At 70.4% G+C, this 55,060-nt stretch carries 55 protein-coding genes, 1 pseudogene and 1 riboswitch (1 of these 57 only partly in view); of the genes and pseudogenes, 31 read left to right on the top strand and 25 right to left on the bottom strand.

The window, feature by feature from the left end; all coding sequences use genetic code 11:
* Positions 1–1,583, bottom strand: the 5' portion of a protein-coding gene (locus AB5L52_RS15455) for an ABC transporter family substrate-binding protein (protein ID WP_351024010.1). It extends 106 nt beyond the left edge of the window; the window shows 1,583 of its 1,689 coding nt (coding positions 1–1,583); it begins with the start codon at positions 1,581–1,583; its stop codon lies beyond the left edge, outside the window.
* A gap of 134 nt (positions 1,584–1,717) precedes the next feature.
* Here AB5L52_RS15455 and AB5L52_RS15450 point away from each other — a divergent pair, with 134 nt between their 5' ends.
* The 3 genes from AB5L52_RS15450 to AB5L52_RS15440 are packed head-to-tail and all read left to right on the top strand — an operon-like array spanning position 1,718 to position 5,381.
* Complete coding sequence (locus AB5L52_RS15450; RefSeq protein ID WP_369364524.1) at positions 1,718–2,707, top strand: ABC transporter permease; 990 nt, start codon at positions 1,718–1,720, stop codon at positions 2,705–2,707.
* Complete coding sequence (locus tag AB5L52_RS15445; RefSeq protein ID WP_369364522.1) at positions 2,704–3,585, top strand: ABC transporter permease; 882 nt, start codon at positions 2,704–2,706, stop codon at positions 3,583–3,585. Before AB5L52_RS15450 ends, AB5L52_RS15445 begins: the two co-directional genes overlap by 4 nt.
* Positions 3,582–5,381, top strand: a complete 1,800-nt coding sequence (locus AB5L52_RS15440; protein ID WP_351024002.1) for an ABC transporter ATP-binding protein — start codon at positions 3,582–3,584, stop codon at positions 5,379–5,381. Before AB5L52_RS15445 ends, AB5L52_RS15440 begins: the two co-directional genes overlap by 4 nt.
* Before the next feature lie 39 nt (positions 5,382–5,420).
* Here the strand turns inward: AB5L52_RS15440 and AB5L52_RS15435 are convergent, their stop codons facing one another.
* From AB5L52_RS15435 to AB5L52_RS15420, 4 genes are all read right to left on the bottom strand, one after another.
* The gene (locus tag AB5L52_RS15435) at positions 5,421–5,744 is read right to left on the bottom strand and encodes a multidrug efflux SMR transporter (protein ID WP_351023999.1); all 324 of its coding nucleotides are present in this window, start codon (positions 5,742–5,744) and stop codon (positions 5,421–5,423) included.
* An 87-nt stretch (positions 5,745–5,831) separates the two neighbouring features.
* Positions 5,832–6,842 (bottom strand): ribosome small subunit-dependent GTPase A, encoded by a 1,011-nt coding sequence (rsgA, locus tag AB5L52_RS15430; protein ID WP_351023997.1) that lies wholly within the window; start codon positions 6,840–6,842, stop codon positions 5,832–5,834.
* 9 nt (positions 6,843–6,851) lie between these two features.
* Positions 6,852–8,192 carry a 3-phosphoshikimate 1-carboxyvinyltransferase gene (aroA, locus tag AB5L52_RS15425; protein WP_369364520.1) on the bottom strand — a complete coding sequence of 447 codons (1,341 nt, stop codon included), beginning with the start codon at positions 8,190–8,192 and terminating at the stop codon, positions 6,852–6,854.
* A gap of 59 nt (positions 8,193–8,251) precedes the next feature.
* Complete coding sequence (locus AB5L52_RS15420; protein WP_351574886.1) at positions 8,252–8,974, bottom strand: M50 family metallopeptidase; 723 nt, start codon at positions 8,972–8,974, stop codon at positions 8,252–8,254.
* Positions 8,975–9,024: 50 nt separating this feature from the next.
* Between AB5L52_RS15420 and AB5L52_RS15415 the strand changes: the two genes are divergently transcribed.
* From AB5L52_RS15415 to AB5L52_RS15370, 10 genes are all read left to right on the top strand, one after another.
* Positions 9,025–9,840 carry an SOS response-associated peptidase gene (locus AB5L52_RS15415; protein WP_369364517.1) on the top strand — a complete coding sequence of 272 codons (816 nt, stop codon included), beginning with the start codon at positions 9,025–9,027 and terminating at the stop codon, positions 9,838–9,840.
* Between the two features lies 1 nt (position 9,841).
* Positions 9,842–10,468: an alpha/beta family hydrolase gene (locus AB5L52_RS15410; protein WP_351023987.1), complete on the top strand. Its 627-nt coding sequence runs from the start codon at positions 9,842–9,844 to the stop codon at positions 10,466–10,468.
* 310 nt (positions 10,469–10,778) lie between these two features.
* Positions 10,779–11,474, top strand: coding sequence for an RNA polymerase sigma factor SigR (gene sigR, locus AB5L52_RS15405; RefSeq protein ID WP_351024212.1), 696 nt, complete (start codon positions 10,779–10,781; stop codon positions 11,472–11,474).
* Positions 11,471–11,773 (top strand): mycothiol system anti-sigma-R factor, encoded by a 303-nt coding sequence (gene rsrA / locus AB5L52_RS15400; RefSeq protein ID WP_351023984.1) that lies wholly within the window; start codon positions 11,471–11,473, stop codon positions 11,771–11,773. Before sigR ends, rsrA begins: the two co-directional genes overlap by 4 nt.
* A gap of 117 nt (positions 11,774–11,890) precedes the next feature.
* Positions 11,891–13,189 carry an HD-GYP domain-containing protein gene (locus AB5L52_RS15395; RefSeq protein WP_369364516.1) on the top strand — a complete coding sequence of 433 codons (1,299 nt, stop codon included), beginning with the start codon at positions 11,891–11,893 and terminating at the stop codon, positions 13,187–13,189.
* Entirely contained in the window at positions 13,186–14,478 is a 1,293-nt protein-coding gene (locus tag AB5L52_RS15390) for an HD domain-containing protein (protein ID WP_351574896.1), read from the top strand. The genes AB5L52_RS15395 and AB5L52_RS15390 overlap by 4 nt, the downstream gene beginning before the upstream one ends.
* Before the next feature lie 99 nt (positions 14,479–14,577).
* Positions 14,578–15,558 (top strand): hypothetical protein, encoded by a 981-nt coding sequence (locus tag AB5L52_RS15385; RefSeq protein WP_351023977.1) that lies wholly within the window; start codon positions 14,578–14,580, stop codon positions 15,556–15,558.
* Between the two features lie 73 nt (positions 15,559–15,631).
* Positions 15,632–16,282: a peptide deformylase gene (def, locus tag AB5L52_RS15380; RefSeq protein WP_351023974.1), complete on the top strand. Its 651-nt coding sequence runs from the start codon at positions 15,632–15,634 to the stop codon at positions 16,280–16,282.
* Positions 16,283–16,585: 303 nt separating this feature from the next.
* Positions 16,586–17,671: an epi-isozizaene synthase gene (gene cyc1 / locus AB5L52_RS15375; RefSeq protein ID WP_351023972.1), complete on the top strand. Its 1,086-nt coding sequence runs from the start codon at positions 16,586–16,588 to the stop codon at positions 17,669–17,671.
* The gene (locus tag AB5L52_RS15370) at positions 17,668–19,038 is read left to right on the top strand and encodes a cytochrome P450 (protein ID WP_351023969.1); all 1,371 of its coding nucleotides are present in this window, start codon (positions 17,668–17,670) and stop codon (positions 19,036–19,038) included. The genes cyc1 and AB5L52_RS15370 overlap by 4 nt, the downstream gene beginning before the upstream one ends.
* Positions 19,039–19,118: 80 nt before the next feature.
* Here the strand turns inward: AB5L52_RS15370 and AB5L52_RS15365 are convergent, their stop codons facing one another.
* The 8 genes from AB5L52_RS15365 to AB5L52_RS15330 form a co-directional block, all read right to left on the bottom strand.
* The gene (locus AB5L52_RS15365) at positions 19,119–20,141 is read right to left on the bottom strand and encodes a ribonucleotide-diphosphate reductase subunit beta (protein ID WP_351023966.1); all 1,023 of its coding nucleotides are present in this window, start codon (positions 20,139–20,141) and stop codon (positions 19,119–19,121) included.
* On the bottom strand, positions 20,141–22,525 hold the full coding sequence (locus AB5L52_RS15360; RefSeq protein WP_369364514.1) for a ribonucleoside-diphosphate reductase subunit alpha: 2,385 nt from the start codon (positions 22,523–22,525) through the stop codon (positions 20,141–20,143). The genes AB5L52_RS15365 and AB5L52_RS15360 overlap by 1 nt, the downstream gene beginning before the upstream one ends.
* 122 nt (positions 22,526–22,647) lie before the next feature.
* A riboswitch (cobalamin riboswitch) is annotated at positions 22,648–22,815 on the bottom strand.
* Positions 22,797–23,351: a GNAT family N-acetyltransferase gene (locus AB5L52_RS15355; RefSeq protein ID WP_369364512.1), complete on the bottom strand. Its 555-nt coding sequence runs from the start codon at positions 23,349–23,351 to the stop codon at positions 22,797–22,799. It overlaps the preceding riboswitch by 19 nt.
* An 85-nt stretch (positions 23,352–23,436) precedes the next feature.
* Entirely contained in the window at positions 23,437–25,056 is a 1,620-nt protein-coding gene (mctP, locus tag AB5L52_RS15350; RefSeq protein ID WP_369364510.1) for a monocarboxylate uptake permease MctP, read from the bottom strand.
* On the bottom strand, positions 25,053–25,316 hold the full coding sequence (locus tag AB5L52_RS15345; protein WP_351023954.1) for a DUF3311 domain-containing protein: 264 nt from the start codon (positions 25,314–25,316) through the stop codon (positions 25,053–25,055). Before AB5L52_RS15345 ends, mctP begins: the two co-directional genes overlap by 4 nt.
* Before the next feature lie 141 nt (positions 25,317–25,457).
* Positions 25,458–26,222 carry a GntR family transcriptional regulator gene (locus AB5L52_RS15340; protein ID WP_023546868.1) on the bottom strand — a complete coding sequence of 255 codons (765 nt, stop codon included), beginning with the start codon at positions 26,220–26,222 and terminating at the stop codon, positions 25,458–25,460.
* A 654-nt stretch (positions 26,223–26,876) separates the two neighbouring features.
* On the bottom strand, positions 26,877–27,662 hold the full coding sequence (nagB, locus tag AB5L52_RS15335) for a glucosamine-6-phosphate deaminase (protein ID WP_351023950.1): 786 nt from the start codon (positions 27,660–27,662) through the stop codon (positions 26,877–26,879).
* 111 nt (positions 27,663–27,773) lie between these two features.
* Entirely contained in the window at positions 27,774–28,526 is a 753-nt protein-coding gene (locus AB5L52_RS15330) for an SDR family oxidoreductase (protein ID WP_351574919.1), read from the bottom strand.
* A 96-nt stretch (positions 28,527–28,622) separates the two neighbouring features.
* Here AB5L52_RS15330 and AB5L52_RS15325 point away from each other — a divergent pair, with 96 nt between their 5' ends.
* Positions 28,623–29,252 carry a TetR/AcrR family transcriptional regulator gene (locus AB5L52_RS15325; protein WP_369364507.1) on the top strand — a complete coding sequence of 210 codons (630 nt, stop codon included), beginning with the start codon at positions 28,623–28,625 and terminating at the stop codon, positions 29,250–29,252.
* A gap of 314 nt (positions 29,253–29,566) precedes the next feature.
* Positions 29,567–31,042 carry a PAS domain-containing sensor histidine kinase gene (locus AB5L52_RS15320; protein WP_351023943.1) on the top strand — a complete coding sequence of 492 codons (1,476 nt, stop codon included), beginning with the start codon at positions 29,567–29,569 and terminating at the stop codon, positions 31,040–31,042.
* 197 nt (positions 31,043–31,239) lie between these two features.
* Here AB5L52_RS15320 and AB5L52_RS15315 read toward each other — a convergent pair whose 3' ends face one another.
* Together AB5L52_RS15315 and AB5L52_RS15310 are read right to left on the bottom strand one after the other, a co-directional pair.
* Positions 31,240–31,497 (bottom strand): WhiB family transcriptional regulator, encoded by a 258-nt coding sequence (locus AB5L52_RS15315; RefSeq protein WP_003992873.1) that lies wholly within the window; start codon positions 31,495–31,497, stop codon positions 31,240–31,242.
* Between the two features lie 333 nt (positions 31,498–31,830).
* A complete protein-coding gene (locus AB5L52_RS15310; protein WP_369364505.1) occupies positions 31,831–32,799 on the bottom strand; it encodes a diacylglycerol kinase family protein in 969 nt (322 codons plus the stop codon).
* A 234-nt stretch (positions 32,800–33,033) separates the two neighbouring features.
* On the opposite strand from AB5L52_RS15310, the gene AB5L52_RS15305 reads away from it, so the two are divergent.
* A complete protein-coding gene (locus AB5L52_RS15305) occupies positions 33,034–33,459 on the top strand; it encodes a hypothetical protein (RefSeq protein ID WP_369364503.1) in 426 nt (141 codons plus the stop codon).
* A gap of 56 nt (positions 33,460–33,515) precedes the next feature.
* On the opposite strand, the gene AB5L52_RS15300 is transcribed toward AB5L52_RS15305, so the two are convergent.
* The 3 genes from AB5L52_RS15300 to AB5L52_RS15290 all read right to left on the bottom strand — a co-directional run bounded on the left by AB5L52_RS15300 (position 33,516) and on the right by AB5L52_RS15290 (position 35,647).
* On the bottom strand, positions 33,516–34,628 hold the full coding sequence (locus AB5L52_RS15300; RefSeq protein WP_351023937.1) for an RNA polymerase sigma factor SigF: 1,113 nt from the start codon (positions 34,626–34,628) through the stop codon (positions 33,516–33,518).
* Between the two features lie 17 nt (positions 34,629–34,645).
* Positions 34,646–35,062, bottom strand: coding sequence for an anti-sigma regulatory factor (locus AB5L52_RS15295; RefSeq protein WP_009190566.1), 417 nt, complete (start codon positions 35,060–35,062; stop codon positions 34,646–34,648).
* Positions 35,063–35,386: 324 nt separating this feature from the next.
* Complete coding sequence (locus AB5L52_RS15290) at positions 35,387–35,647, bottom strand: UBP-type zinc finger domain-containing protein (RefSeq protein WP_351023935.1); 261 nt, start codon at positions 35,645–35,647, stop codon at positions 35,387–35,389.
* A 61-nt stretch (positions 35,648–35,708) separates the two neighbouring features.
* Between AB5L52_RS15290 and AB5L52_RS15285 the strand changes: the two genes are divergently transcribed.
* On the top strand, positions 35,709–37,304 hold the full coding sequence (locus AB5L52_RS15285) for a Na+/H+ antiporter (protein ID WP_351574932.1): 1,596 nt from the start codon (positions 35,709–35,711) through the stop codon (positions 37,302–37,304).
* On the opposite strand, the gene AB5L52_RS15280 is transcribed toward AB5L52_RS15285, so the two are convergent.
* Positions 37,255–38,220, bottom strand: a complete 966-nt coding sequence (locus AB5L52_RS15280; RefSeq protein WP_369364500.1) for a 1-aminocyclopropane-1-carboxylate deaminase/D-cysteine desulfhydrase — start codon at positions 38,218–38,220, stop codon at positions 37,255–37,257. The two genes, AB5L52_RS15285 and AB5L52_RS15280, sit on opposite strands and share 50 nt — an antisense overlap.
* 248 nt (positions 38,221–38,468) lie before the next feature.
* Here AB5L52_RS15280 and AB5L52_RS15275 point away from each other — a divergent pair, with 248 nt between their 5' ends.
* The 4 genes from AB5L52_RS15275 (at position 38,469) to AB5L52_RS15260 (ending at position 42,356) form a co-directional block, all read left to right on the top strand.
* The gene (locus AB5L52_RS15275; protein ID WP_351023929.1) at positions 38,469–39,875 is read left to right on the top strand and encodes a family 2B encapsulin nanocompartment shell protein; all 1,407 of its coding nucleotides are present in this window, start codon (positions 38,469–38,471) and stop codon (positions 39,873–39,875) included.
* Positions 39,876–39,987: 112 nt separating this feature from the next.
* Positions 39,988–41,127, top strand: coding sequence for a family 2 encapsulin nanocompartment cargo protein polyprenyl transferase (locus tag AB5L52_RS15270; RefSeq protein WP_351023926.1), 1,140 nt, complete (start codon positions 39,988–39,990; stop codon positions 41,125–41,127).
* Positions 41,128–41,397: 270 nt separating this feature from the next.
* On the top strand, positions 41,398–41,982 hold the full coding sequence (locus AB5L52_RS15265) for a dihydrofolate reductase family protein (protein WP_351574146.1): 585 nt from the start codon (positions 41,398–41,400) through the stop codon (positions 41,980–41,982).
* Positions 41,983–42,023: 41 nt separating this feature from the next.
* Positions 42,024–42,356: a DUF952 domain-containing protein gene (locus tag AB5L52_RS15260; protein WP_351023920.1), complete on the top strand. Its 333-nt coding sequence runs from the start codon at positions 42,024–42,026 to the stop codon at positions 42,354–42,356.
* 31 nt (positions 42,357–42,387) lie between these two features.
* On the opposite strand, the gene AB5L52_RS15255 is transcribed toward AB5L52_RS15260, so the two are convergent.
* The 3 genes from AB5L52_RS15255 to AB5L52_RS15245 all read right to left on the bottom strand — a co-directional run bounded on the left by AB5L52_RS15255 (position 42,388) and on the right by AB5L52_RS15245 (position 44,131).
* Positions 42,388–43,152, bottom strand: coding sequence for a VOC family protein (locus AB5L52_RS15255; protein WP_351023918.1), 765 nt, complete (start codon positions 43,150–43,152; stop codon positions 42,388–42,390).
* Between the two features lie 71 nt (positions 43,153–43,223).
* A complete protein-coding gene (locus tag AB5L52_RS15250; protein ID WP_351023916.1) occupies positions 43,224–43,640 on the bottom strand; it encodes a VOC family protein in 417 nt (138 codons plus the stop codon).
* Positions 43,641–43,732: 92 nt separating this feature from the next.
* Positions 43,733–44,131: a helix-turn-helix transcriptional regulator gene (locus tag AB5L52_RS15245; protein WP_031224885.1), complete on the bottom strand. Its 399-nt coding sequence runs from the start codon at positions 44,129–44,131 to the stop codon at positions 43,733–43,735.
* Between the two features lie 223 nt (positions 44,132–44,354).
* On the opposite strand from AB5L52_RS15245, the gene AB5L52_RS15240 reads away from it, so the two are divergent.
* The 3 genes from AB5L52_RS15240 (at position 44,355) to AB5L52_RS15230 (ending at position 47,020) form a co-directional block, all read left to right on the top strand.
* The gene (locus AB5L52_RS15240) at positions 44,355–45,509 is read left to right on the top strand and encodes an inorganic phosphate transporter (RefSeq protein WP_351574136.1); all 1,155 of its coding nucleotides are present in this window, start codon (positions 44,355–44,357) and stop codon (positions 45,507–45,509) included.
* 17 nt (positions 45,510–45,526) lie between these two features.
* Positions 45,527–45,751, top strand: a complete 225-nt coding sequence (locus tag AB5L52_RS15235) for a hypothetical protein (protein ID WP_351574133.1) — start codon at positions 45,527–45,529, stop codon at positions 45,749–45,751.
* Positions 45,752–45,898: 147 nt separating this feature from the next.
* The gene (locus tag AB5L52_RS15230; RefSeq protein WP_369364495.1) at positions 45,899–47,020 is read left to right on the top strand and encodes a lipid II:glycine glycyltransferase FemX; all 1,122 of its coding nucleotides are present in this window, start codon (positions 45,899–45,901) and stop codon (positions 47,018–47,020) included.
* A gap of 53 nt (positions 47,021–47,073) precedes the next feature.
* Here AB5L52_RS15230 and AB5L52_RS15225 read toward each other — a convergent pair whose 3' ends face one another.
* From AB5L52_RS15225 to AB5L52_RS15215, 3 genes are all read right to left on the bottom strand, one after another.
* Positions 47,074–47,904: an ABC transporter permease gene (locus AB5L52_RS15225; RefSeq protein ID WP_351023905.1), complete on the bottom strand. Its 831-nt coding sequence runs from the start codon at positions 47,902–47,904 to the stop codon at positions 47,074–47,076.
* Positions 47,905–47,976: 72 nt separating this feature from the next.
* Positions 47,977–48,834, bottom strand: a complete 858-nt coding sequence (locus tag AB5L52_RS15220) for an ABC transporter permease (protein WP_369364492.1) — start codon at positions 48,832–48,834, stop codon at positions 47,977–47,979.
* Positions 48,831–49,760 carry an ABC transporter ATP-binding protein gene (locus AB5L52_RS15215; protein WP_369364491.1) on the bottom strand — a complete coding sequence of 310 codons (930 nt, stop codon included), beginning with the start codon at positions 49,758–49,760 and terminating at the stop codon, positions 48,831–48,833. The genes AB5L52_RS15220 and AB5L52_RS15215 overlap by 4 nt, the downstream gene beginning before the upstream one ends.
* 123 nt (positions 49,761–49,883) lie before the next feature.
* On the opposite strand from AB5L52_RS15215, the gene AB5L52_RS15210 reads away from it, so the two are divergent.
* From AB5L52_RS15210 to AB5L52_RS15180, 7 genes and pseudogenes are all read left to right on the top strand, one after another.
* Positions 49,884–51,065, top strand: a complete 1,182-nt coding sequence (locus AB5L52_RS15210) for a sensor histidine kinase (RefSeq protein ID WP_369364489.1) — start codon at positions 49,884–49,886, stop codon at positions 51,063–51,065.
* Positions 51,062–51,706 (top strand): response regulator transcription factor, encoded by a 645-nt coding sequence (locus AB5L52_RS15205; RefSeq protein WP_351023895.1) that lies wholly within the window; start codon positions 51,062–51,064, stop codon positions 51,704–51,706. Before AB5L52_RS15210 ends, AB5L52_RS15205 begins: the two co-directional genes overlap by 4 nt.
* Before the next feature lie 138 nt (positions 51,707–51,844).
* Positions 51,845–52,259: pseudogene (locus tag AB5L52_RS15200) on the top strand (site-specific integrase); the annotation flags it as partial.
* 331 nt (positions 52,260–52,590) lie between these two features.
* Positions 52,591–53,568, top strand: coding sequence for a magnesium transporter CorA family protein (locus tag AB5L52_RS15195; protein ID WP_351023893.1), 978 nt, complete (start codon positions 52,591–52,593; stop codon positions 53,566–53,568).
* A gap of 193 nt (positions 53,569–53,761) precedes the next feature.
* The gene (locus tag AB5L52_RS15190) at positions 53,762–54,298 is read left to right on the top strand and encodes a DUF5994 family protein (protein ID WP_351023890.1); all 537 of its coding nucleotides are present in this window, start codon (positions 53,762–53,764) and stop codon (positions 54,296–54,298) included.
* A gap of 7 nt (positions 54,299–54,305) precedes the next feature.
* Positions 54,306–54,515, top strand: coding sequence for a hypothetical protein (locus tag AB5L52_RS15185; protein WP_351023887.1), 210 nt, complete (start codon positions 54,306–54,308; stop codon positions 54,513–54,515).
* Between the two features lie 44 nt (positions 54,516–54,559).
* On the top strand, positions 54,560–54,832 hold the full coding sequence (locus AB5L52_RS15180; RefSeq protein WP_351023885.1) for a hypothetical protein: 273 nt from the start codon (positions 54,560–54,562) through the stop codon (positions 54,830–54,832).
* Positions 54,833–55,060 lie beyond the last annotated feature (228 nt).

Genomic DNA, 55,060 nt, shown 5'->3' with positions numbered 1-55,060 from the left:
AGCTCGACGGAGTGGGCGAGGCGCCAGATCTCGTCGTCGGCCCGGTTGTAGAGGGCGGCCGCCGCCGACGGATCGGTGGTCTCGCCCGCCTGCTTCAGCAGCGCGTCGATCTTCGGGGAGCCGACCGACCCGAAGTTCTGGAAGAGGTTGCCGCCCCGGGGCCGGACGAAGACCGGGGTGAGCAGGGACTGGTAGACGGCGTCGACGTTGCGGAAGCTGGTCAGGTCGAAGTTGCCGCGGTTCACGAACTGGTTGAAGTAGTCGTTCGCCGGCACCTTCTTCAGCTCGACCCGCACCCCGGCCTGCGCGAGCTGCTGCTGCACCAGCTCGGCCTGGTCGGTCTGGGCGGCGTTGCCGCCGGCGCTGAGGACGTAGTCGAGGGCGAGCTGCTTGCCGCCCTTGGTGCGCGGCGCGCCCTCGCCGTTGTCCTTCCAGCCGGCCGCGTCGAGGAGCTTCTTCGCCTGGGCGAGGTCGAAGTCGGCGTTTCCGCCGGAGGTGTCCCGGTAGCCCTTCTGGTTGGGCATGAAGAAGTGGTTGTCGAGCGGCTTCAGTTCGAAGGAGAGGTCCTTGGCGAAGGCCTCGTCGATGCCCTTGCGGTCGAGGGCGTGCTGGATCGCCTGCCGTACCCGCAGGTCCTTCAGCGGGCCGCGACCGCCGTTGAGCGTGATGTGCACCTCGTCCCAGCGGGCGCCCCGCCGGATGTCCGTGTCCGGGGCCTTGACCAGCCGCCGGTAGTCCTCGGGCAGCAGCGCGGTGGTGTAGTCGATCTCCTTGTCGAGATAGGCGTCGGGGCGGGCGGACGCGTCGAGGACGCGGTAGACGATCGAGTCCAGCCTGGGCCGCGGGCCCCACCACTTGGGGTCCGGGACGAGTGTGACCGTCTGCCCGGTCCTGTCGTACTGGCCGATCTTGAAGGCGTTCCCGGAGACCGGCACCTTCTCGGCCCAGCCCTTGCCGAACTTGCCGGGGGTGTCGTAGTACGCCGCCGGGTACAGCGGGTCGAACAGCCGCTGCCAGTCGGCGTACGGCGTCCTGAAGGTCACCTTGACCCCGTGTGCGCCGGTGCCCTGCCCGACCTCGGCGATCTGGTCGTAGCCGCTGGTGTCGGCGGCCTCGTAGGCCTTGTCCGTGCCGTTCAGCGCCTGCCACTGGGCGTGGAAGTCGCGCCAGCTCAGCGGTGTGCCGTCGGACCACCTGGCCTTCGGGTTGAGTTCGTACTCGACGACCTGGGGGCTGGTGGAGGTCACCTTCGCGGAGAGCAGGAAGTCCGGGTTGATGTGGTGCGCGCCCTGGGCGTCGGAGTCGAACAGGTCGGGCAGGACGGTCTTGGCGATCTCCTGGGCGTCACCCTGCTGGCCGTCGACGTTGTTGATGTTGTACTGGGTGATCCACTGGTCGATCGCCACCTTCAGCGTGCCGCCCTGTCTCAGGTCGGCGACCGGGTGTGCGTTGATGTCCTGGCCGTCGGCCCTGGGTGCCGCCTTCCTGGGCGCGCCGTCCTGGTCCGAGGAGCCGCAGCCGGCCACCAGAAGCGCGGTGGCCGCGGTGGCGGCGATCCATGCGGCGGCGGGGGTGGGACGCATGTCGGTGTCCTTCGCGAGGTCGACGGTGGGATGCGCCGAACGTAGAACGCCGCAGGTCGGGCGGGGGAGGGCTCCGCGATTACTGACATGTTCTCTTCATGTCGCTGCAACAAGAGGACTGGACCATTTGAGGCGTGCCTCTCTACCTGGCCAAACGTCTCGGCTACCACGCCGTCCTGCTGCTGGCCGCCGTCTGCCTGTCGTACCTGCTGGCCTCGCTCGCGCTCGATCCGCGCGCCTACTACGCGGGCCGGCAGCCGCCGCTGTCCCCGAGCGCCGTGGACCACCACCTCACCGCGCTCGGCGTCAACGACCACCAGCCGCTGCGCGCACGCTTCCTGCACTGGGCCGACCGGGCCGTCCGCCACGGCGACCTCGGCGAGACCATCGACGGAACCTCCGTCAATGCCGAGTTCGGCCGGCGGATCGGGGTCAGCCTGCGGCTGCTGCTCGCGGGTACCGCCCTCGGCACGGTGGCCGGCGTCCTGGCCGGCGCCTGGACGGCCGTACGGCAGTACCGGTTCAGCGACCGCGCGGTCACCGTCGTCTCCTTCGCGCTGCTGTCCACGCCGGTGTTCCTGCTGGCGATCCTGCTGAAGACCGGCGCGGTCTGGTTCGACCAGACCACGGGCACCGATCTCATCCAGTTCACCGGTGAGAAGAGCGCGGGGCTGCACGGCGGATTCTGGACGGTCCTGAAGGACCGCTCCGTGCACCTGCTGCTGCCCACCGTCTCCGTCGCCCTGTTCGCCGTCGCGAGCTACAGCCGCTACCAGCGCAGCACCATGCTCGACGTCCTCGGCTCCGACTATCTGCGCACCGCCCGCGCCAAGGGGCTCGGCCGCCGGGCCGTGCTGCTCCGGCACGGGCTGCGCACCGCCCTCATCCCCATGTCGACCTACTTCTCCTACGGCTTCCTCGCTCTGTTCACCGGCGCCACCTTCACCGAGACGATCTTCGGCTGGCACGGCATGGGCGAGTGGTTCGTGAACTCCATCGGAAAGAACGACGTGAACTCGGTCGTCGCCGTGAACATCTTCGCCGCCGTCACCGTGCTGCTCTCCGGCTTCGTCGCCGACCTGCTGCACGCCGCCCTCGACCCGCGCATCCGGCGGGCGGCATGACGACCGCGACCCTCACGAAAGCACCGAGCGGCCGCTCCGCCCTCGTCCTGCGCCGGTTCCTGCGCCACAGATCCGCGCTCGCCGGCGCCGTCGTCCTGGTCCTGCTCTTCCTGCTCGCCTTCGCCGGACCCTGGCTGACCCCTTGGTCCTACGACCACATCGACTACGGCGCACTGCGCTCCGGGCCCAGCGCCCAGCACTGGTGGGGCACCAACCGCATCGGGCAGGACGTCTTCGCACAGACCGTGCGCGGACTGCAGAAGTCGCTGGTCATCGGGTTGCTGGTGGCCGTGCTGGCCACCGGGCTCGCCTCGCTCGTGGGCGCCTGCGCCGGCTACTTCGGCGGCTGGACCGACCGGCTGCTGATGTTCTGCGTCGACCTGCTGCTGGTCTTCCCGTCCTTCCTGGTCATCGCGATCGTCTCGCCCCGGCTGCGCTCCGCCGGCTGGATCGCGTTCGTCGGGCTGCTCGCCGTCTTCGCCTGGATGATCACCGCGCGCGTCGTACGCTCCATGACGCTGTCCCTGAAGGAGCGGGAATTCGTGCGCGCCGCCCGCTACACGGGCGTCGGACCGCTGCGGATCATCTGGCGGCATGTGCTGCCGAACGTCGCCTCCTTCCTGATCATCGACGCGACGATCCAGGTCGGCGGCGCGGTGATGAGCGAGACCGCGCTGTCCTACTTCGGCTTCGGCGTACAGCCGCCCGATGTCTCCCTGGGCACCCTGATCGCCTCCGGCACCGGCGCGGCCCTCACCTACCCGTGGATGTTCTTCTTCGCCGCCGGACTGCTCGTCGTGTTCGTACTCGCCGTCAACCTGGTCGGCGACGGACTGCGGGACGCCCTGGACCCGACCTCGAAGGGGGCGCCCCGATGAGCCCGCTGCTCGAAGTGACCGGCCTGGACGTCGACTTCGACGGTACGGCGGCCGTACGGGACGTGCGGCTGACCCTGGAGCGGGGCGAGGTCCTCGGGCTGGTCGGGGAGTCCGGCTCCGGCAAGTCCGCCACCGCCCTCGCCGTCCTCGGACTGCTGCCCGGCAACGCCACCACGCGCGGCTCGATACGGTTCGACGGCACCGAACTCCTCGGCGCGAGCGAGCGGGAGCTGACCCGGATCCGGGGCGGCCGCATCGCGATGGTCTTCCAGGACCCGCTCTCGGCGTTCACCCCCGTCCACCGTATCGGCGACCAGATCGCCGAGGCCGTCCGCGCCCACCGGGACGTCTCCCGCGAACAGGCCCGCGCCCGCGCCGTGGACCTGCTCGACCTCGTCGGCATCCCCGAACCCGCGCTGCGCGCCCGGGCGTTCCCGCACGAGTTCTCCGGCGGGATGCGCCAGCGCGCCATGATCGCCATGGCGATGGCGGCCGGACCCGACGTGATCCTCGCCGACGAGCCCACCACGGCCCTGGACGTCACCATCCAGGCCCAGATCCTCGACGTGCTGCGCACCGCCCAACGGGAGACCGGCGCCGCCGTCCTGCTGGTCAGCCATGACCTCGGCGTCATCGCCGGCCTCGCCGACCGGGTCGCCGTCATGCGGGACGGCCGGATCGTCGAGCAGGGGCCGGCGACCGAGGTCTTCCACCGCCCGAGCGCGCCCTACACCCGGCAGCTGCTCGCGGCCGTCCCCCGCATCGACACCCCGCGCCGGCCCGAACGCCCTTCCGGCGAACCGGTGTTGAAGGTGCGCGGCCTCACCCGCACCTTCCCCGTCCACGCGGGCGGCCTCATCAGGCGCCGCACCGGCACCGTGTACGCCGTCGACGGGGTCGACCTCGACATCCGGCGCGGCGAGACCCTCGCGCTGGTCGGCGAGTCCGGGTCCGGCAAGTCGACCACCCTCTTCGAACTGCTCGAACTGGCCGCGCCGGAAGGGGGAACGGCCGAGCTGTTCGGGGAGCGGCTCGGCACGCTCACCAAGGACCGGGTGCGGGCCCTGCGCCGCCGGATCCAGATCGTCTTCCAGGATCCGATGGCCTCTCTCGATCCCCGGATGCCCGTCGGCGACATCATCGCCGAGCCGTTGCGCACCCAGGGTGCCGACAAGGCCTCCGTGGCGCGCCGGGTGCCCGAACTCCTCGCCCAGGTCGGTCTCGACCCGGGCCACGCGGACCGCTTCCCGCACGAGTTCTCCGGCGGGCAGCGCCAGCGTGTGGGTATCGCCCGTGCGCTGTCCGTCGGGCCCGAGCTGCTCGTCCTGGACGAACCGGTCTCCGCGCTCGACGTCTCCGTCCAGGCCGAGGTGCTGGATCTGCTGCGGCGGCTGAAGCGGGAGTTGGGGCTCGCGTACTTGTTCGTCTCCCACGACCTCGCCGTCGTGCGGAACATCGCCGACCGGGTGAGCGTGGTCTATCTCGGCCGTACCGTCGAGGCCGGGCCCGTCGACGAGGTCTTCGCGCGGCCCCGGCACCCCTACACCCAGGCGCTGCTGTCCGCCGTGCCCGTGCCGGATCCGGCACGGGAGCGGGAGCGGCGGCGCGGGCGGATTCTGCTGCCCGGGGATCCGCCCAGCCCTACGCTGCGCTACGACGGGTGCCGGTTCCGGGCGCGGTGCCCGCTGGTCGCTTCGCTGACGGACGACGAGCGCAAGCGGTGTGCGCATGAGGTGCCGGAGTTCGCGGGGGACGGTGCGGCCTGCCACTTCGCGAGGGTGCGGGAGGTGCTGTAGCAGTTCCCTCCCGCTGCGGCAGTTCCTTCCCAGTGGGCCCTAGTGGGCCGAGCCCGAGAGCTGGAGGCCGATCACCCCGATGATGACCAGGCTGATGGAGACGATTTTGAGGGTGGAGACCAGGTCGCCGAGGAAGACCATGCCGTAGATCGCGGTGCCGGCCGCGCCGATGCCGGTCCAGACCGCGTAGGCGGGGCCGACGTCGAGTTTCTTCAGGGAGAGGGTCAGGAGGCCGAAGCTGCCGAGGGCGAACGACGCGAAGGCGACCGTCGGCCAGAGCCGGGTGAACCCGTGCGAGAGCTTCAGGCACACGGCGAAACCGGTCTCCAGAATCCCGGCCACGATGACCAGCAGCCACGCCATGTGGTGTCCTCCCGTTGATCCGGATCTCCGGCTCGGTGCGATTATGCACTTACCGGACCGGACCCCCGGCAAACAACGCGGAGGCCCTCAGTCGCCCTCCGTGCGCTCCCGCGTGGCCAGCAGCCGGCGCAGCGAGTACAGCCGCGCCGGATCCGCGTGCCCCTCCTCGACCCACGCGTCCAGTGCGCAGTCCGGCTCGTCGTGGCTGCATGCGCGCGGGCAGCCCTCCGTGCCCGGCTCCAGATCCGGAAACGCGTGGATGACCCGGGACGGATCGATGTGGGCGAGGCCGAAGGAGCGGACGCCCGGGGTGTCGATGACCCAGCCGTCCATGATCGTGAGCGGCAGCGCGAGGGCCGAGGTCGTGGTGTGACGGCCACGGCCCGTCACCGCGTTGACGCGACCCGTCGAACGCCGCCGGTCCTCCGGGACCAGCGCGTTGACCAGCGTCGTCTTGCCGACGCCCGAGTGGCCCACGAACGCGGTGATCCGGCCGTCCAGATGCCGGCGCACCCGGTCCGCCGCGTCCCCGTTCTCCAACTCGTCGCGGCTGGTGACGACGTACGGGATGTCCAGGTCGCCGTACAGCTCCAGCAGCTTGTCCGGCGGGGCCAGGTCCGACTTGGTCAACACCAGCAGCGGCTCCAGGCCACCGTCGTAGGCGGCGACCAGACAGCGGTCGATCAGCCGGGGGCGGGGTTCCGGGTCGGCCAGGGCGGTGACGATCGCCAGCTGGTCCGCGTTCGCCACCACCACCCGCTCGTACGGATCGTCGTCGTCGGCCGTGCGGCGCAGCACCGAGGCGCGCTCCTCGATCCGGACGATCCGCGCCAGCGTGTCCTTCTTGCCGGACAGATCGCCGACCAGCGCCACCCGGTCCCCGACCACCGCCGCCTTGCGGCCCAGCTCGCGGGCCTTCATCGCCAGCACGGTCCGGTCCTCGACCAGGCAGGTCAGCCGGCCCCGGTCGACGGTGAGGACCATGCCCCCGGCCGCGTCCTCGTGCTTGGGCCGGATGTTCGTACGCGGCCGGTTGCCCTTGCGGTTGGGACGGGTGCGGATGTCGTCCTCGTCGGTGTGCTTGCCGTAGCGGCGCATGACGTGTCCCTACTGCCCGAGCATCCCGGTCCACAGCTCGGGGAAGTCCGGCAGGGTCTTCGCCGTCGTCGCCACGTTCTCGATCCGTACGCCCTCGACCGCCAGGCCGATGATCGCGCCGGCGGTCGCCATGCGGTGGTCCTCGTAGGTGTGGAAGACGCCGCCGTGCAGCGGGCGCGGGCGGATGTGCAGGCCGTCGGCGGTCTCGGTGACGTCACCGCCGAGCTCGTTGATCTCCTTGGTGAGCGCGGCCAGCCGGTCCGTCTCGTGCAGCCGCAGATGCGCCACGCCCCGCAGGGTGGAGGGGGAGTCGGCGAGGGCCGCGACGGCCGCGATGCCGGGGGTCAGCTCGCCGACGTCGCTCAGGTCCACGTCGATGCCGTGGACCGCGCCGGAACCGGTGAACACCAGCCCGAACTCGGTGAGTTCGCAGGAGCCGCCCATCTCGGTGAAGATCTCCCGCAGCCGGTCACCCGGCTGGGTGGTGCGCTCCGGCCAGTCCGGGATCAGCACCTTGCCGCCGGTGACCAGGGCCGCCGCCAGGAACGGCTGGGCGTTGGACAGGTCCGGCTCGATCGTCAGGTCCCGGCCGAGCAGCGCGCCCGGCGTCACCCGCCACACGTTCGGCTCGCCGCCCGACTCCGGGGTGTCGACCTGGGCGCCGACCGCGCGCAGCATGTCGACGGTCATCCGGATGTGCGGCAGGGAGGGCAGGCTCGCGCCGGTGTGGCGGACCTCGACGCCCTGGTTGTAGCGCGGGCCGGACAGCAGCAGGGCCGACACGAACTGGGAGGACGAGGACGCGTCGATCGACACCGGGCCGCCGTCCAGGGCCCCGCCGCCGTGCACGGTCAGCGGCAGCGCGCCCCGGCCGTCGTCGTCGATCCGGGCGCCGAGCTGCCGCAGCGCGTCGATCACGCCGTGCAGGGGCCGTTCGTAGGACCGAGGGTCGCCGTCGAACCGGATGGGGCCGTCGGCCAGCGCGGCCACCGGCGGCAGGAAGCGCATCACCGTGCCGGCGTTGCCGACGTCGACCGTGGCCGGGCCGTGCAGCCCCGTCGGCAGTACCCGCCAGGCCTCGCCGGTGCCGTCGGGGCCGCCCGCGACGGAGGAGCTGGATGACACGGTCTCCTCGATCTGCACGCCCATGGCCCTGAGGGCACCGGCCATCAGCAGGGTGTCGCGGGAGCGCAGCGGGCGGCGCAGCCAGCCGGGCTCGGAGGCGAGGGCGGCCAGCACCAGTGCGCGGTTGGTGACCGACTTGGACCCGGGCACGTGGACCGTCGCGTCGACGGCCCCGCTCGCGTGCGGGGCGGGCCAGAGGGCGGAGTGTGCGGGGTTAACGGTCATGCGCCCCACTTTAGTGGCTGGGGGCGACCGTGGATCTCGGCCAAAAGCGCCGGAACCCGTCACACCTGCAGCAGCCAGCGGCCCCCGCCGATCAGCGAGCACAGGGTCACCGCGTGGAACAGGAACAGCCACAGCGCCGCCGGTACGTGCGTGAGCCGCGACAGCTGGTCCGCGTCCGAGTCGCCCGCTCCACCCCGGGACCGCTTCAGCTGCAGCTCGAACGGCGGCCGTACCCCGCCGAACAGCAGGAACCACACCACCGCGTACGCGAACGCCGCCTGCACCTGGGGTCCCGCCAGCCAGGACACCAGCAGGAAGGCGCCCCCGGCCAGCACCACGGTCAGCACGCCGTACGCGTTGCGGATCATCACCAGCATCACCACGAGCAGCGCCGTCGCCGCCCACAGCAGGAGGGTGATCCGGCCGGCGGCCAGCAGCGCGGCGCCGCCGAGGCCCAGCAGCGAGGGCGCCGTGTATCCGGCGGCGGCCGTCAGGATCATGCCCAGTCCGTACGGCTTGCCCCGGCTGACGGTGAGGCCGCTGGTGTCGGAGTGCAGCCGGATGCCGGTGAGCTGCCGGCCGGTGAGCAGCGCGACCAGCCCGTGGCCGCCCTCGTGCGCGATGGTGATCGCGTTGCGCGATATCCGCCACAGGGTGTGCGGCACGACGACGGCGAGGGCGGCGGCCAGCGTGGCGAGCACCACCCACAGGGCGGGGTCGGGCTGGGTGCCGGTGAGCCGGTCCCAGAGGCCGGTCAGCGAGGTGGCGGCGAGGCTGTCCATATGTCCGAGTGGCTCCCTGTGGCGGTACGGAGTCTGGCAGTGTGACATGTATGTGCGGACGGTATGCATCGAGTCGTAGGCCCGAGGATCTCGCAGGAGTCTTTGAGATCGAGAAGTGGGAGCCGGAAGAGACCCTGGAGCCGGACTACAACGTGGCGCCGACCAAGGAGGTCTACGCCGTCCTCGACCGTCCCGTGAAAGACGCGGACTCCCCGCGTCCGGTTCGCCAGCTGCGCAAGCTGAAGTGGGGACTGGTGCCGTCCTGGGCCAAGACGCCCGAGGGCGGAGCCCGGATGATCAACGCGCGCGCCGAGACCGTGCACGAGAAGCCGTCGTACCGGCGCGCCTTCGCCGCCCGGCGCTGCATCGTCCCCGCCGACGGCTACTACGAGTGGGTCACCGGCAAGGACGAGCGCGATCTGGAGGTCGAGGGCAGGAAGAAGCGGCCGCGCAAGCAGCCGTACTTCGTGCTGCCGGCCGACGGCTCGGTGTTCGCGATGGCCGGGCTCTACGAGTTCTGGCGCGACCGGACCCTGCCGGACGACCACCCGCAGGCCTGGTGGGTCACCTGCTCGGTGATCACCACGGAGGCCGAGAAGACGCCGCTGGCCGTGGCCCCCGCCGACGGCCCGCACACCCTGGCCGACATCCACCCCCGGATGCCGCTGATGCTCACCCCGGACCGCTGGGACGCCTGGCTCGACCCGGGCCGCACCGACCCCGACGACCTGCGCGAACTGCTGGCCCCGCCCCCGCCCGGCCTGAAGCGCGCCTACCCGGTCTCCACGGCCGTCAGCAACGTCCGCAACAACGGACCGGAGCTGCTGAAGGAGCTGGCGGCGCCGGAAGAGGGCACACTCTTCTAGCGTGATCGAGATTGTCGAGACCGATGCCGGGACCGCACGCATCACCTGGCACAAGGCGAAGAAGCCCGAGCTCGTCCTCGCCGTGAGCCACGGGGCCGGCGGGGGCGTCGAGGCACGGGACCTCCAGGCCCTCGCCCACGCGCTGCCCGCGCACGGCGTCACCGTGGCCCTTGTGGAGCAGCCCTGGCGGGTCGCGGGCAGGAAGGTCGCGCCCGCGCCGAAGACCCTGGACGCCGGGTGGCGCGGGATCTGGCCCGCGCTGGCCGGGATGGAGCTGCCGGTGATCTCCGGCGGGCGCAGCGCCGGGGCCCGGGTCGCCTGCCGCACCGCGGCCGAGCTCGGCGCGCACGCCGTGCTCGCGCTGAGCTTCCCGCTGCACCCGCCGGGCAAGCCGGAGAAGTCCCGCGCCGGGGAACTGCTCGGGGCCGGGGTGCCCACGCTCGTCGTGCAGGGCGGCAACGACCCCTTCGGGAAGCCGGCGGAGTTCCCGGAGGGCGATTTCGAGCTGATCGACGTGCCGTACGGCGATCACGGGTTCGCCGTGCCGAAACGCGCGGAGATCACCCAGGAGCGGGCCCTGGAGCTGATCACCGACGGTGTCGCACAGTGGCTCGGGTCACTCGGGTGACGCCCGGGAATGCGCGGTGCCGGACCGCTGTTGTGGCGGACAGAAGTGCTGAGGCCTCGGCACCGACGTCGTAGGAGAGGAAGTCCGCCGCATGGGTTCGACCATCTGCCCGCTCGTCGCCCACCACCGCCCTTCCGGCGACGCGCTGCGCGAGGCCTCTCCCGATTCCCGCAGCAACCGCTCCGACCTGGACTGGACGGTGCTGCACGCGGCCAAGACCGCGCCTATTCGAGCGGCGGCAGGCACCGGTCGTGTTCTATCCTCCGAATCGAGTGGGACCGGTCTCGGTCCTGCCCGGGATCTTGAGGAGGTGGGTCCGGTCACCGGTACCGACGCAGGGACCGACAACGGCCAGGCGGAGCAGCCCGAGGGCCGGGGCGTGAGCGCGGAGGCGATCTCCGAGTCCACGACGGAGCGCAGTGCGCGCTTCGAGCGGGACGCGCTCGAATTCCTCGACCAGATGTATTCGGCCGCGCTGCGCATGACGCGCAACCCGGCCGACGCCGAGGACCTGGTGCAGGAGACCTACGCCAAGGCGTACGCGTCCTTCCACCAGTTCCGCGAGGGCACCAACCTCAAGGCCTGGCTGTACCGGATCCTCACCAACACGTTCATCAACTCCTACCGCAAGAAGCAGCGCGAGCCGCAGCGCTCCGCCGCGGAGGAGATCGAGGACTGGCAGCTCGCCCGCGCCGAGTCGCACATGTCGACCGGTCTGCGCTCCGCCGAGTCGCAGGCGCTCGACCACCTGCCCGACTCGGACGTGAAGGAAGCGCTGCAGGCGATCCCCGAGGAGTTCCGCATCGCCGTCTATCTCGCGGACGTGGAGGGCTTTGCGTACAAGGAGATCGCGGACATCATGGGGACACCCATCGGTACGGTGATGTCCCGGCTGCACCGGGGCCGCCGTCAGCTGCGCGGCATGCTGGAGGACTACGCCCGTGACCGCGGGCTGGTCCCGGCGGGCGCCGGAGAGTCGGACGAAGCGAAAGGCTCGGGCTCATGAGCTGCGGAGATCCGCACGAGACGGACTGCAGTGAGGTCCTCGACCACCTGTACGAGTTCCTCGACAGCGAGATGCCGGACGTCGACCGGGACAAGTTCCAGCACCACTTCGAGGAATGCTCTCCGTGCCTGGAGAAGTACGGCCTGGAGCAGGCCGTGAAGAAGCTGGTCAAGCGGTGCTGCGGGCATGACGACGTGCCCGCGGACCTGCGGGCCAAGGTCATGGGGCGGATCGACCTGATCCGCTCCGGCCAGGCCGTGCCGGAGCACGACGTCACCGTCACTCCGCAGGACGGCTGAGCACCGGGTCACCGTTCCCGTCACCCGAACGTGCTAATCCTCAGGTCATAAGCCCTGCGCCCCCGATTCCCGCCCTAGGCTCCGAGCCTGGACAGGCATGGTCGGGGAGGGCGGGCGATGGAGGCGGTTTCGGCGCGGGCACGCGGCTATGTGGCCGCGGTCGCCCTGCTGGCGCTGTTCTGTCTGCTGCCGCTGCCGACGATCCGCACCCCCTGGTGGGCGCTCGGCCTGCTCTCCGCGCTCTACGCCGGCTGCGAGCACGTCGTACGCCGGCGCTTCGGCGGCACCTTCTACCCCGTCCTGCTCGCCGGGGCGTTCCTGCTGCCCCCGCCGGCCGCCGCGCTCGTCCCGCTGCCCGCGGCGCTGCTCTCCCCGGTCGAGCACGGGCCCGCACTGCCCCGGCGCGTCTGGCGGGCCGCGCGGCCCGCGCTCGCCGTCTGGGGTGCCGCCGAGGTGCACTGGGCACTCGGCGGCCGGGACGCCGTGGTCGCCGGTGACTTCCCGTACGCGCTGCTGCCCGCCGGTGCGGCCGTGCTCGCCTTCTGCCTGATCCTCACCGTCCTCGACGGCGGTATCCGCGCGGTCGCCCTGGGCGTCCCGCTCGGCCGGGCCTGGCGCGGGCTGCTGTCCCGCTCGCTCGCGCCGGTCGCGGTGCACGGACTCGCCGGGCTGATGATGGCCGTGCTGTGGCGCAGCCCGTACGGCCCGGTCGCCGCCCTGCTCGTGCTGCTGCCGATGTGCGTCTCCTGGTGGGTCTTCGCCCAGTACCACCGCGAACGCGCCGCCCACCAGGCCACCATCCGCGCCCTCGTACAGGCCGTCGACATCAAGGACGGCTACACCCGCGGCCACAGCGAACGCGTCGGCCAGGCCTCCGTGATGATCGCCCGCGAACTCGGCATGGACGACGACCGCGTCGAGGTGCTGCGCTTCGCCGGCATCCTGCACGACGTCGGCAAGCTCGGCGTCCCCACCCGGCTGCTGCGCAAGGACGGCCCGCTCACCCCCGAGGAACGCCGGATCATCGAACTGCACCCCGAGTACGGCCATGAGATGGTCCGCGGGATCTCCTTCCTCGGCGAGGCCCGCGCCGCGATCCTGCACCACCACGAACGCCTCGACGGCAGCGGCTACCCGTACGGCCTCGTCGGCACCCAGATCCCCGAGTGCGCCCGGGTCGTCGCCGTCGCCGACGCCTTCGACGCCATGACCTCCACCCGCTCCTACCGCAGGGCCCGGCCCGTCCAGGCGGCCGTCACCGAGCTGGAGCGCTGCGCGGGCACACAGTTCGACCCCCGGATGGTCGGCGCGCTCACCCGGGCGCTGGGCCGCCACGGCTGGCATCCCACGGTCACCGCCGACGAGACGCCGTACGAGACGCGCGGCGGACAGCCGATCTCCGGGGCACCCCGGTGACCGCCCTGCGGATCGTCCACGGCGCCGCCGCCCTCGCCGCGGCCGGGTCCCTCGCCGTCACCCTGTGGACCGGCCTCGACGACCGGGGCGTCGCGCTCGCCTTCGGGCTGCTCATAGCCGTCGGCGAGCTGACCCGGTGGAGCGGCGCCCCGGTGCGGCAGGCCGCGCCCCTCGGCACCGCGGGATCGCTGTCGTACGCCCTGCTCGGAGCGGACGCCGGGCGGCCCACACAAGCCGGCCCGGCGCAGGTCGTCACCGTCGTCCTCGCCGCCGCCCTGCTCGGCGCCGTACCGCACATCTGGTCCGGACGCACCCCCACCCTCGACCACCTGGCGCGCCGTGTGCTCACTGTCGGTTTCACCGCCGTCTGCTTCCAACCCCTCTACCACAAGGGCCTGTTCGCCTCCTGGGGCGGTCCCGCCCATGCCCTCCTCCTGGTCACCCTGCTCGGCCTCACCGCCCTGTGCGACGCCGTCCTGGCCGCCGCCCTCGCCCGCTCCCGCACCCGCTGGCCCTTCGGCCCGCTGCTGCGCGAGGAACTGCGCGGGCTGCTCGGCATCGGCTCCGCCGTCTGCGCGACCGGCGCGGTGATGGCGCTCGCGGTCGCCGTGGTCGGGCTGTGGGCGCTGCCCGTGTTCTGCCTGCCCCTGCTGCTCACCCAGTTGTCCGTGCGCCGGTACGCGGCCGTCCGCGCCACCTACCGGCAGACCATCGCCTCCCTCGCCCGCGCCACCGAGATCGCCGGCTGCACCCCCGTCGGGCACGCCCGCCGGGTCGCCACGCTCAGCATCGCCGTCGGCCGGGACCTCGGCCTGACCGAGAGCGACCTGACCGTTCTGGAGTACGCGGCCCTGATGCACGACATCGGCCAGCTCAGCCTGCTCGACCCGGTCCCGGCCGGCGCCACCGCCGAACTGCCCCCGGCGGAACAGCGGCGCATCGCGCTGCTCGGCGGGGCCGTCGTCCGGCAGACCGGGGTGGCCGCCGCCGTCGCCGTGATGGTGGAACGGCAGGCGGACGCGTACCGCGAACAGCCGGTCGCCGCACGGATCATCCGGGCGGTGAACGCCTACGAGGAGAAGAGCCGGGACGCCGGTCCCGAAGGACCGCTGCGGGCACTGGAGGAGCTGCGCCTCGGCACCGCCGGTGACTACGCTCCGGAGGTGGTGGAGTCCCTCGCCCGGGTGCTGGCCCGGCCGGGGGCCCTGCCCCGGAGCGCGCCGGTGGACGACGAGGGGAGAGGTACGGCACTGTCTGACCCCGCCCGCCGCTGGGTAACCCATGGGTAATGAGCGCCTTTCCCGCCGTACGTGGTTGGATGCGAGGGAGAGGGTGTCCGGGGGCACAAGCCAGCCCACTGTGTGGAACGGAACTGGCAGGCGGGAATCGTGAGGATCTTCGGCAAGGGACGGCACCGGCCCTCCGCCTCCTGGCGGCAGGCCACCGACCGCGCGTTCACGCTCATCGGCGACGGCCGGTACGAGGACGCGGGCGAGCTGCTGACACGGGCCGCCGACCTGGAGCCCTGGCTGTCGGAGTCCTGGTTCAACCTCGCCCTGCTGCACAAGTTCCGGCACGACTGGGAGCAGGCCCGCGCGGCCGGGCTGCGCGCGGTCGCGCTGCTCGACCGGGAGACCGGGGCGCCCGACTGGTGGAACGTCGGCATCGCCGCCACCGCCCTGCAGGACTGGCCGCTGGCCCGCCGCGCCTGGCAGGCCTACGGGCTGAAGGTGCCCGGCGGCGCCACCGTGGCCGCGGAACCGGCCGGCATGGAGCTGGGCAGCGCGGCCGTACGGCTCTCCCCGGAGGGTGAGGCCGAGGTCGTCTGGGGCCGCAGGCTGGACCCGGCGCGGATCGAGGTGCTGTCCATCCCGCTTCCCTCGTCCGGGCGGCGCTGGGGCGAGGTCGTGCTGCACGACGGTGTCCCGCACGGCGAGCGCACCACGTCCACCGGCCATGCCTACCCGGTCTTCGACGAGATCGAGCTGTGGGCGCCCTCACCCGTGCCGACCTGGGTGGTCCTGCTGGAGGCGGCCACGGAGGCGGACCGGGACGCACTGGAGCAGCTGGCCGCGGACGCGGGGTTCGCGGCGGAGGACTGGTCCTCCTCGGTGCGACTGCTGTGCCGCATGTGCTCGGAGTCGCGGATGCCCTCGGACGAGGGCGAAGGGGTGCACCTGGACCCGCATGACCACAGTGAGCCCGGTCATCCGGGGCCGCTGGGCCATCGGACGGACGGGCAGCTGTGGGTGCCGGAGCGGGAGTGTGGCATCGCGGCGCCGGCTTCGCTGGTGCGGGGGCTGCTGGACGGGTGGGTCGCGGACAGCCCGGACTCGCGGGACTGGCGGGATCTGGAAGAGGTTTGCTGAGCCGCCGATGACCAGCCGCCTTTAGGCTGTACCCGAGACTTTTCCCAGGTTTGCAGGAAGGCGTACGTCGGTCATGGCGCAGCAGGACACCGATCAGCAGCACGCGGGCGTGCTCCCCGTCGACGACGAGGGCTATGTCGTCGACACGGAGGACTGCGAGGAGCGCGAGAAGGCCTGGCGGGAGCGCGGGACCTCGCGGCCGATCACGGTCGTCGGCAACCCGGTGCTGCACAAGGAGTGCAAGGACGTCACCGAGTTCGGCGAGGAGCTGCGGCAGCTGGTCGCCGACATGTTCGCCAGCCAGCGCACCGCCGAGGGCGTGGGCCTCGCCGCCAACCAGATCGGTGCCGACCTGAAGGTCTTCGTCTACGACTGCATGGACGACGAGGGCGTGCGGCACGTGGGCGTGGTGTGCAACCCGAAGCTGGTCGACCTGCCGGCCGACAAGCGCCGGCTGGACGACAGCAACGAGGGCTGTCTGTCCGTGCCGACGGCGTACGCACCGCTCGCCCGTCCCGACTACGCCGAGGTCACCGGCCAGGACGAGCAGGGCAACCCGATCAAGGTCCGCGGCACCGGTTACTTCGCACGGTGTTTGCAGCACGAGACGGATCACCTCTACGGCTACCTGTACATCGACCGGCTGTCCAAGCGGGACCGCAAGGACGCGCTGCGTCAGATGGCCGAGAACGAGCCACGTTATCCGGTGGTCGCGAACGACTAGCCGGCAGCGGCCCGCCTGGGCGCCCGACGGAGATCACTCCCGGTCGGGCGCCCTTCGCACGACCGCGCCCCGCTCGTGCGTGTGTCCGTCCGTGCTTCGTACAACCCGTTTCCTCTGTGCTTGTTGTGCTCCCTAATCGGTCATGTGAGGGGAGATTCTCGGCACCTTGGGGTAGTGAGTGAAGCAAATCCGTTCCCATGGCGGTCAGTTGTGGTGCTGAATGGGAAGGGCGGGGTAACGCAACGGCGCACGCCCGGCACACCGGAGGGGTGTGCGCTTCAGGCGGCTGAGAGGGGTTTGTCCGTGCAAGCTTTCCCACACAGCACCACCGCGACGCCGACGGCGGTCGTAGTACCACCCTCACTGGCACTTCCGGTGATCGAGTCCGCCTTTCCCCGGCAACTGCATCCGTATTGGCCGCAGCTCCAGCAGAAGACACGACGCTGGCTGCTGGAAAAACGGTTCATGCCGGCGGACAAGGTGCATGAATATGCCGATGGACTTTGCTACACCGACCTGATGGCGGGCTACTACCTCGGCGCCCCCGAGGAGGTCCTGCAGGCCATCGCCGACTACAGCGCATGGTTCTTCGTCTGGGACGACCGCCACGACCGGGACAGGGTGCACGGCCGGGTCGGCGACTGGCGGCGGCTGCGGCACCGCCTGCACGCGGCCCTCGACGCACCCCGGCACCATCTGCACCACCCGGACCGCCTGGTCGCGGGGTTCGCGGACAGCGTGCTGCGGCTGTACGGCTTCCTGCCGCGCACCTGGAACCAGCGGTTCGCCCGGCACTTCCACACGGTGATCGAGGCCTACGACCGCGAGTTCCGCAACCGCACCACGGGCTACATACCCGGTGTCGAGGAATATCTGGCCCTGCGCCGGCACACCTTCGCGCACTGGATATGGACGGACCTGCTCGAACCGAGCGCGGGGCACGAACTCCCGGATGCCGTACGGAAAAACCCGGCTTACCGCCGGCCGGCGCTGCTCAGCCAGGAATTCGCCGCCTGGTACAACGATCTGTGCTCGCTGCCCAAAGAAATCGCGGGCGACGAGGTCCACAATCTAGGAATCAGTCTCATCACCCATGAGGGACTGAGTCTCGAAGAAGCGGTGGACGAATTGAGGCGGCGCGTCGAGGAATGCATCAGCGAATTCCTCGAAGCCGAGCAGGTCGCCCTGCGGTTCGCCGACCAACTCGCCGACGGCACGGTCCACGGAAAGGAATTGAGCGCGGCGGTGCGCGCCTGCGTCGGCAATATGCGCAACTGGTTCAGCTCCGTCTACTGGTTCCACCACGAGTCCGGCCGCTACATGGTCGACACCTGGGACGACCGGTCCACGCCCCCGTACGTCACGAACGAAGTGGCAGGAGAGAAATGACCGTCGAGTCTGCGCAGCCCCTGACCTCCGAGACCGCCGAACTGCGCGAACCGCCGCTGGCCGGCGGGGCCGTGCCGGGCCTCGGGCACGGCCTGAAGCTGGTCCGCGACCCGCTCGCCTTCATGTCCCGGCTCCGCGAGCACGGCGACGTCGTACGCCTCAAGCTCGGCCCCAAGACGGTGTACGCCGTGACCACCCCGGCGCTGACCGGAGCGCTCGCGCTCAGCCCCGACTTCAAGATCGACGGACCCCTGTGGGAGTCCCTGGAAGGGCTGCTCGGCAAGGAGGGCGTGGCCACCGCCAACGGGCCCCGGCACCGCCGCCAGCGCCGCACCATCCAGCCCGCGTTCCGGCTGGACGCCATCCCTGGCTACGGGCCGATCATGGAGGAGGAGGCGCATGCGCTGACCGAGCGCTGGCGGCCCGGCGAGACCATCGAGTGCACCTCCGAGTCCTTCCGGGTCGCCGTCCGCATCGCCGCCCGCTGCCTGCTGCGCGGCGACTACATGGACGAGCGCGCCGAGCGGCTCAGCATCGACCTCGCCGCCGTCTTCCGCGGTATGTACCAGCGCATGGTCATCCCGCTCGGGCCGCTGTACCGGCTGCCGTTCCCGGCGAACCGCGAATTCAACCGGGCGCTGGCCGATTTGCATCTACTGGTCGACGAGATCGTCGCCGAGCGGAGGGCATCTGGTCAAAAGCCGGACGATTTGCTGACGGCATTGCTGGAGGCAAAGGACGACAATGGCGACCCCATCGGGGAACAGGAGATCCACGACCAGGTCGTCGCGATACTCACCCCCGGCAGCGAAACAGTCGCGTCCACGATCATGTGGCTGCTGCAGGTGCTCGCGGAACACCCGGAACACGCGGAGAAGGTACGGACCGAGGTCGAATCGGTGACGGGTGGCCGGCCGGTCGGATTCGAGCACGTCCGCGCACTCCGGCACACCAACAATGTCGTCGTCGAGGCCATGCGGCTCCGGCCCGCCGTATGGATTTTGACCCGGCGCGCGGTGACCGACACCGAACTCGGCGGGTATCGCATTCCGGCCGGGGCGGACATCGTCTACAGCCCGTACGCGATCCAGCGCGACGCCCACTCGTACGACCGCCACCTCGACTTCGACCCCGACCGCTGGCTGCCGGAGCGGGTCAAGGACGTACCGAAGTACGCCATGAGTCCCTTCAGCGTCGGCAACCGCAAGTGCCCCAGCGACCACTTCTCGATGACCCAGCTCAGCCTGATCACCGCGGCGATCTCGGCGAAGTACCGCTTCGAGCAGGTCAGCGGGTCCAACGACACGACCCGGGTGGGCATCACGCTGCGCCCGCACGATCTGCGACTGCGGGCGCAGCCCTGGTAGGTGACCTGGTACCGGCGCGCGCTCAGACGGCCCGCGGGCCCGGAACGCGCGCCGGTAGGCGTGGGAGACCGGCTACCGGCTCAGAAGTCCTCGTCCAGGTCCACGGTGCCCTCGACCGCGACCTGGTACGCCGACGGGCGGCGCTCGAAGAAGTTCGTCAGCTCCTGAACACCCTGCAGCTCCATGAAGGAGAACGGGTTCTCCGAGCCGTACACCGGGGCGAAACCGAGGCGGCCGAGCCGCTGGTCGGCGACGCACTCCAGGTACTGCCGCATCGACTCGGTGTTCATCCCCGGCAGGCCGTCGCCGCACAGGTCGCGGGCGAACTGCAGCTCGGCCTCGACGGCCTCCTTCAGCATGTCGACGACCTGCTGCTGGAGCTCGTCGTCGAAGAGGTCCGGCTCCTCCTTGCGGACGGTGTCGACCACGTCGAAGGCGAAGGACATGTGCATCGTCTCGTCACGGAACACCCAGTTGGTGCCGGTGGCGAGACCGTGCAGCAGACCCCGGCTGCGGAACCAGTAGACGTACGCGAACGCGCCGTAGAAGAACAGGCCCTCGATGCACGCGGCGAAGCAGATCAGGTTGAGCAGGAAGCGCCGGCGGTCGGCCTTCGTCTCCAGCCGGTCGATCTGCTCCACCGAGTCGATCCACTTGAAGCAGAACTCGGCCTTCTCGCGGATGGAGGGGATGTTCTCGACGGCCGCGAAGGCCGCCGTCCGGTCCTCCGGGTCGGGCAGGTAGGTGTCCAGCAGCGTCAGATAGAACTGGACGTGCACGGCCTCCTCGAAGAGCTGACGGCTCAAGTAGAGCCGCGCCTCGGGGGAGTTGATGTGCTTGTACAGCGTCAGGACCAGGTTGTTCGCGACGATCGAGTCGCCGGTCGCGAAGAAGGCCACCAGCCGGCCGATCAGATGCTGCTCGGCCGGGGTCAGCTTCGCGAGGTCGGCGACGTCCGAGTGGAGGTCGACCTCCTCCACGGTCCAGGTGTTCTTGATCGCGTCCCGGTAGCGCTCGTAGAAGTCCGGGTAGCGCATGGGACGCAGCGTCAGCTCGAAGCCCGGGTCGAGGAGATTGGTGTTTCGGGTGGTGCTGGTGCTCATTACTGGCAGGCCTCGCAGGACTCGGGGTTCTCAAGGGAGCAGGCGACGGCGTCGGGGTCGGCGACCGCCTGCGCGGGGATGGGGGTCTGGGTCTGCGCCTGAGCCTGGGCGGCGCGGGCGATCCGGGTCGCCGGGCGGGAGCGCAGGTAGTACGTCGTCTTCAGGCCCGACTTCCAGGCGTACGCGTACATCGAGGAGAGCTTGCCGATGGTCGGCGTCTCCAGGAACAGGTTCAGGGACTGGGACTGGTCCAGGAACGGGGTGCGGGCGGCGGCCATGTCGATCAGGCCGCGCTGCGGGATCTCCCACGCGGTGCGGTACAGGGCCCGCACCTCCTCGGGGATCCAGACGAACTCCTGCACGGAGCCGCCCGAGTCGCGCAGCGCCTCGCGGGTGCGCGCGTCCCACACGCCGAGGTTCTTCAGGTCCTGCACCAGGTAGGAGTTGACCTGGAGGAACTCACCGGACAGGGTCTCGCGCTTGAACAGGTTCGACACCTGCGGCTCGATGCACTCGTACACGCCCGCGATGGAGGCGATGGTGGCCGTCGGGGCGATGGCGAGGAGCAGCGAGTTGCGCAGGCCCGTCTCGGCGACACGCCGGCGCAGCGCCTCCCAGCGCTCGGGCCAGGTCAGTTCGACGCCGTAGTGGTCGGGGTGCAGCACGCCCTGGGCCGTACGGGTCTTCTCCCAGGCCGGCAGCGGGCCGCTGCGCTCGGCGAGGTCGGTGGAGGCCTCGTACGCGGCGAGCATGATGCGCTCGGCGATCCGCGTGGACAGGGCCTTGGCCTCCGGCGAGTCGAAGGGCAGGCGCAACTTGAAGAAGACGTCCTGCAGCCCCATCGCGCCGAGGCCGACGGGGCGCCACTTGGCGTTCGACCGGCCCGCCTGCTCGGTCGGATAGAAGTTGATGTCCACCACGCGGTCGAGGAAGGTGACGGCGGTGCGGACGGTCTCGTCCAGCCGCTCCCAGTCGAGGCCGCCGGTCACTGTGTCGACAAAGGCACCCAGGTTGACGGAGCCCAGGTTGCAGACCGCCGTCTCGCCGTCGTCCGTGACCTCCAGGATCTCCGTGCAGAGGTTGGAGGAGTGGACCACATGCCCCGGCAAGGCCGTCTGGTTGGCGGTGCGGTTGGCGGCGTCCTTGAAGGTCATCCAGCCGTTGCCGGTCTGCGCGAGGGTGCGCATCATCCGGCCGTACAGCTCACGGGCCGGCAGGGTCTTCTTCGCCAGACCTGCCGCCTCGGCCTTGCGGTAGGCGGCGTCGAACTCCTCGCCCCACAGGTCCACCAGCTCCGGCACGTCGGCGGGGGAGAACAGCGACCACTGCGCGTCGGCGTTCACCCGGCGCATGAACTCGTCCGGGATCCAGTGCGCGAGGTTCAGGTTGTGCGTACGGCGGGCGTCCTCACCGGTGTTGTCCCGCAGCTCCAGGAACTCCTCGATGTCGGAGTGCCAGGTCTCCAGGTAGACGGCCGCGGCGCCCTTGCGCCGGCCGCCCTGGTTCACCGCGGCCACCGAGGCGTCCAGGGTCTTCAGGAACGGGACGATGCCGTTGGAGTGCCCGTTGGTGCCGCGGATCAGCGAACCGCGGCTGCGGATCCGGGAGTACGACAGTCCGATGCCGCCGGCGTGTTTCGAGAGCCGGGCCACCTGGTGGTAGCGGTCGTAGATGGAGTCCAGCTCGTCCAGCGGGGAGTCGAGGAGGTAGCAGGACGACATCTGGGGGTGCCGCGTGCCGGAGTTGAAGAGCGTGGGGGAGGACGGGAGGTAGTCGAGGCGGCTCATGAGCCCGTAGAGCGCGGCGACTTCGTCCACGGAGCGAGGGGTGTCGTCCTCGGCCAGGCCGCTCGCCACCCGCAGCATGAAGTGCTGGGGCGTCTCGATGACCTTGCGGGTGAGGGGGTGCCGCAGCAGATAGCGGCTGTGCAGCGTGCGCAGGCCGAAGTAGCCGAAGCGGTCGTCGGCCGCCCGGTCGACCAGGGCGTCGAGGCGGGCCGCGTGGAGCCGCGTGAACTCCGCGGTGCGGTCGGCGATCAGGCCCTCGCGGTGGCCGACGGCGACGGACTCGGTGAAGGACGTCACGCCCTGCGAGGCGGCCTCGGCGCGGATGGAGAGGGTCAGCAGCCGGGCGGCCAGCTTCGAGTAGGCGGGGTCCTCGGAGATGAGCCCGGCGGCGGCCTCGGTGGCCAGTTCGCGCAACTCCGCCTCGTCGGCACGGGCGGACCGGCCGCGCAGCGCGGCGGCGGCGACCCGGCCGGGGTCGGCGTCGGGGAGGTCGGAGGTCAGCTCGGTCAGGGTCCGCAGCAGCGCGGTACCGGGACCGTCGGTCTTCAGCTCGCTGACTTCGCCGACTGAAGCCGGATCTGCTGGCGCGATGGTCACGTGGGGCTCTCCCTCGCTCGGCACGGGGGCCTGCGGAGGACAGGGGGCAGCCACGAGCGCGCACGCGTCGCGTCCACCGGCCCATTCCACGAGGCCCGGACGTCTCAGGGCACCCGGACCGGACGGTCGGGTGCGCTGTCGACAGGTCCTCGGACTGACTCCTGTGCGATGCGCTCCGCCTCGGGGGCGGACATGCACAAGTACACCGTTGCGGGACAGTTCCGGATTCGCACCGGATTCCCCTGTGGCGACAGCGAGGACGAGCATACATCTAGTGCCGGGCTGTCGTGGCACCACCAGATGTTGTGTCGCGACGGTCTCGGAGCGTCAACTCGTAGGTGAGCAGAGTGATGTCGTCCAGGTGCGGCACGGGATTCCAGTCCCGCTCGGGTGTACGGACGAAGCCGAGGCGTTCGTAGAGCCGGTGGGCGGCGTGCATACGGCGAGAGCTCGACAGGACGACGGCGGTACAGCCCTCCGTGCGCCGGGCGCGGTCGAGACAGGCACGGACGAGGGCTTCGCCGATGCCCCGGCCCCGGGCGTCGGGTGCGACCGCGAGCGCCCTGATCTCGGCCTCGCCCGGACCGGCGATATCGGCGACGGGGCCGCCCGACGGGACGAAGGTCACGCCGCCGACGAGCCGTTCGCCCGCCATGGCAACGAGGACCTCGGCCGCGGCCGCGCGAGCGGCCACGTCCTTGAGGGCGGGCAGATACGGGTCGGTCCCGCCGTAGTCGAGGAGGCCGTCGTCGAGGTAGGCATGCGCTGTGATCTCGCCGAGTTCCGCGTGTTCGGTGGGTTCGGCGGGGCGGATGAGGATGTCCATGGTGTGAGTGTGCAAGTGAGCGGGCCGCCGTAGCACTTGCTTTCGGCGGCCCGCTGCGGGTTGCTCGCGCAGTTCCCCGCGCCTCTCAGGGGGTTGCGGTGGGCGTCAGTTCCTTCTGGACGCCCGGTTCTCCCGCGTCCGCCGTGTAGTCCTCCGGCTTGGTCTCGTCGATGCCCTCAGGAGCCTTCACGGCCTTCAGGATCAGGGTCAGGACAACGGTGACGACGACGTTGAGGACGAACGCCGTCAGGCCGATGTAGCCGATCTCCCCGATGCCGGGGATCTCCTTGGCCGAGCCGCCGAAGTGCTTCTGGGTCGGGGAGGCGACGCCGTACGCGGCGACCGTGCCGTACGCCATGCCGACCGCCCAGCCGGCGAGCAGCGCCCAGCGGTGGAACCAGCGGGTGAACAGGCCGCCGACCAGGGCCGGGAAGGTCTGCAGGATCCAGATGCCGCCCAGCAGCTGGAAGTTGATCGCGACCGTCTTGTCCATGGTGAGGACGAAGACCAGCGCGCCGACCTTCACCAGCAGCGACACGGACTTGGAGACCTGGGCCTCCTGCTTCGGGGTGGCGTCCGGCTTGATGAAGTCCTTGTAGATGTTGCGGGTGAAGAGGTTCGCCGCCGCGATCGACATGATGGCGGCGGGTACGAGCGCGCCGATGCCGATCGCCGCGAAGGCGACCCCCGCGAACCAGCTCGGGAACATGTCCTCGAACAGCTGCGGGATCGCCAACTGGCCGTTCTTGACCTTCACTCCGGCCGCGATCGCCATGAAGCCCAGCAGGGCCAGCAGGCCGAGCATCAGGGAGTACAGCGGCAGGATCGTGGTGTTGCGGCGGATCACGTCACGGCTCTTGGAGGACAGGGTCGCGGTGATCGAGTGCGGGTACATGAAGAGCGCGAGCGCGGAGCCCAGCGCCAGCGTCGCGTACGTCCACTGGCCCGCCTCCGGTGGCGCGAGCGCACCGCGCGGCTTGCCCGTCACCGGGTTGACCTGGCTCAAGGCGTGACCCGCCTTGGCGAAGATCTCGTCGAAGCCGCCCAGCTTGATCGGGATGTAGATGATCGCCACCGCGATGACGAGGTAGATCAGCCCGTCCTTCACGAACGCGATCAGGGCGGGCGCGCGCAGCCCGGAGGAGTAGGTGTACGCCGCCAGCACGCCGAAGGCGATGAGCAGCGGCAGGTCTCGTACGAACCAGTTGCTGCTGCTGTCCCCGCCGACGCCCATCACGTCCAGCACCGCCTGGATGCCGACGAGCTGGAGCGCGATGTACGGCATCGTCGCCAGGATGCCGGTCAGCGCCACCGCCAGCGACAGGCCCCTGGAGCCGAACCGGCCGCGCACGAAGTCCGAGGTCGTCACATAGCCGTGCTTGTGGGACACCGACCACAGGCGAGGCAGGAAGGTGAAGATCAGCGGGTAGACCAGGATCGTGTACGGCACCGCGAAGAAGCCGGACGCGCCCGCCGCGTAGATCGCCGCCGGTACGGCGACGAAGGTGTACGCCGTGTACAGGTCGCCGCCGAGCAGGAACCAGGTGATCCAGGTGCCGAACGACCGTCCGCCCAGGCCCCATTCGTCCAGCGAGTGCTCGTTCTCGGCCCGGCGCCAGCGTGCGGCGAGGAAGCCCATGACCGTGACGGCCAGGAAGAAGAAGATGAAGACGCCGAGCGCGACGCCGTTGACGCCGTTCTTCACTTGTCCGCACCGCCCTTCTGGGCCGCACGGCCGCGCTGGTCACGCTGCCACAGCTTGTAGGCGGTCACGGTGAGCGCGGTGGAGATCAGCACCCAGAGCATCTGGTACCAGTAGAAGAACGGGATCCCGATGAACGCGGGGTCCGTCTTGGCGTAGGAGCCGACCCAGAGCAGCGCCACGAAGGGCGCGCCGAGACACAGGGCGATGATCACCCTGACCGGTGTGACGATCGGTGGTCTCACTTCAGGCGTATCGGACATGCCACGGCTCTCCGTCCCCTCGCTGATCACCTGTGTAATGCGCAGGCAATCTAGGTGACGGTGTCGTGGCAGTGGAAGACCTCGTCCGCATATCGGTATATCGATTCAGCGAACGTCCACGGGCCGCGCTCGTGCCGGGACTTACTCGGCGGGCCGCTTCAGTCGCGCCACGAACTTGTAGCGGTCCCCCCGGTACACGGACCGCACCCACTCCACCGGCTTGCCCTCGCGGTCCAGGGAGTGCCGGGAGAGCATCAGCATCGGCAGGCCCACGTCGGTGCCGAGCAGGCCCGCCTCGCGCGGGGTGGCCAGCGAGGTCTCGATGGTCTCCTCGGCCTCGGCGAGGTGGACGTCGTAGACCTCGGCGAGGGCGGTGTAGAGGGACGTGTACTTCACCAGGGAGCGGCGCAGGGCAGGGAAGCGCTTGGCGCTCAGATGCGTGGTCTCGATCGCCATCGGCTCGCCGTTGGCCATGCGCAGCCGCTCGATGCGCAGCACGCGTCCGCCGGCGCTGATGTCGAGCAGCCCGGCGAGCCGGTCGTCGGCCGTGATGTACCCGATGTCCAGCAGCTGCGAGGTCGGCTCCAGACCCTGGGCGCGCATGTCCTCGGTGTAGGACGTGAGCTGGAGCGCCTGGGAGACCTTGGGCTTGGCGACGAACGTGCCCTTGCCCTGGATGCGCTCGAGCCGGCCCTCCACGACCAGCTCCTGCAGGGCCTGGCGGACGGTGGTGCGGGAGGTGTCGAACTCGGCGGCCAGCGTGCGCTCGGGCGGGACCGGCGTGCCCGGAGCCTGCGTCTCCGTCATGTCGAGCAGGTGCTTCTTCAGGCGGTAGTACTTGGGCACGCGCGCCGTACGGACGGTCGTCCCGGCCTCGTTCTCCGCACTGCTGACGTCGGTGCTCATGCTCTGCCTTCCCGGCTCCGAATGCCGAAAGCGACCGACCTGCTATCGGCCACGGCTCACATCGTGGCACGGCTTCGCGGGTCAGGAGTCCCCCGCACGCTCCGTGATCCCCTCTATATACCGTCGCACCCGCCCTTGGTCTAGTCCATCAGGCACCCAGGAAGCACGCCCAGGCAGCCGCGGAGGCCCCGCCACGCCCCCTGCCGAGCCCCGCCGGCTCCCGGCCGGCCCCTGTGTCGAGCCCGCCTCGAACCATGGCCGGCGCCCGGCCGATCCCGCCTGGATCCGTAGCCGTCCCCTTCAGCCGTCCCCTTCCTGACCGCTGCCGGCTTCCGCTGCCAGACCCGTGCCCCGGCTGGGTCCCCGGCCGACCCTGCTGGATCTGCTGCCGAGCCCCTGTTGATCTCAGCGGGCTCCGCCGTCAGCCCCGTCCCTCCACCGGCTCCGCCCCGGGCTGAGTCGCGGCCGGCTTCGCTGCAGCCCTGCTGGTCCCAGCGGGCTCCGCCGTCAGACCCCCTGCACCGGCCCCATCCCGGGCCGAGCCCCGGCCGGCTTCGCTGCCGAGTCCTGCCAAGCCCTGCCCAACCCTGCCGGCTCCCGGCCGGCCCCTGTGTCGAGCCCGCTGGATCCCCTGTCGGCCCTCGGCGCTCCCCGCTAGATCCCCTGCCAGTTCGGCTTGTTGGCGTAGGTGTGGCGGAAGTAGTCCGCCAGCTTCAGTTTGGATGCGGCTGCCTCGTCGACGACCACCGTGGCGTGGCGGTGCAGCTGGAGTGCGGAGGCCGGGCAGACGGCCGCGACCGGTCCCTCGACGGTCGCGGCGACCGCGTCCGCCTTGCCCTCGCCCGTCGCCAGCAGCACCAGGTGCCGGGCCTCCAGGATGGTGCCGATGCCCTGGGTGATGACGTGGTGCGGCACCTGGTCGATGTCGCCGTCGAAGAAGCGGGCGTTGTCGACGCGGGTCTGCTCGGTCAGTGTCTTGATCCGGGTGCGTGAGGCGAGGGACGAGCAGGGCTCGTTGAAGCCGATGTGTCCGTCCGTGCCGATACCGAGCAGCTGCAGGTCCACCCCGCCGGCCTCGGTGAGCGCGCGGTCGTACGCCTCGCACGCCGCCTGGATGTCCTCGGCGGTGCCGTCGGGGCCGAGGAAGGAGCCCATGCCGATGCCGAGCGGCTCCAGCACCTCGCGGCGCAGCACCGAGCGGTAGGACTCGGGATGGTCTGCGGGCAGCCCCACATACTCGTCGAGCTGGGCTACACGGGCCCGCGAGGTGTCGACGGCGCCGGAGCGCACCTTCGCGGTCAGTGCCTGGTAGATGGGCAGCGGGGTGGAGCCGGTGGCCACGCCGAGCAGGGCGTCGGGCTTGCGTCGCAGCAGCTGGGCCATGGCCTCGGCGATCAGCTCGCCGCCCGCCGCGGCGTCCGGAACGATGACAACTTCCACGCTGGGCCTGCCGTTCTGAAGTGGGCTCGGTGCGTCTATGTGGTTTAGACCAATCTAACAGAATCGGCCTTCGGCAGCCCAGGAAAGAGAAGGAGAAGGCCCGGGAAAACCTCAGGTGAGGGAACCTCCCGTCGCGTCCAGCCAGTGGCCCGTCACCCAGCGCCCGTCCTCCGAGACCAGGAAGGCCACCACGTCGGCGATGTCCGCCGGAGTGCCCACCCGGCCCAGCGCCGAGAGTGCGGCCGCACCCCGCCATGCCTCCTCGCTCGCGCGCAGCCACGCCGCGTTGACGTCGGTGTCCACGATGCCGGGCGCCACGGAGTTCACCGTGATCCCGCGCGGGCCGAGCGTCTTGGACAGGTCCCGGGTGAAGACGTCCAGCGCTGCCTTCGTCATCGCGTACGCCATCAGCTCGGGCATCGCGGCGGTCCGCGCGAGCCCCGACGATATGTTCACCACCCGCCCGCCGTCGCGCAGCCGCTCCGTCCCGAGCCGGGTCAGGAAGAAGGGCGCCTTCACGTTCACCGCGAAGAGCCTGTCGTACTCCTCCTCGTCGATCTCCGTGAACGGCCGCGCGGTGCCGATGCCCGCGTTGTGCACGAGGATGTCCAGGCCGTCCGCGTGCCGGTCGAACTCCTGCCACAGTCGCTCGGCGTCCCCCGGCGCGCCCAGCCGCACCCCGATCGTGAAAGCCGAGCCGCCGGCCGCCTCGATCGCCGCGGCCGTCTCCTTCGCGGCCGTCTCGTCGCCGGCGTAGTGGACCGCGATGCGCGCCCCGTCCCGTCCGAGCCGCTCGGCGATCCCTCGTCCGATACCCCGGCTCGCGCCCGTGACCAGCGCCGTCTTCCCCGTGAGCACGCCCATGTCCGCCACCCCTCCAGATTTGTCTAGCGATCGCTACAGAAAAACCGTACAACAGTCCGCCGACATTTCTCTAGGGTCCGCTATAAAATGCACCCCATGGAGGGACAAGGGCAGACGAAAGAGCAGGTCAGCACGGTGAAGGGCCGCGGCCGGCCGCGCTCCTTCGACCGGGCCACCGCCCTGGAGAAGGCACTCATGGCCTTCTGGGAGCACGGCTACGAGGCCACCTCGGTCTCCGACCTCACCCGGATCATGGGCATCGGCGCCCCGAGCCTGTACGCGGCCTTCGGTGACAAGCGGACCCTGTTCGAGGAGGTCGTCCGGGTCTACTCCGACACCCACGGCGCCTTCGGCGACCGCGCGATCGCCGAGGAACCCACCGCCCGCGCCGCCGTCGAGCGGATGCTGCGCGAGGCCGCCGCCGAGTACACCGACCCCGCGCACCCCTATGGCTGCCTGGTCGTGCACGCCGCCACCAACTGCACCAGCTCCGAGGTGGAGCGGCTGCTGCGCGAGCGGCGCAACGCGAACATCGCCGCTCTCGAATCCCGCATCGGCGCCGACATCGCGGCCGGGCTGCTTCCCGCCGGCACCGACGGCGCGGCCCTCGCCCGGCACACCGGTGCCATGATCCAGGGCATGTCCCAGCAGGCGCGCGACGGAGCGAAGCGGGGGGAGTTGGAGGCACTCGCGGAAATTGCCATGTCCATCTGGCCCCGCGACTGACCGAGGCGGGCTAGGCTTCGTGGCATCGGGTGCCATCAGTCGTGCATGCTGACAAGAGCATGGACACACCCTTGTGGTCTAGTCCAGAATCAAAAGGAACAAGCCTCCGTCTTCCCCGCACAGGAAGACGGATCGAGGAACCGGCGCTCTCTGCCCTGACTGCCCCGGCTCCTCGACCTTCGGCCGACCGGGACCGCACACCCCACGGCCGATGATGCTCCGGGCTGCGGTGCCGGGAGGGTTGAGGGTCCCTTCCAGGCGCCGCGGCCCGCGGGTGTTTTCCGGCCACCGAGGCCCGCGGGTACGCTCGCACCGTGCCCTCCATGAACGAGCTGGTCCGCCAGCACACCGCCCTCGACGACTCCGATCTCGAGTGGCTCCATCTGCTGGTCTCGGAGTGGCAGCTGCTCTCGGACCTCTCCTTCGCCGACCTGGTCCTGTGGGTCCCCACCCGCGACGGCACGCGGTACGTGTCGGTCGCCCAGATGCGCCCCAACACCGGCCCCACCTCCTACCAGGACGACATGGTCGGCCACCTCGTCCCGCGCGGCCGCCGGCCCCTGCTGGACGTGGCGCTGGACGAGGGCCGGATCGTGCGCGAGGGTGACCCGGAGTGGCGCGAAGAGGTCCCCGTACGGGTCGAGTCCATCCCCGTACGACGCGAGGGCCGTGTCCTCGGCGTCATCGCCCGCAACACCAATCTGCTCACCGTGCGCACCCCGAGCCGGCTGGAGCTGACCTATCTCCAGAGCGCCTCGGACCTCGCGCAGATGATCGCTGCAGGATCGTTCCCCTTCCCCGACCAGCAGGTCGACATGGACGCCTCGCCGCGCGTCGGCGACGGACTGATCCGGCTGGACGCCGACGGAATCGTCCAGTACGCCTCCCCGAACGCGCTGTCCGCCTACCACCGGCTCGGCCTCGCCGCCGACCTGGTCGGCCACCACCTCGGCCAGACCGCCGCCGAGCTGGCCCCGACCCGCGGCCCGGTGGACGAGGCGCTCGTCAAGCTGGCCAGCGGCTGGGCGCCGCGCGAGTTCGAGATCGAGGCCAACGACGGGGTGATCCAGTTCCGGGCGATCCCGCTCAAGCCCAAGGGCACCCGGATCGGTTCGCTGGTGCTGTGCCGGGACGTCACCGAACTGCGCCGCCGCGAGCGCGAGTTGATCACCAAGGACGCGACCATCCGGGAGATCCACCACCGGGTGAAGAACAACCTCCAGACGGTCGCCGCGCTGCTGCGGCTGCAGGCCCGGCGCATCGAGTCCGAGCGCGGCCGGGAGGCCCTGGAGGAGGCCGTCCGCCGGGTCGGCTCGATCGCGATCGTGCATGAGACGCTGTCTCAGAACCTGGATGAGCGCGTGGAGTTCGACGACATCGCCGACCGGGTGCTGGCGATGGTCGCCGAGATCTCACCGGGCAAGGTGACCGGCCGGCGCACCGGCCGCTTCGGGATCCTCGACGCCGAGGTCGCCACCCCGCTGTCGATGGTCCTCACCGAGATCCTGCAGAACGCCCTGGAGCACGGCTTCCGCGAGGGCGACACCGGCACGGTGGAGGTCTCCGCGGTCCGTGGCGGCACCACCAAGGAGGCCCGCCTCCTCGTCACCGTCCAGGACGACGGCGTCGGCCTGCCCGAGGGCTTCGACCCGCACCGCTCGGGCAACCTCGGCCTGCAGATCGTACGGACCCTGGTGGAGGGCGAGTTGGGCGGCTCCTTCGACATGGTCCCGGCGCCGGAGCGGGGGACCCGGGTGATCCTCGACATTCCGGTGCAGGCGCAGAAGTAACCCAACTGCCGTACACCGGCGGGCCTTTGCGGACAGCAAAAAGCCCCGGACCGTCATGGGTCCGAGGCTCGTGCTCGTTGCTGCTCTGCTAAATCGCTAGCGGCATCGGGGGATACTGCGCGCTGCGGCTCGGGGGCGGGAGATGCGTGCGTGCTGCACGCGCCGCCAAGCTCAGGCTGTCAGCAGGGGTGGGTATGTCAGGCGGAGGCCTGACGGGCCCGGTTGCGGGCGGCGCGGCGCTTCATGGCGCGGCGCTCGTCCTCGCTGAGACCACCCCAGACGCCGGAGTCCTGGCCGGACTCGAGCGCCCACTGCAGACACTGCTCGATCACCGGGCAGCGACGGCAGACGGCCTTGGCTTCCTCGATCTGCAGCAGCGCAGGACCGGTGTTGCCGATGGGGAAGAAGAGCTCGGGGTCTTCCTCGCGGCAAACGGCGTTGTGACGCCAGTCCATGGCTGCTACCTCTCCTTGGTTTCTCTGAACGTATGACGTACAGGTTGCTTGTGAATGTGAACGCTTTCACGAATCCCTCAACAAGTGAAGGGCCGACCGCCGAGTCTTTACCCGGCGTGGTCCTTGGTTTGAAGAGGGGTTCTGGTGATCAGTGGAGGCCGGTGTTGCGGGCCGTCCCGATCGCCACGTAGAGACTCGCAAACCTCAGCGGCGGATACAACCCCTTCAGGAAAGTTTTTTTTGATTCCTCGGTGTCGACTAGGTCACAGCCGTACTTCCATGGGGTGGATCCTGGCCTAAACGTTCGAGTGAAAGGACTTTCGCGTCTTCTGCTCACACAATCACACGCAGTGCACGGCGTACGCCTGTGAACGTCACGCTAGTACGCAGTCCGAGGTGGTCGCCGTCCATCTGGAGGGGGAGAGGCGCCTTCGAATGCAAGGTGAACTGGTCCTGGTCGTGCAGCGAGACTACGTGCCTGCCATGGGGTCCGCGCTCGGGGGACGAAGTGAGCAACTGGGTGCCATACCGGGCAACCGCGGCCGTCGACAGGCGGCGCAGACCCAGGATGTCGACGCCCGTGTCGAACGAGGCCTTAGGCGACGTGTACATGGGGCGATTGCCGAAATACGTCCAAGGGGACGTGTTCGAGATTATGGCGACCACAAGATCGGAGATCGGGTCCGCGCCCGGCCGCTCCAGGGTGATCGAGCCGTGCCGGCGGTTCGGCTCGCCGAGGTACTGCCGGATCACCTGCCGTACGTACAGCGCGTGGGTCGATTTCTTGCCGCGCTCGCGCTGCTGCTCGACCCGGCCGACCACGCCCGCGTCGAAGCCGAGTCCGGCGTTGAAGGTGAACCAGCGGTCCGGGACCGCCTCGTCGATGGTGCCGGGCGTGCCCGAGGTCAGGCCGAGGCCGACAAACCGCTCGCTGCCCTCACGCAGGGCGTCCAGTAGGGCGCCGGTGGCCTCCACCGGGTCGTTGGGCAGCCCCAGGGCGCGGGCGAAGACGTTGGTGGAGCCGCCGGGGACCACGGCGAAGCCGGGCAGCCGGTCCGGGTCGGGGCCGGCGTGCAGGAGGCCGTTGACGACCTCGTTGACCGTGCCGTCGCCGCCGAGGGCCACCACGAGGTCGATGTCGTCGCTGTCCGCCGCCTGCCGGCCGAGGTCGCGCGCGTGGCCGCGGTACTCGGTGGTGACCGCCTCCAGCTTCATCTCGCTCGCCAGTGCGTGGATCAGGACGTCGCGCCTGCGTGCGCTGGTGGTGGTAGCCGCCGGATTGACCACGAGAAGTGCACGCATGGATGGCAGCGTACCTACCCGGGGGTACCCGGCCTACACCGAGGTAGGGAACGGGTAAGAGGCGGGGGTACGAGCCCGGACACGTGGCGCCGCGCCGGCCTTCGCCGTTGGGGATCTCACCGTTGCCGGGTGCGGTTCCGCGGTGGGCCGGTCGCGCAGCCCCCGCGCCCCCCAGGGGGTGGCGGCCGCCACACCCGCCCGTGTTCCTCAAAGCCCTGCGGCTACCCTGCTGGGGTGAGCAGTGAGCAGAACCCCGCCCCGGAACCCCGGCCCCGTCGGCTGACGTACGCCGCCCTGCTGGCCGCCCTGGAGGGCGGCGCGCTGGTGGTCGGCGGGCTGTGGGTGCTCGTCCTCGGGGCCACCGGTGCCCCGGACGACCGGCAGCAGGCCGTGACCCTGGGCGTCACGCTGGTGGTGCTCGCGCTGCTGCCGTTGCTCGCCGCGCGCGGACTGCTGCTGCGGCGCAGCTGGAGCCGTGGCCCTGCGGTGATCACCCAGCTCTTGGCGCTGCCGATCGCCTACAACCTGCTCCAGGCCGACAGCATGGCCATCCCGGCCGGGATCGCCCTGGCCGTCGTAGCCGTGGCGGCGCTCGTGCTGCTCGTCAACGGCGAGACGACCCGGGCCCTCGGCATCAAGGGACCGGGTCGCGCCGAATAGATCACTCCGAAGAGATCACTCCGGACGGATCACTCGGACAGGTCACTCCGGACAGGTCACTCTTCGACGAGCAGCTTCTCCCGCAGCTGTGCCAGCGTGCGGGCCAGTAGCCGGGAGACGTGCATCTGGGAGATGCCGACCTCCTGCGCGATCTGCGACTGGGTCATGTTCCCGAAGAAGCGCAGCAGCAGGATCCGCTTCTCCCGCGGCGGGAGATCCTCCAGCAGCGGCTTCAGCGATTCCCGGTACTCCACGCCCTCCAGCGCCTCGTCCTCCGCGCCGAGGGTGTCGGCGACCGCCGGGGACTCGTCGTCGGTGTCGGGGACGTCCAGGGACAGCGTGGAGTACGCGTTGGCGGACTCCAGGCCCTCCAGGACCTCCTCCTCGGAGATCGCGAGCTTCTCGGCCAGCTCGTGGACCGTGGGGGAGCGGCCGTGCAGCTGGGACAGCTCGGCCGTCGCCGTGGTCAGCGAGAGCCGCAGCTCCTGCAGCCGGCGTGGCACGCGGACCGCCCAGCCCTTGTCGCGGAAGTGCCGCTTGATCTCGCCGACGACGGTCGGGGTGGCGTACGTGGAGAACTCGACGCCGCGCTCCGGGTCGAACCGGTCCACGGACTTGATCAGACCGATCGTGGCGACCTGGGTGAGGTCGTCCAGCGGCTCACCGCGGTTGCGGAACCGGCGCGCCAGGTGCTCCACGAGCGGCAGATGCATACGGACCAGCTGATTGCGCAGCTCGGCGTACTCCGCGCTGCCCGCGTTCAGCTTGCGCAGCTCCACGAACATCGCCCGCGCACCGCTGCGGTCCTGAGGGCCGTGCTGTGCGGCCTGCACGGCCTGCGCACCCGGCGCCTCGTCCTCGGCGTTTCGCTCGTGCTCGCTCATCGTCCCGCCCGTAGCCCTTCCCCGAGCCATGGCCCCCGCGTGGACGGCGGGTCCGGCGCCGCCGGATCCCTCCGGCCGTACGCCCTGCACGGCAGCGTCGCCTCCGGCACCCGCGGAATCGTCCTGCGGGTGCGGCCTGGCCTGCTCGGGGATGCCGTCGATGCCGTCCGCCATGCGCCGGGAACCGTCTCTGGGGGCTTCCCCGGAGATCTCGCCCGCGCTCGACCAGGGGGCACCCCCGTCCCCGGTCGGCAGCTCGCGTGTGCCGCGCTCTTCGTCCCGCACCGGACCGTCCCCGTTCCTCACGCCGGGCCGGGGCCCGCGCCGCGCTGTTTGTAGAGGCTGATCGACACGGTCTTGTCCTCGTCCACGGCGGACGAGACCTTGCCCGCGAGGGCCGACAGCACGGTCCAGGCGAAGGTGTCCCGCGACGGGGCATGACCGTCCGTGGTCGGCGCCGAGACCGTGACCTCCAGCGAGTCGTCGACGAGCCGGAAGACACAGCTGAGCACGGAGCCGGGCACGGCCTGTTGGAGCAGGATCGCGCAAGCCTCGTCGACGGCGATGCGCAGGTCCTCGATCTCGTCCAGGGTGAAGTCCAAGCGGGCCGCGAGACCGGCCGTGGCCGTCCGCAGCACCGACAGGTAGGCACCCGCGGCCGGCAGCCGGACTTCCACGAAGTCCTGATTCGCCGCGGGCTCGCCTGCGATCTGGGACACCCTCACCTCCATGGTGGTACAAGCTTTACGGGGCCGAGGGTCGCCCCCCGGGGTAACGCGTACGTGGTTCGGCGGTGACGCTATCGCGCTCCGAACGTTCCTGTCCCGGGATCCCAACCCCCCTTGCGTCACTCACAGTAAAGCTGTGTATACGCTCCGTGTCTAGAGGGTTTGCGGGCCCAAATGGGAAGAGCGCGCGCCGGGTTGACGTACCCAGACGTCAGACGCTCGAACCGTCGTGCGGCCGCCGCCGCATGCAGTGTCACACGAGAACGCGGTCGGACGGGAATGCGACCACGCCAGAACCCGCGCGACGCGAGGGGCTCAGACGAGAACGTGGTCCACGAAGCACCACCGCCATTCCTCGCCGGGCTCGAAGGACCGCATGACCGGGTGGCCGGACGTCTCGTGGTGCTGTGTCGCGTGCCTTCCCGGAGAGGAGTCGCAGCAGCCGACATGGCCGCAGCTGAGGCACAGCCGCAGCTGCACCGGGTGCGTGCCGTCCCGCAGGCACTCCGGGCAGGTCGGGGCGAGCGGGTCCGGTTCCGGGTGCGGCAGCGCGTCGGCGTGCGTGCACTGTTTCATGATTGCCAGATTACGACGGGTGTGCGGGTGGCCGCGCGGAAAACGAGGGTGGGCGAGGATCATGGACGTGATGCCGCTGCTGTTGCTGGTGGCGGGCAGTGCGGGGATCGCGGGGATCGCCCGGCGCACCCCGGTGCCGGCGCCCCTGCTGCTGGTCGCGGTCGGCCTGGCCGTCTCGTACGTCCCCGGGATCCCGCACTACACACTGGCCCCGGACGTCGTCCTGCCGCTGGTGCTGCCCCCGCTGCTCTACAAGGAGGGCACCGAGAGCTCGTACCTCGATCTGCGGGCCCAGATGCGGCCCGTGGGGCTGCTGTCGATCGGGTACGTGCTCTTCGCGACCTTCGTCGTCGGCTGGGCCGCCTATCTCGTCGTACCCGGACTGCCGCTGACCGCCGCGCTGGTGCTGGGCGCGGTGGTCGCCCCGACGGACGCGGTCGCGGCCGCGGCGATCGCGCGCCGGGTCGGCCTGCCGTCCCGGATCACCACCATCCTCCAGGGCGAGTCCCTGCTGAACGACGCCACCGCGATCACCGCCTACAAGGTGGCCCTCGCCGCGGCCGTCGGCGAAGGTGCCACCTGGTCGGGGGGGATCTGGGAGTTCCTGCGGGCCGCGGTCGGCGGGGTGCTCGTCGGACTCGTGCTCATGGTGCCGATCCACTGGCTGCGCACCCATCTGAAGGAGGCGCTGCTGCAGAACACGCTCTCACTGCTGATCCCGTTCGTCGCCTACGGCGTGGCCGAGCAGTTCCACGGCTCCGGCGTCCTCGCGGTCGTCGTGGTCGCGGTGTATCTCGGGCACCGCGCGTGGGAGGTCGACTTCGCCACCCGGCTCCAGGAGGACGCGGTGTGGCGGATGGTCGCCTTCCTGCTGGAATCGGCGGTGTTCGCGCTGATCGGGCTGCAACTGCCCACCGTCCTCAAGGGGTTGGGGGCATACCAGGGGGGCGACGCGGCCTGGTACGCGATCGCGGTCTTCGCCGTGGTCGTGGCGGCCCGCTTCGCCTGGGTGTTCCCGGCGACCTTCCTGCCCCGCGCGCTCTTCAGCCGGATCAGGGAGCGCGAGGGGGACGTCACCTGGCGGGCGCCGGTCGTGACCGGATGGGCCGCCATGCGCGGTGTGGTGTCCCTCGCCATCGCGTTCTCGATCCCGCTCACGGTGCACGGCGGCGCCCCCTTCCCGCAGCGGAACCTGATCCTCTTCCTGACCTTCACCACGGTCATCGGCACGCTGGTCGTGCAGGGGCTGTCGCTCGCGCCACTGATCCGTCTGATGCGGTTCCCCGGCCGCGATCCGCAGGCCGAGACGCTCGCCGAGGCCAACGCCCAGGCACAGGCCTCCCGGGCCGCCGAGAGCCGCCTCGACGACCTTCTCTCCGACGAGCGCAACGCTCTGCCCCCGCCGCTCGCCGACCGGCTGCGCACGGTCCTGGAGCGCCGCCGCAACGCCGTCTGGGAGCGCCTCGGCCAGACCAACCCGGTCACCGGGGAGTCCTTCGACGACACCTACCGCCGGCTGTCCCGCGAGATGATCAGCGCCGAACGCGAGGTCTTCGTCAGACTCCGCGACCACCGCTACATCGACGACGAGATGCTGCGCGCGCTCCTCAGACGGCTGGACCTGGAGGAGGCGGCGGCCTTCCGGGAGGCGGGTTAGCCCCGGTGGAGGCGGGTCGGCCCGCCGGGAACGGCCGCCCGGTGACGACGGCGGCGATCGTCGTCCCGCGCGGGAAGGCACCCTCGTCCGCCAGGACGACAAGTCCGTAGAGCAACTTGGCGACATAGAGACGCTCGACGGGCAGCCCGTGGCGGTCCTCGAAGTCCTCGGCGAACGCGTGCAGTTCGGGTGTCGTACGCGCGTAACCGCCGAAGTGGAAGCGCTCGTCGAGGGACCAGGCGCCGGTACGGCCGCCGAAGGCACGTTCCTGCAGTGCCTGTATGTCGCGCTCCAGGAAGCCGCCCCTGAGCACCGGTACGCCGAGCGCCCGCTGCCCTGCCGTCAGCCCGGCGGCCAGCCCCGCGAGCGTGCCGCCGGTGCCGCAGGCGACCGCGACGACGTCGGCGTGCCCGCGCAGCTCCTCGCCCAGCGCCCGGCAGCCGTGCACGGCCGCGCCGTTGCTGCCGCCCTCGGGCACGACGTACGCCTCCTCGGCGCCGGCCGCGCGCAGGATCGCGGCCAGGGTCTCCGGCTCGGTCTTGCGTCGGTACGTCGATCTGTCGATGAAGTGCAGCCGCATGCCGTCCGCCGCGCAGCGGGCCAGGGAGGGGTTGAGCGGACGGCCGGCCAGTTCCGCGCCGCGGACCACGCCGGTGGTCGCGAGCCCGAGGAGGCGGCCCGCGGCGGCGGTGGCGCGCAGGTGGTTGGAGTAGGCCCCGCCGAACGTGACCAGCGGGCGGCCCCGCGCCGCCTCGATGTTCGGCACGAGCTTGCGCCACTTGTTGCCGATGAGGTGGGGGTGGATCAGGTCGTCGCGCTTGAGCGACAGCCGCAGCCCGTGCCGCTCGAACCGGTCGTCCCGCACGTCCTGGAGGGGCGAGGGGAGCCGGGGCACGAGCGCGTCGGGGCTGGTCACGGCTTCATTGTCACCCGGTGCGGGGGCTGGGCGGGCGCGCCCCCTGGCGCGGCGACGGCACCTTGCGGACGACGTACTGCGGCGACGGACGAGCACGGGACGGGAGCCTTCTCCATGCCCGGTAATCCGATGATCCATTCCCGCTCATTCGGGTAATGGTGCGACCACGGTCCGTGATGGAAGGCTCGGATCCCGAGGCCGGTGCACCCTGCGATTCGGCACCGGGAATACCTGGGAGGCAATTCTCTATGTCGGTAGGCGAAGAGGTCCGCACGGATCAGGGCAAGCCGCAGCAGTCCCTCGGGACGGCGGCAGCGCGGAACCTGGCCACCACAACCAAGTCCGTTCCGCAGATGCAGGAGATCAGCTCCCGCTGGCTGCTGCGCACGCTCCCGTGGGTCGACGTACACGGCGGCACGTACCGGGTCAACAGGCGACTGGCGTACACCGTCGGCGACGGTCGCATCACCTTCGTCAAGACCGGGGACCAGGTCGAGGTCATCCCGGCCGAACTCGGCGAGCTGCCGGCCCTGCGCTCGTACGAGGACGAGGAGGTGCTGACGGAGCTGGCCCGCCGCTGCCGCCAGCGCGACTTCGCGCCCGGCGAGGTGATCGCCGACTTCGGCAACCGGACGAGCGAGGTGTACCTGCTGGCGCACGGCAGGGTCGAGAAGATCGGCACCGGCCCCTACGGCGACGACGCCGTCCTCGGAGTCCTCGCCGACGGCGCCTACTTCGGCGAGCAGGCACTGCTGGACCCCGACGCCATCTGGGAGTTCACCGCCCGCGCGGACACCGCGACCACCGTGCTGATCCTCAGCCGCCAGGACTTCGAGCAGGTCGCCGAGCGCGCGGACACCCTGCGCGAACACCTGGAGCAGCTCCGCTCGGTGCCGGAGCAGCGGACCAACAAGTACGGCGAGAAGGAGGTCGAGCTGGCGGCCGGCCACTCCGGCGAGCCCGACATCCCGCACACCTTCGTGGACTACGAGCCCCGGCCTCGCGAGTACGAGCTGAGCATCGCCCAGACCGTGCTGCGCATCCACACGCGCGTGGCCGATCTGTACAACCAGCCGATGAACCAGACCGAGCAGCAGCTCAGGCTCACGGTCGAGGCGCTCAAGGAGCGCCAGGAGCACGAGCTGATCAACAACCGCGAATTCGGCCTGCTGAACAACTGCGAGTACGACCAGCGGATCCAGCCGCACGACGGCGTGCCCGGCCCGGACGACATGGACGAGCTGCTCAGCCGTCGGCGCAGCACCAAGCTGTTCCTGGCCCACCCGCGCGCGATCGCGGCGTTCGGGCGCGAGCTGAACAAGCGGGGACTGGTCCCGGAGACCGTCGAGATCGGCGGCAACCGCATCCCGACCTGGCGCGGAGTGCCGATCTACCCCTGCAACAAGATCCCGGTCAGCCCGGAGCGCACGACCTCGATCATCGCCATGCGTACCGGCGAGCAGGACCAGGGTGTCATCGGCCTCAGGCAGTCGGGCATCCCGGACGAGATCGAGCCGAGCCTGTCGGTGCGGTTCATGGGCATCAACGAACAGGCGATCATCAAGTACCTGGTGACGGCCTACTACTCGGCCGCCGTGCTGGTGCCCGATGCGCTCGGCGTGCTGGAGAACGTCGAGATCGGCCGGTGGAGGTGACGTTTCCGCACTTCGCGGCCGTGTCCCCGCTCGCCCGGGAGGGTAGACCCTCGGAATATGCGTCCGGCCGGGCCGGCTACGCCGGTGTCCGCGGACCTGGCGAGGGGGAGACATGGCCGAGTTCATGACGGAGACCGAACAGCCTTCCCCCACCGTGCCGCACCCCGGCTCGGCGGGGGAACGGCGGGGGAGGACCGGCGACACGGATGTCGGTCCGCTCGACGGACAGGAGGCGGCGGCGCTGCTGGAGCGCACCCGGACCCTGGTCGACCCGGAGCTGCGCGCGGCCCTGGAGTCGCTGCCCGGCTCCATGCGCCGGATCGCGCTCTACCACTTCGGCTGGCAGCACGCGGACGGCACCCCGGCGCGGGACAACGCCGGCAAGGCGATCCGGCCCGCGCTCGTCCTGGCGGCGGCCACCGCCCTCGGCGGACCGGCGGCCTGTGCGGCGGCGGTCCGGGCGGCGGTCGCGGTCGAACTGGTCCACAACTTCACGCTGTTGCACGACGACGTGATGGACCGGGACGCCTCCCGTCGGCACCGGGCCACGGTCTGGACCGTGTTCGGCGTCCCCGACGCGATCCTCGCCGGTGACGCCCTGCAGGCGCTGGCCCTGCGGCTGCTCGCCGAGGACCCGCACCCGGCCTCCGGTCCGGCCGCGGCCCGGCTCGCGGACTGCGTCGTGGAGCTGTGCGCGGGTCAGCACACCGACACGGACATGGAACGGCGCGGCCCGGACGAGGTCACCCTGGACGAGGCGCTCGCCATGGCCGAGGCGAAGACCGGCGCGCTGCTGGGCTGTGCCTGCGCCCTCGGCGCTCTGTACGCGGGCGCCGACGGTGAGGACGTGGCCGCGCTGGACGGCTTCGGCCGCCAGGCCGGGCTCGCCTTCCAGCTGATCGACGACGTCATCGGCATATGGGGTGACCCGCGACGCACCGGGAAGCCGGCCGGCGCGGATCTCGCGGCCCGCAAGAAGTCGCTGCCCGTGGTGGCGGCCCTGTCCTCCGGCACGGAGGCGGCGGCCGAACTCGCCGAGCTGTACGGCAAGCCGTACGTCTCCGGGGACGCCGAGGGCATCGCCCGTACGGCACTGGCCGTGGAGCGGGCCGGCGGCCGGGACTGGGCGCAGGCCGAGGCGGCCGACCGGATGGCCCGCGCCATGCAGGAGCTGGCCCGCGCGATCCCCGTCCCCGAGGCGGCGGGCGGTCTGCTGGCGCTCGCCGAGTTCGTCACCCGGCGCACCGGCTGAGCGCCACCGGCACCGGCGGCCGGGAAGAATCCGGAGCGCGCGGCCCGCGCGGCCCCTGACCCCGCACGGGCATCGAGGCTCCGGCCAGGCGGGCCCGCACACCCCCACTGTGTGCGGGCCCGCCGCATGCGCGCATGCGGAATCGGTTCTCCCACTTGCGACCGGCCACGAAAACCCCTTGCGACCACTACGGTTGGAGTACTACAAATAAACCACTACGAATGGAGTGGTCATTCGGCCGCACCGAGTCCGTGCAGAAAAGAGACCAGCTTGCGCAAGCTCACCTACTTCATCGCCTGCTCGCTCGACGGCTTCATCGGAGACGAGCAGGGCGACGGCACCGCGATGCTCCGCTTCATGGACGAGGAGTACTTCGACTTCCTCAAGACGGAGTTCCCGGAGACCCTGCCCACCCACGGCCGCACCCCGCTGGGCCTCGACCACCTGGAGAACAAGCGGTTCGACACCGTCATCCAGGGCAGGGCCAGCTACGAATTGGCCCTCAAGGAGGGCATCACCAGCCCCTACGCCCATCTGCGCGAGTACGTCGCCTCCCGCAGCATCGCCGAGTCCCCCGACCCGAACGTCGAGATCATCTCCGCCGACCTGATCGGCAAGGTGCGCGCGCTGAAGGCGGAGGAGGGCGGCCTGGGCATCTATCTGTGCGGCGGTTCGCACCTCGCCGGAGAGTTGCTGGAGGAGATCGACGAACTCGTCATCAAGACCTATCCGCTCGTCTACGGCAAGGGCATGCCCATGTTCGGCAGCGGCCTCGACATCAAGGAGTTCACCCTCGACGGGGTGCGCGCCTTCGGCAACGGCGCGCTCGTGCGGACCTACACGAGGAAGCGCTGAGCCCGCCGCCGACGCCGTACCGGACGCCGTAGCGTGGGCGCATGCCGAAACTGCCCCGTATCTTCCACATCACCGAACGCTCCCTGTGGGAAGCGGCCCGCGAGCGCGGCGCCTACGAGGTGTCGACCCGCGGCCGCACCCTCCAGGAGGAGGGCTTCCTCCACTTCTCCACCCGCGAGCAACTCCCGCGCATCGCCGCGTTCCTGTACGGCGACTACGACGGCCCGGACGAGCTGGTCGTCCTGGTCGTGGACCCGGCCCTGGTGGGCGTGCCGGTGAAGTACGAGGCGGTGGAGCCGGGCGGGGAGGAGTTCCCGCATGTGTACGGGCCGCTGCCGGCCGCTGCCGTGGTGGAGGTGGAGTCCTGGGGGTGACCGGTACCCCTGTCCCGTGGGTTCGGCGGGCCTACGCGCCGGCCGTGTGCCGAGCGGCGCTCGGCAGGCCGCCCGTCTCCGGATCGCGGCCGGTCAGGCAGTAGGTGCCGCCCGCCGGATCGCGCATCACCGACCAGTGCGGGCCGTGGGACACCGCGACGGCCCCCAGCTTCTCGTGCCGGGCGCGGACCGCGGCGATGTCCGCGCAGGCGAGGTCGAGATGGGCGGAGGCCGGGCGCTCCTCGTCGAGCCGCTGGAGCAGGATCCGCACGGGAAGCCCCGCGGGCGGCTGCAGCACCTCGAACTCCGGGCGGGACCCCTTCCGCCGCTCCCAGCCGGTGAGGGCGGCCCAGAAGTCCGACTCGGCGGCGTATCCGGACGGCGGGGTGTCGAGGCAGACCTGGTCGAGCCGGCTGCCCGCCACCACCGGCGGTCGTACCGTCTCCCCGTGCCAGGGCACGGCGCAGAACAACTGCCCCGCCAAAGAGCGCAGTACGACCCAGTCGCCGTGGTCCGCCACCACCGTCGCGCCGAGTTCCCGGGCCGTCCCGGTGAAACCCCGGATGTCCTCGACGCAGAGGTCGAGGTGGGCGCCACCGTCGCCGTCGGTGACGCCCTGGAGCTTCACGCACGCGTCCGCCCCGGTGGCCTCCTCGGGCCGCAGGGTCAGGAACTCGCCCTGTTCGCCGCGGGGTTCGGATGCGCGGGTGCCGGTGACGGCGGTCCAGAAGACGCGGGCCCCGGGCAGCCGGTCGGCGGGACGGTCGGCGAAGGCGTACGTCCAGCGAATGATCATGCCGGGAGTGTAGGCGTGAATTCCCTGGCGGGCCCGGGGAATTCACGCGGGCCGTTCATGGCGCGGATCCGTCATTCCGCGGGGCGCTGGAGGAAGCGGAGCTGGTTGCCCGCCGGGTCCCGGAAGGCGCAGTCGCGGACCCCGTACGGCTGGTCCGTCGGCTCCTGGAGCACATCGGCGCCGGACGCCCGCACCCGCTCGTACAGCGCGTCGCAGTCCTCGGTCGTGAAGATGACACCCCGGAGCATGCCCTTGGCGAGCAGTTCGGCCATCGCCTGCCGGTCGGCGGGGGAGGCGTCCGGGTTCGCGCCGGGCGGCTCCAGCACGACCTCGACGTCCGGCTGGAGCGGCGAGCCCAGGGTCACCCAGCGCATGCCCTCGAAGCCCACGTCGTTGCGGACCTCCAGGCCGAGCACGTCGCGGTAGAAGGCGAGCGCCTTGTCGTGGTCGTCCACCGCGATGAAGCACTGCTTGAGTTTCACGTCCATGCAGTCACGCTAGGCCCATCCGGGCCGGGACGCGCGCGACTCGGTGCCGTGCAGGTCGGTACGGGTGGCGGCGCGGGCAGGTGACGCACGGGTCAGTACGGGCGGCGGCGCGGGCGGGTGAACGTACGGGCCACGCAGGACGGGATCACTGCGCTCTCCTCGTGGTCACGGGCCCGGTAGGCGCTCGGGGTCTCGCCGACCAGCTCGGTGAAGCGGGAGCTGAAGGAGCCGAGCGACGTACAGCCCACGGCGAGGCAGACCTCGGTCACGGTGAGGTCGCCCCGGCGCAGCAGCGCCTTGGCCCGCTCGATCCTGCGCGTCATCAGATAGCTGTACGGCGTCTCGCCGAAGGCCTTGCGGAAGCTGCGCTGGAAGTGGCCCGGCGACATGTGGGCTCCGCGGGCCAGCTCGGTCATGTCGAGCGGCTCGGCGTACTCGCGGTCCATGCGGTCGCGCACGCGCCGCAGCCGTCTGAGGTCGTCCAGGGTCACGTCCACAGCGTGGCACAGGGCACTGACATCGCGGGTCGAGGCGAGGGCATGGCGGGAGGGGGAGACGGCATGGCGGGATGGGGCGACGACATGGCGGGATGGGGCGACGACATGGCGGGATGGAACGAGTCCGCACAGGAATGCACAACAGAGTCCCCCATCTTCGACACTTCGTTCGCCTTCAGTTAGCCGCGCATTGGCCTGCCCTTGCTTGCCTTGGGGAATGGACCACATCACGTTCCTCGTGGCGGTCGTCATCGTCACGGCACTGGCGTTCGACTTCACGAACGGGTTCCACGACACCGCGAACGCGATGGCGACCTCCATCGCCACCGGCGCGCTCAAACCGCGCACCGCGGTTCTGGTCAGCGGAATCCTCAACATCGTCGGCGCCTTTCTGTCCACCGAGGTGGCCAGGACGATCTCCGGCGGAATCGTGGACGACACACTGGTCAGCCCGGCGATGATCTTCGCCGGGCTGGTCGGGGCGATCCTGTGGAACCTGGTGACCTGGCTCGCCGGGCTGCCCTCCAGTTCCTCCCACGCCCTCTTCGGCGGTCTGATCGGTGCCGTCTGGGTCGGTGCGGGCTCTCACGGCGTGCACTTCGACAAGGTTGTCGAAAAGGTTCTGATCCCGGCCGTGGCCTCTCCGGTGGTGGCCGGCCTGGCCGCCCTGGTCGCCACCTACCTCGCCTACAAGCTCAGCGCCCGCGCCCGTCAGGACTCGGTGACCAAGGGTTTCCGCCTCGGCCAGATCGCCTCGGCGTCCCTCGTGTCCCTGGCGCACGGCACCAACGACGCCCAGAAGACCATGGGTGTCATCACGCTGACGCTGATCTCGGCGGGCGCGCTCGGCCATGACGCGGGCCCGCCGGTGTGGGTGATCGGCGCGGCGGGCGTGGCCATCGGTCTCGGCACCTACCTGGGCGGCTGGCGGATCATCCGCACCATGGGCAAGGGGCTGGCGGAGATCCAGTCGCCGCAGGGCTTCGCCGCGGAGACGGCCTCCACGACGGTGATCCTCACCTCCGCCCACCTCGGCTTCGCGCTGTCCACCACGCAGGTCGCCTCGGGCAGCATCCTCGGCGCCGGTCTCGGCCGCCGCCTCGCGGAGGTCCGCTGGGGCGTGGCAGGCCGGATGGTGCTGGCCTGGCTGATCACCCTGCCGTCCGCCGCGCTGGTCGGTGGCCTCGCGGCGAGCGTGGTCAAGCACGGCGGCAACATCGGTACAGCGGTCATCGCCCTGGTCGCCCTGGCCCTCGCCGCCGTCATCGTCGCCGCGTCCCGCCGCAACCCGGTGCGCGCCGACAACGTCAACGAGCACCACGAGGTCACCCTCCGCAACCAGGCCCCGACGCACGTCGGCACGGCCGCCTGACCCTCCGGGAGCCCCCCATGCATGTCGACTGGTCCGCCCTCGGCAAGGTCGCCGCGGTCAGCCTCGGTGTCACGGTCGCCGTGGTCGTCGTCTTCACCTTCGGTGTCCTCGGCCTGTCCCGAGCCGAAGCCGGCCGCTCCGGTTCCGCCACCGCGGGCCGGGCCCAGGCGGCCCTGTGCTTCCTCGCCTGCGCGGCGGTGGTGGCGTACGGGATCTACCTGATCGTGCCGCAGTTCCACTGACGACGCGTACGCACAGCGCGAACGGGCACCGAGGGGGAGGGACACCATGAGCGACGGTGCCGTCTCACCGGCCCGGCACCGGGGCCACCGGGACGTCGCCGACGTACGCCTCAGTAGGCTTGTGCGCCGGACAAAGGAGCGCTGCGCATGAGCTGTCGCCTGAAGGCGATCACCCGCGAGGAGCATCTGGCCTTCGTCACGGCCCGCCCCTCCGTGAGTCACATGCAGGTTCCCTCGTGGGGGGATGTGAAGCCGGACTGGCGGGCGGAGAGTCTGGGCTGGTTCGACGAGGGCGGTCGCCTGGTCGGGGCCGGACTGGTCCTGCTGCGACCGTTGCCGAAGGTGAAGCGGTACCTCGCGTATCTGCCCGAGGGCCCCGTCATCGACTGGGCCGCGCCGGATCTCGAGCAGTGGCTGGAGCCGATGCTCGCGTACCTGAAGGAACAGGGCGCCTTCTCGGTGAAGATGGGGCCGCCCGTGGTCACCCGTCGCTGGAGCGCCGAGGCGGTCAAGGCGGCGATCGCCGACCCGCGGGCCACGCGGCTGCGGGACGTGGCGCCCACGGCGCACGAGCCGCAGGCCTTCGGCATCGCCGACCGGCTGCGCCGGATGGGCTGGCAGCAGACCGAGCCCGGCGGCGAGGACGGCTTCGCCGCAGGCCAGCCGCGCCACGTGTTCCAGGTGTCCTTCGCCGGACGCACACTGGAGGAGGTCCAGCGCGACTTCAACCAGCAGTGGCGGCGCAACATCAAGAAGGCGGAGAAGGCCGGCGTCACAGTGGTCCAGGGCGGCTACGAGGACCTGCCTGCCTTCTACGACCTTTACGCCGAGACCGCTGAGCGGGACCGGTTCATCCCGCGCCCGCCGGCCTACTTCCAGCGGATGTGGACCGTGCTGCGGGCCGAGGACGAGAACCGCATGCGCCTCTACCTCGCCCATCACGAGGGAGAGGTCCTCGCGGCCGCCACGATGCTGACCGTCGGGGACCACGTCTGGTACTCCTACGGCGCCTCCACCAGCCGCAGGCGTGAGGTCCAGCCGAACAACGCCATCCAGTGGCGGATGATGTGTGACGCCTACGAACTCGGCGCGCGCGTCTACGACTTCCGCGGCATCACCGACACCCTGGAGGAGAGCAACCACCTGCTGGGACTGCTCCGGTTCAAGGCCGGCACCGGCGGCCAGGCCGTCGAATACCTCGGCGAGTGGGACTACCCGCTCAACAAGCTCCTGCACAAGGCCCTGGACCTCTACATGTCCCGCCGCTGAGGCCCCTGGCCTTTTGGCGATGGGTGGTGATGGGGTGCGGCCGCGTGGACCGGTCAGACGTCACGGCGGCGCACGACGATGACGGCGGCGAGAAGCGTGAGGAGCGGCCAGAAGGCGAGCGCGGTCCAGGACTGGAGTGCCGTGGGAGGGAAGGGACCGACGTTGTCCCACGCGGTGCCGAGGCTGGTCAGGGTGTTCCACGCGTTCTGGGGTGCCGAGTTGCTCAGGGCGGCCGTCAACCGGTTGCTGCCGGAAGGTACGGCGCCCAGCAGGACCGGGGCCAGGACGGCTGTGAACAGGGCAGCCGCGGAGGTTCGGACGAGTGTGCCGATGGCCATGCCGATGACGGCGCACACCGGCAGGATTGCGGCGGATGCCACGAAGCCTTGCAGGACACCGGGCTGACTGATCGAGATGCCTATTTGGTCGCCGGACAGGATCGTCCGGGCGGTGATGCACGAAGCGATCGCGGTGATGAGGCCGACGACGCACGTGACGCTCGCGACGACGACCGCCTTGGCGAGTACGACGCGCAGGCGGTTCGGGACGGCGAGGAAGGTCGTGCGGATCAGTCCACTGGAGTACTCGCTGCTCATGGCCAGGACACCGAGCATGCCGGCGCCGATCATGAGCAAGCCCCACGTGCCGGAGTTGAAGGAGCCTCTCAGCGGATCGTAAGCGGCATGCGCCGACGCGCCGACAAGGTGGACACCCGAGCAGGTGAACCACTCACCGCAGACGGTGATCACCGGAGCGAGCGCCAGCAGGACGTAGGCCGAGCGCTGTGAGAACAGCTTGATCCGCTCGGCGGCGAGCAGGTCGCGGAACCGGCCGCGGAGTTCGTCGCCGACTGCGAATGTCGTCGGTTTGGTGGTTGTGGCCATCAGGGTCCCTTGTCGCATATGTCAGAACGGGAGGGGGCGTGTCCGGTCGGGTGTCCGGCGTCGGTGGCGCCGTCACACGTCGCGGTGGCGCAGGACCGTCACGGTGACGGCGACCGAGACGACGGCCCAGACGCTGAGCGAGATCCAGGCCGCCGGAACGGAGGAGACGCGTTCGACGAGGTGCCCGTGGCTCATGATGGCCAGGCGGCCCCAGGCATACGCGGGAAGGGTGTTGCCCAGGTCTGCCCGCTGGTTGGCGGACAGCAAGGGGAGGGGCGCCTTGACGGCCAGCGGACCGACGAGGAAGAAGACGAGGACGGCGAAGACGGTGCCGGCCGTGTTGCGGATGAGCGTGGCGGCGGCCATGCCGATCAGGCCGCAGGCCGGGACCATGACCGTGGTGCCTGCGATGAGACGCCAGATGCCAGGGGTGCTGAAGGAGAAGCCGGTGATCCGGTCCGAGACGACGGCCAGGGTGATGCCCCAGCACCCGATGCCGATGAGCAGGCCGAGGACGGCCAGCACGGCGCTCACCACCGTGACCTTGGCGAGCATCACGCGGCCTCGGGCCGGCACAGCGATGAGGGTGGTGCGGATCAGTCCGCTCGCGTGTTCACCGGCGACGGTCATCGAGCCGATCGTGCCGGCGGTGGCCATGAGCAGGAGGAACTTCGGGAAGTCGAAGGCGTCGTGCGCGGGGTCGGGGTCGAGCTTGGCGAAGGCGGGCCACGTCGGGTAGGAGTCGTGGGCGAGTTGGGCGGCGCGGTAGGCCAGGTAGAGGTAGAAGACGAGGAGGATGCCCAGCACGACGGAGGTCGAGCGCAGCGACCAGAGTTTGATCCATTCGGCGCCGAGCAGATCGCGCCAACGGGCAGGCCCGGCAGCGCCGCGTCGAGTGGCAGCCGCGGGATGCGTCGAGAGGGTGGTCATCGGTCCTTGCTCCTTGCGGGCGTGGCTGAGGCGCGGTACTGGACGCTGGCGGCTGTCAGTTCCATGAAGGCGTCCTCCAGCGTTCCGTCGTGCGCGGTGACCTCGTGGACCAGGACACGGTGGGTGAAGGCGAGTTCGTTGATGCGGGCCGCGGTGAGGCCGGTGACGGTGAGGACGTCACGGCCCTGCGACAGCACCGAGGCACCCGCGTTGAGCAGCCTCTCGGCCAGCACAGCCGGGTCGGGGGTTCGCACGGTGACGCCTGCGGTGGTGGCGCGGGCGGCAAAGTCGGCGAGGGGCTCGTCGGCGAGCAGCCTGCCGCCGCCGACGACGACAAGGTGGTCGGCGGTGTGCTCCATCTCGCTCATCAGGTGGCTGGAGACGAAGACGGTACGTCCCTCGGCGGCCAGGCGGCGGAACAGCTCGCGGGCCCACCGGATGCCCTCGGGGTCCAGGCCGTTGACCGGTTCGTCGAAGAGCAGCACCGGGGGATCGCCGAGCAGGGCGGTGGCGATTCCCAGGCGTTGGCGCATGCCGAGCGAGAACCCGCCGACCCGCCGACGGCCCGCCTCGCCCAGACCCACCATCTCCAGCACCTCCTGGACCCGGCGGCGGGGCAGGCCGTTGCTGCGGGCCAGTGCGGCCAGGTGCGCGTTCGCGGTGCGCCCCCGGTGGACGTCACCCGCGTCCAGCAGGGCGCCGACGTGGCACAGGCCGGTACCGAAGTCCTGGAAGCGACGGCCGTTGATGGTGGCCGTGCCACTGGTGGGGGCGTTCAGGCCGAGAAGCATGCGCATCGTGGTGGTCTTGCCGGCGCCATTGGGCCCGAGGAACCCGGTCACGTGCCCGGGCCGGACGCAGAAGGTCAGGCCGTCGACGGCCCATACGCTGCCGTAGCGCTTGGTCAGCTCGTTGATTTCGATCACGCTGTCCAGGCTGTCGTCGACCGGGTCGGTGTCACATCAGTCCGCGGGCTCCCGCCTTGTCAGCCCACGGGATGCAGACCACGGTCCGATACGACCGTCGGCCTCGGTGGATAGCATCGCCGGGTGCGACCCCGCCTCCTCACGCCTGCGGCCCTGCTGCGCCGGTTGTCGCCGGACCCGCTGACGGCACTCGGCTGGTGCGCCGTCCCCGTGTTCGCACTGATTCTGTACACCGAGATGCCTCAACCCACGCACCCGGTCTTCCTGCCGTCCGGTCACTTCGTTCACATCGGGCGCTGGGCCTTGGTGGGGCTGGCTCTGCTGATGGCATGGCCGGTCGGCTGGGGGAGTCGCCGACCGTTGCCGGTCCTCGCGGTGCTGCTGACCGAAGCGGTCATGGCCCGGGTGTGCGGGGACACGACGTGGCCCCTGTTCCTCGCGGCGGACGTGCTGGTCTTCTACACAGCCGTCACCCGTTCGCGTCGGGCCGCCGTCGCAGCGGTGGCCGGCGTGCTGGCCGTCTGGGCCCTGGTCGCGACGGCCCTCGTCCCGCGAGCGGCGGCCTTCGAGGTTCTCACCGGTCCGTGGTCGGTCCTCGTCGTGGCCACCGCCGTAGCTTGGCTCCTCGGCAGCTGGATCCGACTGCGGCAGGACCACGCCGAAGCCCTGCGAGCACAGGCCGCGACGCAGGCAGTCCAGGCCGAGCGGCTGCGGATCGCCCGGGAGATGCACGACACGGTGGCCCACAGCATCGGCGCCATCGCGATCCAGGCCGGTGCGGCGAAGCGGGCCGTCGACAGCCAACCGGACGGTGTGCGCGAGGCGCTGGGCATCATCGAGCAGACCAGCCGGGAGACGCTGACCGGGCTGCGGCGCATGCTCGGCGTCCTGCGCGAGGCCGAATCGGAACCGGCGCCGTCCACCCCGGCGCCGGGCTTGCAGGACGTCGACCGGTTGGCCGCGACGGCGGCGGACGCCGGAGTGCGGCTGGAGGTGCAGTGGCATGGCCGACGACGCCCGCTCGCCCCCGAGATCGAGCTCGCCGCCTACCGCGTCATCCAGGAGTCGGTGACCAACGTCGTACGTCACGCGGGCGGCGCCCACTGCCTCGTCCGCGTCGAGTACGAGGAGGAGGAGCTGTCCATCGAGATCACCGACGACGGACACGCAAGGGCGACCACGAACCCGCGCAGCGGCTACGGAATCACCGGAATGCGCGAGCGCATCGCCCTGCTTCACGGCCACTTCAGCTCCGGACCGCGGACCGAAGGCGGCTTCCGCGTCGCGGCTAGGCTGCCCATATGACGATCCGTGTGCTCCTTGCCGACGACCAGCCGGTGGTCCGCGCCGGACTGCGCATGCTGATCAACGACATCCCGGACATCGAGATCGTCGGGGAAGCCGGAACCGGCGCCGAGGCGGTCCGGCTGGCCGGCGATCTCCACCCCGACGTCGTCGTGATGGACATCCGGATGCCTGTCATGGACGGCATCGAGGCCACCCGGCTCATCAAGGCAGAAACCTCGGTGAGCGTGATCATCCTCACGACCTTCGACGACGACGAGAACGTCTACGCCTCGCTGCACGCCGGCGCGAGCGGCTTCCTGATCAAGGACATGGTGCTGGACGACATCGTGACGGCGGTCCGCGTCGTCGCCGCCGGCGACGCCCTGATCGCACCCGGCGTCACCCGGCGCCTCATCCAGGAGTTCACCGGCCGGGGTGCTGCGCCCGCCCGGCGCCGACGTGAGATCAAGGGGATCACCGAACGCGAACGCGAAGTGCTGACCCTCATCGGACGCGGCATGTCCAACGCCGAGATCGCCGCCCATCTGTACATCAGCATGGCCACCACCAAGAGCCATGTGGCGCGCCTGCTGACCAAGCTCGATGCCCGCGATCGAGTCCAACTCGTCATCGCCGCCTACGAGTCAGGCCTGGCCTGACCATCCGACTGGAACCCCGCCGGCGGGGCGCCGGTCGGGGCGGTGTCCAGCCACGTGACGGTGGCCAGTGAAGTCGGAGTACTCGGTGACCCGGTTTGCCACGAGGTCGAAGTACTGGCGGTAGAGGTTGAGCTCGCGGACGAGGTCATCGCATCCAGCCCGTGCCGCCGGATCACCCTCCCGCCCATGCCGGACGAGGAGGTCACTCCGCCCACGGCCGCCCAGGTGGAGGCCGTGGCTCGGGTCATGCCGCCGTACCTTCGCGCGACCATCGTCACGCTCGCCGGCTCAGGCTTGCGAAGAGGGGAGTTGCTCGGCCTCAAGGTGTCGGACGTCGACTTCAAGGCCGGCACTATCCGCGTCGAGCGTCAAGCAGGTCCAGCTCGTCCTCGGCCACGGATCCGCCGTCATCACGCTGCGGATCTACGCCCCTCTGCGGCCGGGCGAAGAAGACCGCACCCGGACCGCCATGGACGCCGTGCTCGGCGGCCTGCGGACCGGGTGCGGGCAGGGAGACACTGCAATAAAAGAAATCGCAGGTCAGAGGGCGTAAAAGGAGATCACGCCTTCTTGGTCTCCTAGTAACGGGCCGGGTCGGTGACCTGCGGGGATCTTCGCTGTGGGTCGCTGACCTGGCCTTTTGGCGATTGGTGGCGATGGGGTGCGACGGTCCTGATCGGGTGTCCTGCGGACTGTGTGCGGACTGCTGTCCCGCCCGGGGGGGGGTAGGCGGACGACGTCGGACCCTCGGCGGACCGGAACCCCGGCGGCCCGGAGCCGGCATGTTTGCGGGGTGCGCCGACTGCCGGTGATCTCCAGAGTCTGCCGCGCTGGCAATCGGGACGAAGCGGGGTGATCGAGGCGCGAGAGACTAGCCTCGGGTCATGGTGACGCGCACCCGGCTGTATCACGACGGCACTCTCGTCCTGGAGGACTTTCCCGCCAGTGACGTCTCCGCGCATCTCGCCGACCCGGCGTCGGTCCTGTGGTTGGACCTGTACCGGCCCGGGCCTGCCGAGTTCACCATGCTCGGCCAGGAGTTCGGCATCCACGAACTCGCTCTGGAGGACGCCGTACAGCGTGGGCAGCGGCCGAAACTCGACCGCTATCGCACCCACGAGTTCCTCAGCGCCTATTCCGTCACCGTCAGCCCGGACGATGCGGAACTGTCATACAGCGAGATCGCCGTATTCCTCACCAGCCAGGCCGTGATCACCGTCCGCAAGGATGACGGCTTCAACATCGAGAACGTCGTCAGCCGCTGGGACGAGAGCCCGGACCTGGCCGGCCACGGTGTCGGATTCCTGCTGCACGGCCTGCTCGACCATCTCGTGGACGGCCACTTCGTCGCGGTCCAGCAGCTGGACGACAGCATCGAGGAGCTGGAGGGTCTGCTCTTCGTGGCCGGGCGCCGTGAGATCGAAGCCGTGCAACGCCGGGCCTTCGCGCTGCGCAAATCGCTCGTCCAGTTGCGCCGCGTCGTGCTCCCGATGCGGGAGGTGGTCAACACCCTCATGCGCCCTGGCCTGCACGTGATCACCGACCCTCTCGTCCCGTATTACCAGGACGTCTACGACCACGTGCTGCGTGCCACCGAATGGACGGAATCGCTGCGGGACCTGGTGGCCTCGGTCATGGAGACGAACCTCTCGGTCCAGGCCAACAGCATGAACCTGATCATGAAGAAGGTGACGAGCTGGGCCGCGATCATCGCCGTACCCACCGCGATCACCGGCTACTACGGCCAGAATCTCCCCTTCCCCGGTTTCGGCCGCCAGTCCGGATTCATCACCTCGGCAGCCGTCATCGTGGTCTTGTCCGCCGTGCTGTATCTGACGTTCAAGCGCAAGGACTGGCTCTGACAAGGTGCGCCTCGGGCACCCGGGACCAGGTCCCGAAGGCAGGAAAATGCCAGGTCATCTGCAGCCTCTTGGGTCAGCGGCCGGAGTAGTGTGAAGGCACCGGGAGTTCTTCGCGCACCGGCTCCGCTGCGGGTGCCGTTTCCGGCGATCGACAACGCTGGGCCGCTCACGAGCCCGGGGGCAGGTTCGCGCCATGTCCGTGACCATCGACCGTACGACATCGGGCAGGCGCGCGCCGTCGCTGCCAGCTCGCCTGTCCCTGACGCCCGCGCCGGGCGGGCTGGACGGCACGTGGTGGCCTCGTTCCCGTGCCCTCACGCGTGAGCTGCCACCCTTGACGGCCGCACTGGGCGACCTCTGGGGTCGCATTACGCGTATCACGGTGAACCCGACCTACTGGCCCTTGATCCCGCGTCGGGTGTCCGTCGCCGGACGCACGGTGCGTGTGGGCTGGTCCACCGAAGAGCAGGATCCGCACAGACTGACCTTCTTCTCCGCCGATGGCCGCCGGGATGTGCTGGTGATTCCGCCGGAAACCGGTGCGGATGCCGCCGCGCAGCTGATGGCGGGCGACGGTATCGATGCCCCGGCCCGGAAGGAAGCAGCAGACAGGATCGACGCCCGGATCAGGGAAGAAGCGTGGGAGACCGACGGCGGAGCAGGTCGGCCGTCGTCCCTGCCCCGGCCCATCGGCTCGACAGGGCGTTTGCCCGCCGGCCAACGGAGGTGAGAGGACCATGACTCTCATCGCCGTGGCTGTGTTGCTTGTCGTGATCGCCGTCGGAGTCGTTCTCATCCACCGGCTCAACGCTCAGCACAACGAACGGATCGCTGCCTTCCACTACAGCGATGCTCTGCCGGGGATCGGCCGCCGGCTCCGGAGGCACCGCCGACGGGCTGCGGAAGGGACCGCCGACGCGCCCAACGGCGACAGCGACCGCGGATGAAATCGACTCGGACCCGACTGGGGGGCGGTGGAGGAAGGCGCGTCATGGCGATATTGCGAGACCGGAAGACGTACCGCGAGAGGATCATGCAGGCTCTGTACCAAGCCGTCGAGGGCAATCGCCTCCTGGGCGTCGATGGGGCGAAGCTCCGCAACGACCTCGGTATCCCTGAGCAGGACATGGCCGCTGCCTGTATGTACCTGGCGGGCGAAGGCTGGGTCGTCGTGGACTGGGCGAGGGGCAACACGCCCGCGATGATCACGCTGACGCACCAGGGGATCCGGCAGATGGAGACAGAAGAAGAAGGGCGTGGCTGAGCCGCCGCGTCGGTTTCTCGGTCCGAAGTGAACTTCCGCAAGGATTGTTCATGTCGGATTAATCCCTTTGGCGTAACGTGGAAAGCGGGTCGGCGCACGCTCACGTGCAATGACCTGGAAGGGCGGCTCCGGCGGGTATACGCCGGAGCCGTTGCTTGTTTCCGTAACCGCGCCCTGCGGCGAAGCGCTCGCGCGAGCGTCGTGCGGAGTACCGTGAGGTAGCAGGGC

The organism is Streptomyces sp. CG4 (genome assembly GCF_041080655.1).
GTDB lineage: Bacteria > Actinomycetota > Actinomycetes > Streptomycetales > Streptomycetaceae > Streptomyces.
Note: the sequence above shows the minus strand (reverse complement) of the source record. Positions and strands in the feature narration are given on the sequence as shown.

What these genes read in the sequence shown, in the direction of transcription:
- AB5L52_RS15445 (WP_369364522.1), top strand. Translation starts at nt 2,704, where the DNA reads ATGACGACCGCGACCCTCACGAAAGCACCGAGCGGCCGCTCCGCCCTC.
- AB5L52_RS15440 (WP_351024002.1), top strand. Translation starts at nt 3,582, where the DNA reads ATGAGCCCGCTGCTCGAAGTGACCGGCCTGGACGTCGACTTCGACGGT.
- AB5L52_RS15435 (WP_351023999.1), bottom strand. Translation starts at nt 5,744, where the DNA reads ATGGCGTGGCTGCTGGTCATCGTGGCCGGGATTCTGGAGACCGGTTTC.
- rsgA (WP_351023997.1), bottom strand. Translation starts at nt 6,842, where the DNA reads ATGCGCCGCTACGGCAAGCACACCGACGAGGACGACATCCGCACCCGT.
- aroA (WP_369364520.1), bottom strand. Translation starts at nt 8,192, where the DNA reads ATGACCGTTAACCCCGCACACTCCGCCCTCTGGCCCGCCCCGCACGCG.
- AB5L52_RS15420 (WP_351574886.1), bottom strand. Translation starts at nt 8,974, where the DNA reads ATGGACAGCCTCGCCGCCACCTCGCTGACCGGCCTCTGGGACCGGCTC.
- AB5L52_RS15415 (WP_369364517.1), top strand. Translation starts at nt 9,025, where the DNA reads ATGTGCGGACGGTATGCATCGAGTCGTAGGCCCGAGGATCTCGCAGGA.
- rsrA (WP_351023984.1), top strand. Translation starts at nt 11,471, where the DNA reads ATGAGCTGCGGAGATCCGCACGAGACGGACTGCAGTGAGGTCCTCGAC.
- AB5L52_RS15395 (WP_369364516.1), top strand. Translation starts at nt 11,891, where the DNA reads ATGGAGGCGGTTTCGGCGCGGGCACGCGGCTATGTGGCCGCGGTCGCC.
- def (WP_351023974.1), top strand. Translation starts at nt 15,632, where the DNA reads ATGGCGCAGCAGGACACCGATCAGCAGCACGCGGGCGTGCTCCCCGTC.
- AB5L52_RS15370 (WP_351023969.1), top strand. Translation starts at nt 17,668, where the DNA reads ATGACCGTCGAGTCTGCGCAGCCCCTGACCTCCGAGACCGCCGAACTG.
- AB5L52_RS15365 (WP_351023966.1), bottom strand. Translation starts at nt 20,141, where the DNA reads ATGAGCACCAGCACCACCCGAAACACCAATCTCCTCGACCCGGGCTTC.
- AB5L52_RS15355 (WP_369364512.1), bottom strand. Translation starts at nt 23,351, where the DNA reads ATGGACATCCTCATCCGCCCCGCCGAACCCACCGAACACGCGGAACTC.
- AB5L52_RS15345 (WP_351023954.1), bottom strand. Translation starts at nt 25,316, where the DNA reads ATGTCCGATACGCCTGAAGTGAGACCACCGATCGTCACACCGGTCAGG.
- AB5L52_RS15340 (WP_023546868.1), bottom strand. Translation starts at nt 26,222, where the DNA reads ATGAGCACCGACGTCAGCAGTGCGGAGAACGAGGCCGGGACGACCGTC.
- AB5L52_RS15330 (WP_351574919.1), bottom strand. Translation starts at nt 28,526, where the DNA reads ATGGGCGTGCTCACGGGGAAGACGGCGCTGGTCACGGGCGCGAGCCGG.
- AB5L52_RS15325 (WP_369364507.1), top strand. Translation starts at nt 28,623, where the DNA reads ATGGAGGGACAAGGGCAGACGAAAGAGCAGGTCAGCACGGTGAAGGGC.
- AB5L52_RS15315 (WP_003992873.1), bottom strand. Translation starts at nt 31,497, where the DNA reads ATGGACTGGCGTCACAACGCCGTTTGCCGCGAGGAAGACCCCGAGCTC.
- AB5L52_RS15310 (WP_369364505.1), bottom strand. Translation starts at nt 32,799, where the DNA reads ATGCGTGCACTTCTCGTGGTCAATCCGGCGGCTACCACCACCAGCGCA.
- AB5L52_RS15290 (WP_351023935.1), bottom strand. Translation starts at nt 35,647, where the DNA reads ATGAAACAGTGCACGCACGCCGACGCGCTGCCGCACCCGGAACCGGAC.
- AB5L52_RS15285 (WP_351574932.1), top strand. Translation starts at nt 35,709, where the DNA reads ATGGACGTGATGCCGCTGCTGTTGCTGGTGGCGGGCAGTGCGGGGATC.
- AB5L52_RS15275 (WP_351023929.1), top strand. Translation starts at nt 38,469, where the DNA reads ATGTCGGTAGGCGAAGAGGTCCGCACGGATCAGGGCAAGCCGCAGCAG.
- AB5L52_RS15270 (WP_351023926.1), top strand. Translation starts at nt 39,988, where the DNA reads ATGGCCGAGTTCATGACGGAGACCGAACAGCCTTCCCCCACCGTGCCG.
- AB5L52_RS15260 (WP_351023920.1), top strand. Translation starts at nt 42,024, where the DNA reads ATGCCGAAACTGCCCCGTATCTTCCACATCACCGAACGCTCCCTGTGG.
- AB5L52_RS15255 (WP_351023918.1), bottom strand. Translation starts at nt 43,152, where the DNA reads ATGATCATTCGCTGGACGTACGCCTTCGCCGACCGTCCCGCCGACCGG.
- AB5L52_RS15250 (WP_351023916.1), bottom strand. Translation starts at nt 43,640, where the DNA reads ATGGACGTGAAACTCAAGCAGTGCTTCATCGCGGTGGACGACCACGAC.
- AB5L52_RS15240 (WP_351574136.1), top strand. Translation starts at nt 44,355, where the DNA reads ATGGACCACATCACGTTCCTCGTGGCGGTCGTCATCGTCACGGCACTG.
- AB5L52_RS15235 (WP_351574133.1), top strand. Translation starts at nt 45,527, where the DNA reads ATGCATGTCGACTGGTCCGCCCTCGGCAAGGTCGCCGCGGTCAGCCTC.
- AB5L52_RS15230 (WP_369364495.1), top strand. Translation starts at nt 45,899, where the DNA reads ATGAGCTGTCGCCTGAAGGCGATCACCCGCGAGGAGCATCTGGCCTTC.
- AB5L52_RS15225 (WP_351023905.1), bottom strand. Translation starts at nt 47,904, where the DNA reads ATGGCCACAACCACCAAACCGACGACATTCGCAGTCGGCGACGAACTC.
- AB5L52_RS15220 (WP_369364492.1), bottom strand. Translation starts at nt 48,834, where the DNA reads ATGACCACCCTCTCGACGCATCCCGCGGCTGCCACTCGACGCGGCGCT.
- AB5L52_RS15205 (WP_351023895.1), top strand. Translation starts at nt 51,062, where the DNA reads ATGACGATCCGTGTGCTCCTTGCCGACGACCAGCCGGTGGTCCGCGCC.
- AB5L52_RS15195 (WP_351023893.1), top strand. Translation starts at nt 52,591, where the DNA reads ATGGTGACGCGCACCCGGCTGTATCACGACGGCACTCTCGTCCTGGAG.
- AB5L52_RS15190 (WP_351023890.1), top strand. Translation starts at nt 53,762, where the DNA reads ATGTCCGTGACCATCGACCGTACGACATCGGGCAGGCGCGCGCCGTCG.
- AB5L52_RS15185 (WP_351023887.1), top strand. Translation starts at nt 54,306, where the DNA reads ATGACTCTCATCGCCGTGGCTGTGTTGCTTGTCGTGATCGCCGTCGGA.
- AB5L52_RS15180 (WP_351023885.1), top strand. Translation starts at nt 54,560, where the DNA reads ATGGCGATATTGCGAGACCGGAAGACGTACCGCGAGAGGATCATGCAG.